The 57,671-nt window shown below is 71.4% G+C and carries 47 protein-coding genes and 1 tRNA gene (1 of these 48 only partly in view); 31 read left to right on the top strand and 17 right to left on the bottom strand.

What is annotated here, in order from left to right; genetic code table 11:
* Positions 1 to 66: 66 nt before the first annotated feature.
* From HNR14_RS00510 to dhaK, 5 genes are all read left to right on the top strand, one after another.
* Positions 67 to 1,893, top strand: a complete 1,827-nt coding sequence (locus HNR14_RS00510; RefSeq protein ID WP_179699347.1) for a hybrid sensor histidine kinase/response regulator transcription factor — start codon at positions 67 to 69, stop codon at positions 1,891 to 1,893.
* 113 nt (positions 1,894 to 2,006) lie between these two features.
* Positions 2,007 to 2,867 (top strand): class II fructose-bisphosphate aldolase, encoded by an 861-nt coding sequence (locus HNR14_RS00505; protein WP_179699346.1) that lies wholly within the window; start codon positions 2,007 to 2,009, stop codon positions 2,865 to 2,867.
* Positions 2,868 to 2,871: 4 nt separating this feature from the next.
* Positions 2,872 to 3,648: an HAD-IA family hydrolase gene (locus tag HNR14_RS00500; RefSeq protein WP_179699345.1), complete on the top strand. Its 777-nt coding sequence runs from the start codon at positions 2,872 to 2,874 to the stop codon at positions 3,646 to 3,648.
* A 39-nt stretch (positions 3,649 to 3,687) separates the two neighbouring features.
* Positions 3,688 to 4,335 carry a dihydroxyacetone kinase subunit DhaL gene (dhaL, locus tag HNR14_RS00495; protein ID WP_179699344.1) on the top strand — a complete coding sequence of 216 codons (648 nt, stop codon included), beginning with the start codon at positions 3,688 to 3,690 and terminating at the stop codon, positions 4,333 to 4,335.
* 37 nt (positions 4,336 to 4,372) lie between these two features.
* Positions 4,373 to 5,368 carry a dihydroxyacetone kinase subunit DhaK gene (gene dhaK / locus HNR14_RS00490; RefSeq protein WP_021764066.1) on the top strand — a complete coding sequence of 332 codons (996 nt, stop codon included), beginning with the start codon at positions 4,373 to 4,375 and terminating at the stop codon, positions 5,366 to 5,368.
* Positions 5,369 to 5,416: 48 nt separating this feature from the next.
* Here the strand turns inward: dhaK and HNR14_RS00485 are convergent, their stop codons facing one another.
* On the bottom strand, positions 5,417 to 6,931 hold the full coding sequence (locus HNR14_RS00485; RefSeq protein WP_246311494.1) for an aminopeptidase P family protein: 1,515 nt from the start codon (positions 6,929 to 6,931) through the stop codon (positions 5,417 to 5,419).
* A gap of 33 nt (positions 6,932 to 6,964) precedes the next feature.
* Between HNR14_RS00485 and HNR14_RS00480 the strand changes: the two genes are divergently transcribed.
* The 3 genes from HNR14_RS00480 (at position 6,965) to HNR14_RS00470 (ending at position 10,260) form a co-directional block, all read left to right on the top strand.
* Positions 6,965 to 7,837 carry a PHP domain-containing protein gene (locus HNR14_RS00480; RefSeq protein WP_179699342.1) on the top strand — a complete coding sequence of 291 codons (873 nt, stop codon included), beginning with the start codon at positions 6,965 to 6,967 and terminating at the stop codon, positions 7,835 to 7,837.
* 59 nt (positions 7,838 to 7,896) lie between these two features.
* Positions 7,897 to 9,018, top strand: coding sequence for an aggregation-promoting factor C-terminal-like domain-containing protein (locus HNR14_RS00475; protein WP_218874943.1), 1,122 nt, complete (start codon positions 7,897 to 7,899; stop codon positions 9,016 to 9,018).
* A 78-nt stretch (positions 9,019 to 9,096) separates the two neighbouring features.
* Entirely contained in the window at positions 9,097 to 10,260 is a 1,164-nt protein-coding gene (locus HNR14_RS00470; protein ID WP_179699340.1) for an aggregation-promoting factor C-terminal-like domain-containing protein, read from the top strand.
* Between the two features lie 69 nt (positions 10,261 to 10,329).
* Here HNR14_RS00470 and HNR14_RS00465 read toward each other — a convergent pair whose 3' ends face one another.
* Positions 10,330 to 11,850 carry a DEAD/DEAH box helicase gene (locus tag HNR14_RS00465; protein ID WP_179699339.1) on the bottom strand — a complete coding sequence of 507 codons (1,521 nt, stop codon included), beginning with the start codon at positions 11,848 to 11,850 and terminating at the stop codon, positions 10,330 to 10,332.
* A 123-nt stretch (positions 11,851 to 11,973) separates the two neighbouring features.
* Here HNR14_RS00465 and HNR14_RS00460 point away from each other — a divergent pair, with 123 nt between their 5' ends.
* Positions 11,974 to 12,690, top strand: coding sequence for a ferritin-like fold-containing protein (locus HNR14_RS00460; protein ID WP_179699338.1), 717 nt, complete (start codon positions 11,974 to 11,976; stop codon positions 12,688 to 12,690).
* Between the two features lie 35 nt (positions 12,691 to 12,725).
* Here HNR14_RS00460 and HNR14_RS00455 read toward each other — a convergent pair whose 3' ends face one another.
* Positions 12,726 to 13,028: a hypothetical protein gene (locus tag HNR14_RS00455; RefSeq protein ID WP_021764264.1), complete on the bottom strand. Its 303-nt coding sequence runs from the start codon at positions 13,026 to 13,028 to the stop codon at positions 12,726 to 12,728.
* A gap of 9 nt (positions 13,029 to 13,037) precedes the next feature.
* Positions 13,038 to 13,262, bottom strand: coding sequence for a DUF3107 family protein (locus HNR14_RS00450; protein ID WP_179699337.1), 225 nt, complete (start codon positions 13,260 to 13,262; stop codon positions 13,038 to 13,040).
* Between the two features lie 126 nt (positions 13,263 to 13,388).
* Between HNR14_RS00450 and HNR14_RS00445 the strand changes: the two genes are divergently transcribed.
* Together HNR14_RS00445 and HNR14_RS00440 are read left to right on the top strand one after the other, a co-directional pair.
* Positions 13,389 to 16,544: an ATP-dependent helicase gene (locus tag HNR14_RS00445; RefSeq protein WP_179699336.1), complete on the top strand. Its 3,156-nt coding sequence runs from the start codon at positions 13,389 to 13,391 to the stop codon at positions 16,542 to 16,544.
* Positions 16,545 to 16,572: 28 nt separating this feature from the next.
* Positions 16,573 to 19,926 (top strand): ATP-dependent helicase, encoded by a 3,354-nt coding sequence (locus HNR14_RS00440; protein ID WP_343064375.1) that lies wholly within the window; start codon positions 16,573 to 16,575, stop codon positions 19,924 to 19,926.
* Here the strand turns inward: HNR14_RS00440 and HNR14_RS00435 are convergent.
* Positions 19,857 to 20,930, bottom strand: a complete 1,074-nt coding sequence (locus HNR14_RS00435) for a phosphotransferase (RefSeq protein ID WP_021758231.1) — start codon at positions 20,928 to 20,930, stop codon at positions 19,857 to 19,859. The genes HNR14_RS00440 and HNR14_RS00435 overlap by 70 nt on opposite strands.
* A gap of 63 nt (positions 20,931 to 20,993) precedes the next feature.
* Between HNR14_RS00435 and nudC the strand changes: the two genes are divergently transcribed.
* Together nudC and HNR14_RS00425 are read left to right on the top strand one after the other, a co-directional pair.
* A complete protein-coding gene (nudC, locus tag HNR14_RS00430; protein ID WP_179699335.1) occupies positions 20,994 to 22,013 on the top strand; it encodes an NAD(+) diphosphatase in 1,020 nt (339 codons plus the stop codon).
* Positions 22,010 to 23,782, top strand: a complete 1,773-nt coding sequence (locus HNR14_RS00425) for a UvrD-helicase domain-containing protein (protein WP_179699334.1) — start codon at positions 22,010 to 22,012, stop codon at positions 23,780 to 23,782. Before nudC ends, HNR14_RS00425 begins: the two co-directional genes overlap by 4 nt.
* 897 nt (positions 23,783 to 24,679) lie before the next feature.
* Here the strand turns inward: HNR14_RS00425 and HNR14_RS00420 are convergent.
* On the bottom strand, positions 24,680 to 26,023 hold the full coding sequence (locus tag HNR14_RS00420; RefSeq protein WP_179699333.1) for a zinc-dependent metalloprotease: 1,344 nt from the start codon (positions 26,021 to 26,023) through the stop codon (positions 24,680 to 24,682).
* Between the two features lie 159 nt (positions 26,024 to 26,182).
* Here HNR14_RS00420 and HNR14_RS00415 point away from each other — a divergent pair, with 159 nt between their 5' ends.
* The 3 genes from HNR14_RS00415 (at position 26,183) to HNR14_RS00405 (ending at position 31,769) form a co-directional block, all read left to right on the top strand.
* On the top strand, positions 26,183 to 27,319 hold the full coding sequence (locus tag HNR14_RS00415; RefSeq protein WP_179699332.1) for a PDZ domain-containing protein: 1,137 nt from the start codon (positions 26,183 to 26,185) through the stop codon (positions 27,317 to 27,319).
* Between the two features lie 115 nt (positions 27,320 to 27,434).
* A complete protein-coding gene (locus HNR14_RS00410) occupies positions 27,435 to 30,362 on the top strand; it encodes a UPF0182 family membrane protein (protein WP_343064374.1) in 2,928 nt (975 codons plus the stop codon).
* A 210-nt stretch (positions 30,363 to 30,572) separates the two neighbouring features.
* On the top strand, positions 30,573 to 31,769 hold the full coding sequence (locus tag HNR14_RS00405) for an ROK family transcriptional regulator (RefSeq protein ID WP_425485012.1): 1,197 nt from the start codon (positions 30,573 to 30,575) through the stop codon (positions 31,767 to 31,769).
* A gap of 12 nt (positions 31,770 to 31,781) precedes the next feature.
* On the opposite strand, the gene HNR14_RS00400 is transcribed toward HNR14_RS00405, so the two are convergent.
* Positions 31,782 to 32,921 (bottom strand): ROK family protein, encoded by a 1,140-nt coding sequence (locus tag HNR14_RS00400; RefSeq protein ID WP_179699330.1) that lies wholly within the window; start codon positions 32,919 to 32,921, stop codon positions 31,782 to 31,784.
* An 81-nt stretch (positions 32,922 to 33,002) separates the two neighbouring features.
* Here HNR14_RS00400 and HNR14_RS00395 point away from each other — a divergent pair, with 81 nt between their 5' ends.
* Positions 33,003 to 33,521, top strand: coding sequence for an isochorismatase family protein (locus HNR14_RS00395; RefSeq protein WP_179699329.1), 519 nt, complete (start codon positions 33,003 to 33,005; stop codon positions 33,519 to 33,521).
* A 27-nt stretch (positions 33,522 to 33,548) separates the two neighbouring features.
* Here HNR14_RS00395 and HNR14_RS00390 read toward each other — a convergent pair whose 3' ends face one another.
* The 4 genes from HNR14_RS00390 to HNR14_RS00375 all read right to left on the bottom strand — a co-directional run bounded on the left by HNR14_RS00390 (position 33,549) and on the right by HNR14_RS00375 (position 39,370).
* On the bottom strand, positions 33,549 to 36,977 hold the full coding sequence (locus HNR14_RS00390; RefSeq protein WP_179699328.1) for an SbcC/MukB-like Walker B domain-containing protein: 3,429 nt from the start codon (positions 36,975 to 36,977) through the stop codon (positions 33,549 to 33,551).
* On the bottom strand, positions 36,974 to 37,678 hold the full coding sequence (locus HNR14_RS00385) for a DUF4194 domain-containing protein (protein ID WP_179699327.1): 705 nt from the start codon (positions 37,676 to 37,678) through the stop codon (positions 36,974 to 36,976). Before HNR14_RS00385 ends, HNR14_RS00390 begins: the two co-directional genes overlap by 4 nt.
* Positions 37,675 to 39,222: a DUF3375 family protein gene (locus HNR14_RS00380; protein WP_179699326.1), complete on the bottom strand. Its 1,548-nt coding sequence runs from the start codon at positions 39,220 to 39,222 to the stop codon at positions 37,675 to 37,677. The genes HNR14_RS00385 and HNR14_RS00380 overlap by 4 nt, the downstream gene beginning before the upstream one ends.
* A 74-nt stretch (positions 39,223 to 39,296) precedes the next feature.
* Positions 39,297 to 39,370 (bottom strand) — tRNA-Met (locus HNR14_RS00375).
* 135 nt (positions 39,371 to 39,505) lie between these two features.
* On the opposite strand from HNR14_RS00375, the gene HNR14_RS00370 reads away from it, so the two are divergent.
* The 7 genes from HNR14_RS00370 to HNR14_RS00340 are packed head-to-tail and all read left to right on the top strand — an operon-like array spanning position 39,506 to position 45,487.
* Positions 39,506 to 40,570 carry a response regulator gene (locus tag HNR14_RS00370; RefSeq protein WP_179699325.1) on the top strand — a complete coding sequence of 355 codons (1,065 nt, stop codon included), beginning with the start codon at positions 39,506 to 39,508 and terminating at the stop codon, positions 40,568 to 40,570.
* Positions 40,567 to 41,565, top strand: a complete 999-nt coding sequence (locus HNR14_RS00365; RefSeq protein WP_179699324.1) for an ATP-grasp domain-containing protein — start codon at positions 40,567 to 40,569, stop codon at positions 41,563 to 41,565. Before HNR14_RS00370 ends, HNR14_RS00365 begins: the two co-directional genes overlap by 4 nt.
* Positions 41,562 to 42,338 carry a PHP domain-containing protein gene (locus HNR14_RS00360; protein WP_343064373.1) on the top strand — a complete coding sequence of 259 codons (777 nt, stop codon included), beginning with the start codon at positions 41,562 to 41,564 and terminating at the stop codon, positions 42,336 to 42,338. Before HNR14_RS00365 ends, HNR14_RS00360 begins: the two co-directional genes overlap by 4 nt.
* A complete protein-coding gene (locus HNR14_RS00355) occupies positions 42,335 to 42,490 on the top strand; it encodes a hypothetical protein (protein ID WP_021762689.1) in 156 nt (51 codons plus the stop codon). The genes HNR14_RS00360 and HNR14_RS00355 overlap by 4 nt, the downstream gene beginning before the upstream one ends.
* A complete protein-coding gene (locus HNR14_RS00350; RefSeq protein WP_179699323.1) occupies positions 42,487 to 42,873 on the top strand; it encodes a response regulator in 387 nt (128 codons plus the stop codon). The genes HNR14_RS00355 and HNR14_RS00350 overlap by 4 nt, the downstream gene beginning before the upstream one ends.
* Positions 42,870 to 44,678: an ATP-binding protein gene (locus HNR14_RS00345; protein ID WP_179699322.1), complete on the top strand. Its 1,809-nt coding sequence runs from the start codon at positions 42,870 to 42,872 to the stop codon at positions 44,676 to 44,678. Before HNR14_RS00350 ends, HNR14_RS00345 begins: the two co-directional genes overlap by 4 nt.
* Complete coding sequence (locus tag HNR14_RS00340; RefSeq protein WP_179699321.1) at positions 44,675 to 45,487, top strand: nitrilase-related carbon-nitrogen hydrolase; 813 nt, start codon at positions 44,675 to 44,677, stop codon at positions 45,485 to 45,487. The genes HNR14_RS00345 and HNR14_RS00340 overlap by 4 nt, the downstream gene beginning before the upstream one ends.
* Before the next feature lie 9 nt (positions 45,488 to 45,496).
* Here HNR14_RS00340 and HNR14_RS00335 read toward each other — a convergent pair whose 3' ends face one another.
* Entirely contained in the window at positions 45,497 to 46,693 is a 1,197-nt protein-coding gene (locus HNR14_RS00335; protein WP_179699320.1) for a pyridoxal phosphate-dependent aminotransferase, read from the bottom strand.
* A gap of 166 nt (positions 46,694 to 46,859) precedes the next feature.
* Between HNR14_RS00335 and HNR14_RS00330 the strand changes: the two genes are divergently transcribed.
* The 4 genes from HNR14_RS00330 (at position 46,860) to HNR14_RS00315 (ending at position 51,535) form a co-directional block, all read left to right on the top strand.
* Positions 46,860 to 48,674: a S1C family serine protease gene (locus HNR14_RS00330; RefSeq protein WP_179699319.1), complete on the top strand. Its 1,815-nt coding sequence runs from the start codon at positions 46,860 to 46,862 to the stop codon at positions 48,672 to 48,674.
* 119 nt (positions 48,675 to 48,793) lie between these two features.
* A complete protein-coding gene (locus HNR14_RS00325) occupies positions 48,794 to 49,837 on the top strand; it encodes a glycosyltransferase family 2 protein (protein ID WP_179699318.1) in 1,044 nt (347 codons plus the stop codon).
* A gap of 2 nt (positions 49,838 to 49,839) precedes the next feature.
* Positions 49,840 to 50,658 (top strand): CDP-alcohol phosphatidyltransferase family protein, encoded by an 819-nt coding sequence (locus tag HNR14_RS00320; RefSeq protein ID WP_179699317.1) that lies wholly within the window; start codon positions 49,840 to 49,842, stop codon positions 50,656 to 50,658.
* Positions 50,651 to 51,535, top strand: a complete 885-nt coding sequence (locus tag HNR14_RS00315; protein ID WP_179699316.1) for a glycosyltransferase — start codon at positions 50,651 to 50,653, stop codon at positions 51,533 to 51,535. Before HNR14_RS00320 ends, HNR14_RS00315 begins: the two co-directional genes overlap by 8 nt.
* 7 nt (positions 51,536 to 51,542) lie before the next feature.
* Here the strand turns inward: HNR14_RS00315 and HNR14_RS00310 are convergent, their stop codons facing one another.
* On the bottom strand, positions 51,543 to 52,466 hold the full coding sequence (locus HNR14_RS00310) for a hypothetical protein (RefSeq protein WP_246311493.1): 924 nt from the start codon (positions 52,464 to 52,466) through the stop codon (positions 51,543 to 51,545).
* A 142-nt stretch (positions 52,467 to 52,608) separates the two neighbouring features.
* On the opposite strand from HNR14_RS00310, the gene HNR14_RS00305 reads away from it, so the two are divergent.
* A complete protein-coding gene (locus HNR14_RS00305) occupies positions 52,609 to 52,911 on the top strand; it encodes a helix-turn-helix domain-containing protein (protein ID WP_039922362.1) in 303 nt (100 codons plus the stop codon).
* Positions 52,912 to 52,974: 63 nt separating this feature from the next.
* On the opposite strand, the gene HNR14_RS20620 is transcribed toward HNR14_RS00305, so the two are convergent.
* The 4 genes from HNR14_RS20620 to HNR14_RS00285 form a co-directional block, all read right to left on the bottom strand.
* Complete coding sequence (locus HNR14_RS20620) at positions 52,975 to 53,292, bottom strand: hypothetical protein (protein ID WP_218876059.1); 318 nt, start codon at positions 53,290 to 53,292, stop codon at positions 52,975 to 52,977.
* A gap of 139 nt (positions 53,293 to 53,431) precedes the next feature.
* Positions 53,432 to 54,166 carry an ABC transporter ATP-binding protein gene (locus HNR14_RS00295; RefSeq protein ID WP_021763207.1) on the bottom strand — a complete coding sequence of 245 codons (735 nt, stop codon included), beginning with the start codon at positions 54,164 to 54,166 and terminating at the stop codon, positions 53,432 to 53,434.
* Complete coding sequence (locus HNR14_RS00290) at positions 54,167 to 55,033, bottom strand: ABC transporter permease (protein ID WP_039922359.1); 867 nt, start codon at positions 55,031 to 55,033, stop codon at positions 54,167 to 54,169.
* A gap of 72 nt (positions 55,034 to 55,105) precedes the next feature.
* A complete protein-coding gene (locus HNR14_RS00285; RefSeq protein ID WP_039922356.1) occupies positions 55,106 to 55,798 on the bottom strand; it encodes a phosphocholine cytidylyltransferase family protein in 693 nt (230 codons plus the stop codon).
* Positions 55,799 to 56,169: 371 nt separating this feature from the next.
* Between HNR14_RS00285 and HNR14_RS00280 the strand changes: the two genes are divergently transcribed.
* Together HNR14_RS00280 and HNR14_RS00275 are read left to right on the top strand one after the other, a co-directional pair.
* Positions 56,170 to 57,114, top strand: coding sequence for an ABC transporter ATP-binding protein (locus HNR14_RS00280; protein ID WP_246311608.1), 945 nt, complete (start codon positions 56,170 to 56,172; stop codon positions 57,112 to 57,114).
* A gap of 11 nt (positions 57,115 to 57,125) precedes the next feature.
* Positions 57,126 to 57,671, top strand: partial view of a hypothetical protein gene (locus HNR14_RS00275; protein ID WP_179699315.1) — the start only. It continues 996 nt past the right edge of the window; 546 of the gene's 1,542 nt are visible here — the first part of the coding sequence; the start codon lies at positions 57,126 to 57,128; its stop codon lies beyond the right edge, outside the window.

Below are 57,671 nucleotides of genomic sequence, written 5' to 3'. Positions count from 1 at the left end.
TGGCGGCGCGCCCTCGCACGGGCGCATGATGGAGACGGCATCGCCGTCGACGTCGATGAGGACCGCATGGAAGCCGCAGACCCGGACCCGAACACCCGCACGACCCGCGACTCCGTCGCGCCCGCCCCGCGGCTGAGCGCGCCGTTCGACACGCTCGCCGCCCTGGCGGAGGACCTGGCAGGGCACTTCGCGCTCGAGCCGCTTCTGGAGCGCATCCTCCGCCACACCCTCGAGCTGCTCGGCTGCGACAGCGGGTCGATCTGCACCGTGGACGAGGCATCCGGCACCTACCGGAAGGATGCAGACCTCGGCGTCGGCTGCCGCTCGGGCGCGACGTTCCCGCTGGACGAGGGCGTGACCGGGGAAGTCGTCCGGGCGCGCGGGACCGTCGTGTTCGACGAGTACGCCCAGGTGCGCGGCGGGCACATCGACGGTGCCGACCGCGACCTGCTGCACGCCACGATCGGGGTGCCGATCCGCTGGAACGGCGCGATCATCGGCGCCCTGGTGGTCTTCAGCCGCGATCCGGGCCGCCGGTTCAGCGGTCCAGAGGCCCAGCTGATCGAGAGCTTCGCCGCCCACGCGGGCATCGCCATCACGAACGCCCGCCTGCACGCGGTCGCGGCGGAGCGGGCGCAGGAGGCCGCCGTCGCCACCGAGCGCGAGCGTGTCGTCCGCGACGTCCACGACACGGTCGGGCGCGGGCTCGCCGACATCCTGCTGCGATTGGACGAGGCCGAGCGGCGGACGGCCGCCGGCGAGGATCCGCGCGCCGCGCTGACCCAGGCCCGGCGCGCCGCGCGGTCGGCGTTGAGCGAGACGCAGCGGACGGTGCTCGGGCTCGGTCCCGAGCAGCTGGACGGCCGGTCGCTGGGCGAGGCGATCGGGCTCGAGCTGGCCTGGGCGGAGTCCGCGGCCGGGCTGACCACGCGCCTGGTCGTGGTCGGAGAGCCGGGGCCGCTCGCGCCGGAGACCGTGCGCCAGCTCTTCCGGATCGTGCAGGAGTCCCTGACGAACGTGGTCGAGCACGCTTCGGCGCGCCAGGTGCGCGTCGGGATCGTCTACGGCGAACGCGAGGTGACCGCACTCATCGAGGACGACGGGCGCGGCTTCGACGTCGGCGGCCTCGCGAAGGCGCCGAGCCGACCGCTCCGCGGGCTCGGCCTCCAGGGGCTCGCGGCACGGGCCGAGCACCTCGGCGGCAGCATCCACATCGAGTCGACGCCGCAGTGGGGCACGCGTGTGCGGGCGGAACTGCCGGTCGCCGCGGCCGCCCGCGGGCACGAGCACGCGCGCTGGCGGGTGCTCGTCGCCCACGCGAGCCCGCTCATCCGCTCCGGCCTGGTGCGGTCGCTCGCGCTCGCGGAACCGGACATCCAGGTCGTCGCCGAGGTCGCCGATGCGCAGGCGGCGGTGGAGGCGTACGACCTCCTACGCCCGAACGTGGTGCTCGCCGATCTCGACCTCCCGCACGTGGACGGGGTGCAGCTGACCTCCTACCTGCGCGCGGCCGACGACGAGGCCCGGGTGGTGCTCCTGATCGGCTCGGTGACCGACGACCGGCTGCTCGGCGGCACCCGGGTCGGCGCGGCCGGGTTCGTGGAGTCGACCGCCGACCCCGCCGCCATCGCGCGCACGGTCGTGGCGGCGGCGCGAGGCGACCTCCTCCTCAGCCCCGAGTTCCTCAGCCGGTTCGCCGTCTCGCTGACCGGGGGCGACGAACCGCTGACGGCGCGCGAGCGGGAGGTGCGGGCGCTCGTCGAGCAGGGAATGCCGGACAAGCAGATCGCGGCCACCCTGCACATCTCGGTCAAGACCGTCGAGAAGCACGTCGGCGCGCTGCTGCGCAAGACCGGCGCGGCGAACCGCACGGTCCTCGCCGCCCGCCGCTGACCGACGCTGACCGGCGCCCTCTGCGGGTAATCCCTACCGCAGGGATGGGGGAACTCCCCGTGTCGCCCGTCCGCGCCCGCTGCCTACGCTGAGCGTGGAACGAGGAGGATCCCATGCCTGTCGTGTCGCTGAAGGAGATCGTCGACCGGGCGTTCGCGGAGCGCTACGGCGTCCCCGCCATCAACATCGTCAACGATCTGACGCTGGAGGCGGTCCTGGCGGGAGCGGTGGAGGCGCGCTCGCCGGTGATCGTGCAGACCTCGGTCAAGACCGTCAAGTCGATCGGCTCCGACGTGCTCTTCGCGATGTGGGAGGCGATGACCGCCGGCATCGAGGTGCCGGTCACGCTCCACCTCGACCACTGCCCGGAGCGCGCCGTCATCACCGAGTGCCTCGACCGCGGCTGGAACTCGGTGCTCTTCGACGCCTCCACGCTGACCGTCGAGGAGAACCAGCGGCAGACCGTCGAGGTGGTCGCCGAGGCCCGTCGGCACGGCGCCCACGTCGAGGGGGAGATCGAGGCGATCAAGGGGGTCGAGGACGGCATCGGCGCCGACACCGAGCCGCAGCGGCAGACCCTGGAGACGGCGGTCGCCTTCATCGAGGAGACCGGGGTCGACGTGTTCGCGCCGTCGATCGGCAACGCGCACGGCGTCTACTCCGCGACCCCCGCGCTCGACTTCCAGCGCGTGACCGACCTGGTGGAGCGGACGGGGGTGCCGATCGCCCTGCACGGCGGCAGCGGGATGACCGACGAGCAGTTCCGCGATCTCATCGCGCGCGGCTGCGCCAAGGTCAACATCTCGACGGCGCTCAAGATCGAGTTCATGCGGTCGAGCCTCGCCTTCCTCAAGGGGGCGGAGGAGGCCGACAAATGGGATCCGCCGTCGCTCTTCCGCGACGTGCGCGGGCATATCGTCGACCTGACCACCGGGCTCGCGGCCACCTTCGGCAGCGCGGGACGGGCGTGGTGACGACGTGCCGGCGCTGATCTTCGACTGCGACGGCGTGCTCGCCGACACCGAGCGCAACGGGCACCTGCCGGCGTTCAACCGCACGTTCGCCGAGTTCGGCGTGCCGGTGCGGTGGAGCGACGACGACTACCGCGAGAAGGTGCTGATCGGCGGCGGCAAGGAGCGGATGGCGAGCATCCTGACCCCGGAGTTCGTCGCCGCGAACGGTCTGCCGTCCGATGCGGACGGCCAGCGCGACCTTTTGGCTCAGTGGCACAAGCGGAAGACGGCCATCTACACGGAACTGGTCGCGTCGGGCGCGCTGCCCGGCCGCCCGGGCATCCGCCGGATCGTCGAGGCGGCGCGAGGGGCCGGCTGGACGCTCGCCGTCGCCTCCACCTCGGCGGAGCCCTCGGTCCGCGCCGTGCTCGAGCACGCGGTCGGTGACGAGCTGGCGAGCGGCTTCGCCGTCTTCGCGGGCGACATCGTCCCGCACAAGAAGCCGGCGCCCGACATCTACCTGCTCGCGCTCGACCGCCTCGGGCTCGCCGCGGACGAGGCGGTGGTGATCGAGGACAGCGGCAACGGCGTGCGCGCGGCGGTCGACGCGGGACTGCGGGTCGTCGTCACCGTCAGCGCCTACACGGTCGACGAGGACTTCTCCGGCGCGTCGCTCGTGGTGAGCTCGCTCGGCGATCCGGAAGAGCCGGCCGAGGTGATCGCCGCGCCGGCCGGCGTCGTCCCGCAGCAGCTGGTGACCCTCGACGACCTCGCCGCCGTGCTCGCGCGGCCGCGCCCCTGACCGGCATACCCGAACCCGACATATCCCGAAGGAGCAGCCATGACCCAGAGCTTCGACGACACGGAGTTCGTCGTCCGCACGATCGCGCAGACGGCGGTCGACAACGAGCGGGAGTTCGGTGACCTCGACTCGGTCGTGGGCGACGGCGACTTCGGCTTCTCGCTCGCGCGCGGTTTCGAGATCGTGCTCGCCGACTGGGACTCCTACGACCGCGCCGACATCGGCACCTTCCTGCAGAAGATCGCGGTCGCCATCACGAGCCGCATCGGCGGGACGTCGGGGCCGATCTGGGGGACCGCGTTCCTCCGGGCCGCAACGATCGCCAAGGGCAAGGACACGCTGACCGGCGACGACGTGGTCGCGATGCTCCACGCGGCGATCGACGGGATCAAGGCCCGCGGGAACGCCGACGTGGGCGACAAGACCCTGCTCGACGCACTCGTCCCGATGACCGATGCGATCGAGGCCAGGCTCGCCGCGGGCGGGAGCAGCGACGAGATCGTCGCCGTCGCCGCCGAGTCGGCCCGCACCGCCGCCGACGCCACCGTCACCATGCAGGCCAAGCGCGGCCGGGCCGCGTACACGGGCGAGCGCAGCATCGGCTCGCCCGACCCCGGCGCCGTCGCGGTCGCCGTCATCCTCGAGCGGCTCGCCCCGGCCTGGTCGGACCGGCCCCGCGAATCCTGAACCCATCCGAACCCGAACACCCGAACTGGAGAGCGCCATGAAGAAGTTCGTCAACGACCCGCAGAAGTACGTCCCCGACATGCTCAAGGGCATCGCCCTCGCCAACCCCGACACGCTCCGCTACGTGCCGGAGTACAACCTGATCATGCGCGCCGACGCCCCGAACGACGGCAAGGTCTCGATCATCCAGGGCTCCGGCTCCGGGCACGAGCCCGCCCACGTGCTGACCGTCGGCCGCGGGATGCTCGACGGCGCCTGCCCCGGGGACGTGTTCGCCGCTCCGCCGATGGACTACGTCTACGAGACGACCAAGCTGCTGGCGTCGCCGAAGGGCGTGCTGCTGCTGGTCAACAACTACACCGGCGACCGGATGGCGTTCGACATGGCCCAGGAGATGAGCCTCGCCGACGGCGTGACGGTCAGGACGCTGTTCATCGACGACGACGTCTCCGTCCAGGACTCCACCTACACGGTCGGCCGGCGCGGTGTCGCGGGCAACTTCTTCGTCATGAAGGCGGTCGGCGCGGCGAGCGAGGCGGGGGCCGACCTCGACGAGGTCGTCCGGATCGGCGAGAAGGTCAATTCCGTGACGCGCACGATGGGTCTCGCGCTCACCGCGTGCACCCCGCCGGCCAAGGGCTCGCCGCTGTTCGAGCTGGGCGACGACGAGATCGAGATCGGCGTGGGCATCCACGGCGAGCCGGGACGCCGCCGCGCGAAGATCGAACCGTCGGACGCCCTCGTGGACGAACTGCTCGAGCCCGTCGTGGCCGATCTGCCCTTCGAGCGCGGCGACCGCGTCGCCCTCATGGTGAACGGCCTCGGCGGCACACCGATCAGCGAGCTCTACATCGCCTACGGCCACGCCCACGAGTCGCTCGCGGCCAAGGGCATCACGGTCGGCCGCAGCTATGTCGGCGAGTACTGCACGTCGCTCGACATGGCCGGCGCCTCGATCACCCTGGTCCGGCTCGACGACGAGATCGAGTCGCTGCTCGCTGCCCCAGCGGAGATCGGCCTGCGGATCTTCTGACGCCCGGGCGCCCGAGTCCCGGGCGTCAGAACGAGCGGAGCGGCCGGCTCAGCGTGCGCCGAGCCGGCCCATCCACTCCTCGACGTCGTCCGCGGTGCGCGGGATGGCGAGCGACAGGTTCTCGGCGCCGTCGGCGGTGACGAGGATGTTGTCCTCGATCCGCACGCCGATCCCGCGGAACCGCTCGGGAACGGTCAGGTCGTCGGGCTGGAAGTACAGCCCGGGCTCGATCGTGAAGGTCATGCCCGGTTCCAGAACGCCGTCCATGTACAGCTCGCGCCGCGCCTGCGCGCAGTCGTGCACGTCGAGTCCCAGGTGGTGGCTCGTGCCGTGCACCATGTAGCGGCGGTGCTGCTGGTTCTCGGGCTCCAGGGCCTCGTCCGCGCTGACGGGGAGGAGCCCCCACTCCGCGGTGCGGCGGGCGATGACGCCCATCGCGGTCGCGTGGATCTCGCGGAAGCGGATCCCGGGGCGGACGATGGCGAACGCGGCGTCCGCGGCCTCCCGCACCGTCTCGTAGACCAGGCGCTGGGTCTCGGTGAACGTGCCGCCGACCGGCAGCGTCCGCGTGATGTCCGCCGTGTAGTAGCTGTCCAGCTCCACGCCCGCGTCGAGCAGGATGAGGTCGCCGGGGACCACCGGACCGTCGTTGCGCGTCCAGTGCAGGATGCAGGCGTGCGGCCCGCTCGCCGCGATCGTGTCGTACCCGACCGCGTTGCCGTCCGCCCGCGCGCGCCCGTTGAAGACGCCCTCGACGAGGCGCTCGCCGCGCGGGTGCGCGACGATGCGGGGGAGGTCGGCGATCACGTCGTCGAAGCCGCGCGCGGTGGCGGCGACGGCGGCGCGCAGCTCACCGATCTCGTAGTCGTCCTTGACGAGCCGCAGCTCGGAGAGCTCGCGGGCCAGCCGGTCGTCTTCGGTGTGGTCCTCCGGGTCGGCGTCCTCCGCGAGCACGAGGCGCGCGGTGTCGACACGGTCGGTGAGGTCGGGGTCGGCCTCACGCAGGACCACCGTCCGGTCGTCGACGGCGTCGAGCACGGCGGCGACGTCGGCGATCCCGCGCGTCGGGAGGTCGAGGTCGCTCGCGACCTGCCCGAGCGAGGGGCGCGGGCCGATCCAGAACTCCCCGATCTCGGGGTTCGCGTAGAACTCGTCGGAGTCGCGTCCGGCGCGCTCCCGGAAGTACAGGGTGGCCTCGTGGCCGGATGCGGTGGGCTCCAGCACCAGCACGCTGCCGGGCTCCGAGTCGGAGCCCCACCCGGTGAGGTGGGTGAACGCGGAGTGGGCGCGGAAGGCGTAGTCGGTGTCGTTGGAGCGCTGCTTGAGGCGGCCGGCCGGGATGATGACGCGCTGACCGCGGAAGAGCTCCGACACGCGCTCGCGGCGGCGGGCAGCGAAGGCGGCCTGCTCGCGAGCGCCGGGGAGCACCTCCGGCCGTTCCGCCCAGCCGCTGCCGATGAAATCCTTAAAGGCGGCGGAGCCCGGGGTGGTCGAGCGGTTCGCGGTGGCGCGCGGGGCCTCTTCGGTCTCGGCGGGGGACGGAGTGGACTGCTGGGACGACATGGCGACCATTCTCCCACTCCTAGGATGGAGTGCATGGCTGATGAGCGACGGTTCCGCGGTCCCGTCGACCTCCACACGCACTCGAGCGTGTCGGACGGGACGGAGACCCCTGCGGAGCTCGTGCACGCCGCGGCCCGCGCCGGTCTCGGCACGGTCGCCCTCACCGACCACGACTCCACCGCGGGCTGGGCGGAGGCGGCCGTCGCGGGCGCCGAGGCCGGGATCACCGTCATCCCGGGCATGGAGCTGAGCACACGGATCGAGTTCGCCAGCGTCCACATGCTCGGCTACCTCTTCGACCCGACGAACCCTGCCCTCGTCGCCGAGACGCAGCGCATCCGCGACGGCCGGATGCGGCGCGCGGAGGACATGGTGCGCCGCATCGGCGAGGACTACGACATCACCTGGGCCGACGTGATGGCCCAGGCCACCGAGGGCGCCACGGTCGGCCGTCCCCATATCGCCGATGCCCTCGTCGCCCGCGGACTCGCCGTCGACCGCAGCGCGGCCTTCGCGGGCATCCTGCACTGGCGCAGCGGGTACTTCCAGCCGCACTACGCGCCCGAACCGCTGACGGGCGTGCGGTTGATCCGGGAGGCCGGGGGCATCCCGGTGCTCGCGCATCCCGCGACGGGAGGCCGCGGCCGGGTGATCCCGGAGGACCGCCTCCGCCGGCTCGTCGACGCCGGGCTGTTCGGCTTCGAGGTCGATCATCGCGAGAACACCGAGGACGGCAAGGCGCGCCTGCGCGAGCTGGCCGCCCGCTACGGCCTCGCCCTCACCGGCTCCAGCGACTACCACGGGGCGGGCAAACCGAACCGGCTGGGGGAGAACACCACCGATCCTGCGGTCCTCGACCGGATGATCGAAGAAGCGACAGGCGCGGCGCCCTTCTACGCTCCGTGACCAGGTGCGCTTAGCCTGGACCGCGGGGGACGGAAAGGCGAGGTGCTCGGGTGAGACGGATGTGGACGGCTTCTGCTGCGGCGACGGCGCTGATCGGCGCGCTCGTGCTGGCGGGAGGAGCGGCACCGGCCGCCGCCGACACGTCCTACCCCTCGTGGGACGACGTGCAGGCCGCGAAGGCCAACGCCACGGCCGCCCAGGCCGAGGTGGACCGCATCAACGCGCTGCTCGCCGGGCTGCAGACCGCGGCCAACGCGGCCGGCGACCTGGCCATCAAGCGGGCCGGGGAGTACGGCGCGGCCGAGACGGCGCTGCAAGCGGCCACGCAGAAGGCGGACGACCTGTCGGCGCAGGCGACGGCCGCGACGGCCCAGGCCGACACCCTGCGCAAGCAGAGCGGCACCCTCGCCTCGCAGCTGGTGCGCGCCGGCGGTTCCAACGTCACCCTCCGCCTCTTCCTCGGCAGCAGCACCACTCACCAGAAGTCGCTGCTCTACGAACTCGGCGCGGTGTCCAAGCTCACCCAGCGCTCCACGGCGCTCCTCGCCGCGGCCGACCAGCAGAAGAACGTCGCCGCCGCGCTCAGCACCCAGGCCGCGGCGGCGGAGACCGTGCGCACGAAGCTCGATGCCGACGCCAAGAAGGCGTACCAGACCGCCAAGGATGCCGAGGCGGCGGCCGAGGCCGAGCTCGCCGACCAGAAGTCGCACGCGAACACCCTCTACTCCCAGCTCGCGACGCTGAAGAACACCGAGGCCTCGGTCGAGCAGAGCTATGCGGCGGGGGAGGCGGCGAAGGCTGCCGCGGAGGCCGCCGCGAATCCCGGGGGCGGCTCCGACGGCTTCGCGCCGCCGCCGGGAATGGTCGTCGACCCGGCCGCCGCGCAGGCGTATGCGTCGAGCCGCCTGGCCGCCTACGGCTGGGGCCAGGATCAGATGGGGTGCCTGATCAAGCTGTGGAACCATGAGTCGGGCTGGCGCGCGGACGCGTACAACTCGTCGAGCGGTGCCTACGGCATCCCGCAGTCGTGGCCGGGCAGCAAGATGGCGTCGGCCGGGGCCGACTGGATGACGAATCAGAACACCCAGGTGAACTGGGGGCTGGATTACATCAACCGGGCCTACGGATCGCCCTGCGCCGCCTGGAACTTCGAGATGAGCCACGACCCCAACTGGTACTGAGCCGCAGCGGCCCGGGTCGACGCTGGGCCGGCGGGTCGCATAGCCTGGAGGCACAGGGGCGAGCCGGGAGGGTGTGCGGTGAGACGGGTGTTGACGCGGTCGGCGGCGGTCGCCGTGCTGGTCGCGGGTCTCGTGACCGCCGAGGTGGCGGGTCCCGCAGCGGCCGAGACGGCCTATCCGAGCTGGGACGAGGTCGCCGCGGCCAAGGCGAACGCCTCGTCCGCGCAGGCGCAGGTCGACCGCATCAACGGCCTGCTCGCCGGGCTGCAGAGCAGTGCGAACACGGCGGCCGACGCCGCCATCCAGCGGGCCGCCGAGCTCGGGGCCGCCCAAGCCGCCCTACAGGCGGCAGCTCAGAAGGCGACGGACCTCGCCTCCCAGGCCGCGACCGCGACGTCGGCGGCCGACACGCTGCGCAGGCAGAGCGGCACTCTCGCGGCCCAGCTCAGCCGGGGCGGTGGCTCGGACGTCTCCGTTCGGCTGTTCCTCAGTGACAGCACCGCGACGGCCGACTCCCTGCTCTACCAGCTCGGCGCTGTGTCCAAGCTCGCCGAACGATCCAATGCGCTCCTCCAGCAGGCCACGTCGCAGAAGAACCTGGCGTCCTCGCTCAGCGCGCAGGCCGCAGCGGCGCAGACCGTCCGGCAGCAGCGCGATGCCGATGCGAAGAAGGCGTACGACACCGCCGCCTCCGCGAAAGCCGCGGCCGACGCCGCTGTTGCCGATCAGCAGACTCGCGCGGACACGCTGTACGCGCAGCTCGCCTCGCTCAAGAACACCCAGGCCTCGGTCGAGCGGCAGTACGCGGAGGGCGAGGCCGCCCGCAAAGCTGCCGAACAGTCGGCCAGCTCCGGCGGCGGCGGCGGTGGTGGAAGCAGCGGCGGCGGTTCGGGCGGCGGGGCCGACAGCTCGGCACCGCCTCCCGGCGTGGTCGTGGACCCCGCCGCGGCCCAGGCCTACGCGGCCAGCAGGCTGCCCGCCTACGGCTGGGGAGGCGAGCAGATGAGCTGCTTGATCAAGCTCTGGACCAAGGAGTCGAGCTGGCGCGCCGACGCCTACAACCGGTCGAGCGGCGCCTACGGCATCCCGCAAGCACTCCCCGGGAGCAAGATGGCGAGCGCGGGCGGCGACTGGATGACCAACGCCGACACGCAGATCAACTGGGGTCTCAGCTACATCTCGGGCCGCTACGGCAGCCCGTGCGCCGCCTGGTCGTTCCACCTCGGGCACAACTGGTACTGACGCGGAACAGGTACTGACGCAGAAGGCGGCGACCCCGTCGGGGCCGCCGCCTTCACTGCGAGTCGGAGCTCAGTTCGCGGGGGGAGTGCTGGGAGCGCTCGACGCTCCGCCCCGCGAACGGCGGCGACGGCGACGCGGTGCGCTGTTGCCGTCGCGGTGCTGCGAGCCGCCCCCGTCGTGGGTGCCGGTCGCGACGTTCTGGTCGCCGCCCTCGGCGGTGGCCGTCGCGGTGCTCGCCGTGGCGCCGGCGTCGGCGGTGGTCGCCTCGGCCGAGCCCTCGCCGCCGCGGGTGCGGCGGCGGCTGCGGTTGCCCCCGGTACGCTCACCGTCGCGGGCGGCTCCGCCGGAACGGGAGCCCTCGGAGCGGGAACCGCCGGAGCGCGAGCCCTCGGTCTTGACGACCGGCGTGGCCTTCAGGCGGCCCTTGGAGCCGGCGGGGATGTTGAGGTCCTCGTAGAGGTGCGGGCTCGACGAGTAGGTCTCGACCGGCTCCGGCTGGCCCATCTCGAGCGCGCGGTTGATGAGCGCCCACTTGTGCAGGTCGTCCCAGTCGACGAAGGTGACCGCGATGCCGGTCTTGCCCGCGCGGCCGGTGCGGCCGGCGCGGTGCAGGTAGGTGTCGTGGTCGTCCGGGACCGTGTGGTTGATCACGTGGGTGACGTCGTTGACGTCGATGCCGCGGGCGGCCACGTCGGTGGCGATCAGGATGTCCTTCTTGCCGGCCTTGAACGCGGCCATCGCGCGCTCGCGCTGCTCCTGGTTCAGGTCGCCGTGCACGGCGGCGGCGTTGAAGCCGCGGTCGTTCAGCTCTTCGACCAGCTTCGCCGCGGCGCGCTTGGTGCGGGTGAAGACGACGGTCTTGCCGCGGCCCTCGGACTGCAGGATGCGGCCGATGACCTCGTCCTTGTCGAGCGAGTGCGCGCGGTAGACCACGTGCTTGATGTTGGCCTGGGTCAGACCCTCGTCCGGGTCCGTCGCGCGGATGTGCACCGGACGCGTCATGAAGCGGCGCGCGAGGGCGACGATCGGGCCCGGCATCGTCGCCGAGAAGAGCATCGTGTGGCGCGTCGCGGGGACCTGCTGGAAGATCTTCTCGATGTCGGCGAGGAAGCCGAGGTCGAGCATCTTGTCGGCCTCGTCGAGCACGACCTCCTGCACCTGCTTGAGGTCGAGGAGGCGCTGACCGGCGAGGTCGAGCAGACGGCCGGGGGTGCCGACGACGATCTGGGCGCCGGCCTTGAGCTGCTCGACCTGACCTTCGTAGGCCTTACCGCCGTAGATGCTGACGACCGAGGTGGAGCGGTTGGAGGTGGCGAGCTCGAGGTCCTCGGCGACCTGCACGCACAGCTCGCGGGTGGGGACGACGACCAGCACCTTCACGCCGGGGGCGGGGTCGATGCCGATGCGCTGGATGATCGGGAGGCCGAAGCCGAAGGTCTTGCCGGTGCCCGTCTTGGCCTGGCCGATGATGTCCTGGCCGCTGAGCGCGAGGGGGATGGTCTGCGCCTGGATGGGGAACGGTTCGACGATGCCCTTCGCGGCGAGGGCGTCCACCATGTCCTGGTCGATGTTGAGTTCGGAGAAAGTCAAAAGGTATGCCTGTCGTTCGTTGCGTAAGGTCTACGCCCTGTTCGTGTCGCAGGCGTAGGAGCCGTCGATCCAACGCCGACGGACACGACAAGCCTACTGGACGACCCCGTTACACTGCTGTACGTGTCAACCTGGTTCACGCGCCGACGCTCTACGGTCGAGCTGCCCCGTCTCGCCCCTCGCGCCGATCGCGCGCCGGCCGTGCGGGTCGACCTCCACGAGGTCATGCCCGATCTGCTGCCGTATCTCGGCCAGGCGGCGTACCTGCAGCTGGAGCAGTTCCAGACCCTGTCGCGCGTCGCGGCCGAATGCGGTTCGCTGCGCGGGAAGGAACTGGTGGCGGCCGCGGCCGGGAACGCCCTGTCGAAGCACCAGGGGATCGTGGCGGAGATCCGCCGCCGCGGCGACGACCCCGGCGAGGTCATGAAGCCGTTCGCCGATGAGATCGAGGGCTTCAGCGCGCTCATCGTGGGCTCGGACTGGCGCGAGACGCTGCTCTCCGCCCTCGTGACGGGCGGACTGCTCGACGACTTCTTCATCCGGCTGGCGGCCGGGCTCCCGGGCGACATCGGTCCGCGCGTCGCGCAGCTCCTGGGCTCGGATTCGGGTCAGGAGGGTGTGCTGGAGGTGCTGCGCGCCGAGATCGAGGCCGACCCGCAGCTGCCCTCGCGACTGGCCATGTGGGGGCGGCGCCTGGTCGGCGACACCCTCCTCGTGGCACGGTCGGCCCTGCACCTCTCGGGCAATCGTGCGACCGACGACGAGCGGATCGAGCCGATCTTCACCGAGCTGATCGCCGCGCACACGCGCCGCATGGACGCGCTGGGCCTCACCGCCTGAGCCTCACCGCCCGTGCGGTGCGCCGCCGGAGCGGGTCAGCGCGCGACGGCGCCCTTCGCCAGCGTGTGCAGCAGCTTCTCGTCGTGATCGGCGCGCACACGGCCGATCACGAGGTCGACCACGGCGACGATCGCGGCCGTGCCGAGCAGCGTGATCCACCAGATCCAGCCGCCGTTCCACTTCAGCCCGGCCCAGGTGAGCGCGACCCAGAGGGCGCTCGCGGCGATCACGCCGAGGGCGGGGATGAGGACGGCGCCGTGCGTGTGACGGCCGGGGAGCAGGTAGCGGGCGCCGAGTCCGAGCACGGCTCCGCCGAGAGCGACGAAGAGGAGTTCCACGACGGGAATCTAGCCGACGAAGCCGATGCGGCGCGACTCCTCGGCGCCGATCTCCACGTAGGCGATGCCCGCGGTCGGCACCACGTAGATGCGGCCCTTGTCGTCGGTGATGCGCAGGACGCCGGTGCCGTCGTTGACGGCGGTCTCCACCTGCTGGGCGATCTCGTCGGGCGACTGCGCCGACTCGAATCCCAGCTCGCGGGGGGCGTTGACGATTCCGATGCGGATCTCCACGACGTGCCTTTCCGGTGTGTCCGGGCCGTCTCGAAACCGACCGCCCGATGTGAGTTCAGACTACGGCACACGGCTCGCGGCGCCGGGTCACGTTCTCTGTCGGCGGACGCCGATACCGTGAAGGACATGACGACCCGAGGTTTCCGCCCGCGCGCCGACCGGCGCAGGGCGAGCGGCGACCCCGTCCTCGACGAGACACAGTCCGCCGTGCTGCGCCTGGCGGACGGCGCGTCCGCGGCCGTTCTCGGGGCTCCGGGCACCGGCAAGACGACGACGCTGGTCGAGGCGCTCGCCGATCGTGTGCTCGGCCGCGGCTACGGGACCGACGAGGTCCTCGCGCTCAGCGCCTCCCGTTCGTCCGCCACGGCGCTCCGCGACCGGATCGCGCTGCGGCTCGGCGTGCCGACGAACGGTCCGCTCGCGCGCACCGCAACCTCCCTCGCCTTCCAGCTCGTCGGAGCGCGGTCCCGTCGCCTGGGGGAGGAGCCCCCGCGGCTCCTGACCGGTGGCGAGCAGGACCAGATCATCGCGGAGCTGCTCGCAGGCCACGTCGAGGACGGCACCGGACCCGTGTGGCCGGAGCCGCTGGTCGAGGAGGTCCGGTCGCTCCGCGGATTCCGCACCGAGCTGCGCGAGCTCATGGCGCGATGCGCGGAGCACGGAGTGTCGACGTCGCGGCTCTCGGAGCTCGGGGCGATCACCGGGCACGACGAGTGGAGGGCCGCCGCCCGGTTCCTCGCGGAGTACCAGGCCGTCGTCGACAGCTACCGCGGCGGCTTCGTGGACTCGGCCGAGCTCATCGCGTCCGCGGTCGCCGTGGTCCGCGAGGGCAGCGCGCTCGACCGGCTGCGCGCGGTGTTCGTTGACGACCTGCAGGAGGCGACGGTCGCCACCGTCGCCCTCCTGCGGGCGCTCGCCGAGCGCGGCGTCGCCGTCATCGCCTTCGGCGACCCGGACGTCGCCTCCACCACCTTCCGTGGCGCGGAGACGGGTGCCATCGGGCAGCTCGGGTCGCGCCTCGGCGTTCCGGTCGAACGGTTCGTGCTCGGTGCGGCTCATCGGCAGACCCCGGCGCTGCGCGAGCTCACCGTGCGTGTGACGGAGCGCATCGGCACGGCGGCCGCCGGTGTCCAGCGTCTGGCCGCGTCCGCGCGTCCGGCTCCCGTCGATTCCGGCGCGAAGGACCGGACGCAGCCCGACGACGACGCACCCCCGGAGGTGCTGCGCATCCTGGCCGCGTCGGCGCCGGCCGAAGCGGCGCGCCTCGCCCGCCGGTTGCGCGAGCGCCACCTGCTCGACGGGGTCTCGTGGGACGAGATGGCGGTCGTCGTGCGCTCCGGGGCGCACGTGCCCGGCCTGGCGCGTGCGCTGGCGGTCGCGGAGGTTCCGACCAAGACGAGCATCGCGGGGCGCGCCCTCCGCGACGACTACGCCGCCCGCCAGCTCATCACCGTCGCCGGCGTCGAGGTGGGAGCTGTCGATCCGACCCCCGCGGTCGTCACCGAACTGCTCCTCGGCCCCTTCGGCGGGCTCGACGCCGTCAGCCTGCGACGGTTGCGCCTCGCCCTCCGTCAGGAGGAGCTCGCCGGCGACGGCAACCGGTCCGGTGACGACCTCCTGGTGGAGGCGCTCGCCGACCCGGCGCACCTCGCCACCATCGACGCGTCGCCGGCCCGCCGCGCCGGCCGGCTTGCCGAGACGCTGCGCGCGGGCCGCGAGAAGGCCGCCTCCGGCGCGACGATCGAGGAGCTCCTCTGGCACACCTGGGAGCGCAGCGGCCTCGCCGGGCGCTGGCTCGAGCAGTCTGAGCGGAGCGGGATCGTGGCCGACGAGGCCAACCGGCACCTGGACGGCGTCGTCGCCCTGTTCACGGCCGCCCGGCGGTTCGTCGAGCGGTACCCCGAGCGTCCGGCCGCCGACTTCGTCGTCGAGCTGCTGGGCGCCGAGGTCCCGGAGGACACCCTCGCCGCCCAGACCGCCGGTCCGGCCGTGCTGGTCTGCACCCCGAGCGCGACGGTGGGTCGCGAGTTCGAGGTCGTGGCCGTCTCCGGTCTGCAGGAGAGCGTCTGGCCGAACCTCCGGTTGCGCGGCTCCCTGCTGCGCCCCCAGGAACTCGCCGACGCCCTCGACGGGCGCGAGACCGCCACGGAGGACCAGCGCGCCCAAGTCCTCGGCGACGAGTTGCGTATGTTCGCCCTGGCGGTCTCCCGTGCCCGCGGCCAGGTCATCCTCACCGCCACCGCCAACGACGACGAGCAGCCGTCCCCGTTCCTCCGCCTGCCTGGCGAGCTGGCGGTCGACGACCGCGACGAGGGCATCCACCCGCTGTCGCTGCGCGGAATGGTCGGCCGGCTGCGCCGCCGGCTCGCGACCACCGGCTCGGCCGACGCCGCCGAGGCGCTCGCGCGACTGGCGGATGCCGACGTCGAAGGAGCCGACCCCGCCGATTGGTACGGCCTCATCGAGCCGTCGACGACCGATCCGCTCGTCGACCTCGGCGACGAGGAGGCCGTCGTGCGGGTGTCGCCGTCGCGACTCGAGACGTTCGAGAAGTCGCCGCTGGCCTGGTTCGTCGACGCGATGGCCTCGTCGCCGAGCGGCCTCGCAGCCGGCATCGGCACGGTGGTGCACGCCGTCATGGAGGAGGCGAGCACGAGTGAGGACCGCGACCTGAGCGTCGAGCGGTTGTGGGGCGGAATCGAGCGGCGCTGGAGCGAGCTCAGCTTCGAGTCCCCGTGGCTGGAGGAGAAGGAGCGGCGGCGCACCCGCACGCTCGCCAACGGCGTCTCCGAGTACCTGCGGGACTTCGAGCGCGCCGGCGGCGCGCTCCTCGGCTCGGAGGGCGAATTCGAGTTGCGGATCGGCCGGGCGCTGGTGCGCGGCACGATCGACCGCGTGGAGCGCACGGCCGACGGCACCGTCGTGATCGTCGACCTCAAGACAGGCAACCGCACGCCGACCGCGGCGGAGGCCGCCGAGCACGCGCAGCTCGGGGCCTACCAGCTCGCTCTGGAGCACGGCGCCATCGAGGTCGCGGACGGGCTGCCGTCGGGCGGGGCGAAACTGCTGTTCGTCGCCAAGGGCGTGCGCGGCAAGGGGTACCGGGAGGTCGCGCAGGACCGGGTCGATCCCGAGGGTCTGGAGCGTCTCAAGCAGCGGGTCGCCGACGCGGCGACAGGCATGGCGGCGGCGACGTTCGCCGGGGTCGTCGACCTCGGCGACCGCGACCCGCACGCGAAGTACGAGTACCGCATCCACCTGGTGCCGGCGGTGAGCGCATGACCGGCGGCGCGACGACGGAGGGACGGGCGTGAACGACGAGAACGTGCTGGAGTGGGCCGCCGCGGAGGCCGACCTCGACCTGGTCGAGCAGGCCCTGACCCTCGACGAGCCGGCGGCCGGGGCCGAGCGCGAGCAGCGTGCGGTGCGCCCGATAAGCGCCGTGGAGATCGCCCGCGCGCTCGGCCTGCCGGAGCCGACCCTCCAGCAGCAGGCCGTGATCGAGGCGCCCGTGCGTCCCGCCATCGTGGTCGCCGGGGCGGGCAGCGGCAAGACCGAGACGATGGCGAACCGCGTGGTCTGGCTGCTCGCCAACGGCCACGCCCGCGTCCCCGAGATCCTCGGCCTCACCTTCACCCGCAAAGCGGCGGGCGAGCTCGCCGCGCGTATCCGCACCCGGATCGAGCAGCTCGTCGCCTCGGGCCTGACCGACATCGCGTTCGACCCGTTCGAGGCGCCCGAGGTGGCGACCTACAACGCGTTCGCGAACGCGATCTTCCGGGAGAACGCGCTGCTGATCGGGCGAGAGCCCGAGTCCGCCGTGCTGAGCGAGGCGTCGGCCTGGCAGCTCGCCCGCCGACTCGTGGTCGGTAGCACCGACGAGCGTCTCGTCGACCTGGAGCGCGGTGTGGACGCCGTCACCAGTGCGGTCCTGTCGCTCAGCCGGGCGCTCAGCGAGAACGTCGCGGACGCCGCCGAGGTCGAGCGGATGGTGGAGGGGTTCTCGCGCATCGTCGAGCTGCCGACGGGCAACGGGCGGGTGAAGGACGTGTATGCCTCCGTCCGTTCCGCGGTCGCCGCCGTCGGCTCCCTGCCGCCCCTGCTCACGCTCGCCGAAGCGTTCGCCGACGAGAAGCGGCGCCGCGGATTCGTGGAGTACTCCGACCAGGTGGCGCTCGCCCTGACGATCGCGGAGCGGCTCCCCGCCGTGGTCGACGACTACCGCCGCCGCTTCCGGGTCGTCCTCCTCGACGAGTACCAGGACACCTCCGTCGTCCAGACACGGCTGCTCTCGACCCTGTTCGCCGGGCAGGCCGTCATGGCCGTCGGCGATCCGCACCAGTCCATCTACGGCTGGCGCGGTGCGAGCGCGGCGAACCTCGGCCGGTTCTCGGCCGACTTCACCGGGCAGCGGCCGGGCGTCGAGCACGGCGGCGCCGACGAATACGCGTTGAGCACGAGCTGGCGCAACCCCACCCGCGTCCTCGACGCGGCCAACACCCTGGTCGCCCCGCTCTCGGCGGCGGCCCCGGTGCACGTCGAGCTGCTGCAGCCTCGGCCCGGTGCGGTGGCCGGCGAGCTGACGGCGGAGTTCGGGCAGACCGTGGCGGACGAGGCAGAGTCGGTCGCGGCCTGGCTGGGCGAGCGGATCGCGGACCGCGACGCCGATGGGGTGCCGCCGAGCGCCGCGATGCTGTGCCGCTCGCTCAAGAAGATCGACGTCTTCACCGCGGCGCTCGCGCGCCGCGGCATCCCGTACCACGTGCTCGGCCTCGGCGGCCTGCTGGAGCAGCCGGCGATCGCCGACCTCGTGAGCGCCCTCCGCGTGATGCACGACCCGACGGCCGGGTCCGAGCTCATCCGGCTCCTCACCGGTGCTCGCTGGCGGGTCGGCCCGAAGGACATCGCCGGGCTCCGCCGGGTCGCGTCCTGGCTCTCGACGCGCGACCACCGGTTCCAGGAGCTCGACCCCGAGGTGCGGGACCGGCTGCGGCGATCCGTCGCAGGGGAGGAGTCGGCGTCGCTCGTCGACGCCCTCGACTTCGTGGTGGAGGCGCCGGAGGGCCATACGAAGCTCGAGGACATCAGCGCGGTCGGGCTGGAGCGGATGCGCGACGCCGGCCGCCTGCTCGACCGGCTGCGATCGCGTGTCGGCCTGGACCTCCTCGATCTGGTCACCCTCGTGCAGCAGGAGCTCCTGCTCGACGTCGAGGTCGCCGCGAACGAGTCGGCGCAGCTGGGCCAGGCGAGCCTCGACGCCTTCGCCGAGCAGGTCGCCTCGTACCTCGCCGCGGACGATCGGGCGACGCTCGGCTCGTTCCTGGCCTGGCTCGCCGAGGCCGAGCAGCGCGACAACCTGGCACCGCGCAGCGAGGACCCGGAGCCCGGCACCGTCCAGATCCTGACCATCCACGGCGCCAAGGGACTCGAGTGGGACGTCGTCGCCGTCCCGCGCCTGGTGGACGGCGAGCTGCCCGGGCCGCCGCAGAGCCGCAAAGGCTGGCTCGCGTTCGGTCAACTGCCGAACGAGTTCCGCGGCGATTCCGCGGAGCTGCCCGTGCTCGCCTGGCGGAACGCCGAGGACCAGAAGCAGATCGACGAGTCCATCGACGCGTTCGAGGCGGAGAACCTGCGTCGTCACCTGGAGGAGCAGCGGAGGCTCATCTACGTCGCCGTCACCCGGGCGCGCAAGCGTCTCCTCCTCACCGGCTCGTACTGGTCGACCCAGACCCGGCCGCGGGGCCCCGGCACCTACCTGCTCGAACTCCAGGCCGCCGGCCTCCTGCCCGAGGACTCCTTCCCGGACTGCGACGAGCCCGACGAGAACCCGCTCTCCCTGACCGCGCAGACCCTCACCTGGCCGCTCGACCCGCTCGGGACGCGCCGCGACCGGGTGCAGGCCGCGGCGGAGGCGGTGCGCGAGCGCCGCGAACGCGGTGCATCGGCGGGCGGCGTCTACGCGCGGGACCTCGACCTGCTGCTCGCCGAACGCGCCCGGCGCGCACAGGACGCCGGTCTCGTCGAGCTGCCCGCCCGCATCCCGGCCTCGCGCTTCAAGGACTACATCTCCGACCCCGAGACCGTGGCGGCGACGCTGCGTCGGCCGATGCCCGAGCGGCCGTACCGGCAGACGCGCCTCGGCACGCTCTTCCACCGGTGGGTGGAGGAGCGGTTCGGCGCACCCGCGGGCGGGGCGGACGAACTCGACGCCGCCGCGACCGAGCTCGACGATCCGGCGGGCGAGCTGCTGGAGGCCGACCGGCTCGCCGAGCTCCAGGCGACGTTCGCCGCGAGCACGTGGGCGGGGAGGCGCCCCGAGGAGGTCGAACTCGAGATCCACGTGACCCTCGCCGGGCAGGTGGTGGTGTGCAAGCTGGACGCCGTCTACCGCAGCGATGACGGGATGCACGAGTACCAGATCGTCGACTGGAAGACCGGAAAGGCGCCACGGGACGCCGAGGACCTCGAGCGCAAGCAGCTGCAGCTGGCGCTCTACCGGCTCGCGTTCGCCCGGTACTCGGGCGTCGATCCGGCGCTCATCGACGCCGTCTTCTACTTCGTCGCGGACGACCAGGTGGTCCGGCCGGAACGGCTCTACGAGGAGGAGGAGCTGCGTTCGCTCTGGTCCTCTGCCACCGGCTTCATCCCGCCCGAACGGCCGTAGCCCTCCGCTCGGTCGCCGGGGGTGCGGTCGAGCATCGCCTCGACGTCGCCGATCGCCATGATCGGGCCGGTCGCGTTCGAGAGCGGGTTGACCGCGTTGCTGTGCACCCGATCCACCAGCCCGTCGAGCATGGTCACCGCGTCGTCGACGATGTCCTGGTCGCGCACCTCGCGGCCGTGCAGCAGCCAGCGTGCGACCTCGAGCTCGGCGTACAGCATGGCGCGCTGCGTGAACTGCCGATCCGTCGCGACCTGACGGGCGGAGGCGTAGGCCGTGAGCGCGCCGTCGGTCGCCTCGGGGTTCATGGCGAGCAGCCAGTGCAGGTCGCGTGCCGGGTCGCCGACGCGGAGCGCCGACCAGCCCAGGACCGCGGTCACCGAGTCGCCGTCCACGAGGAACGAGTCGGCGGTGAGGGCGCCGTTGATCACGGTCGGCTGGAACTGCCAGAGCGAGTGGTCCGCCGTGGCGTCGCGCCAGCGGTCACGGAGCGCGGTCGGCAGCAGGCCGGTGGCGGCGGAGGCCTCGATGAGGGAGGTGGCTGAGCCGAGCGAGTCGGCGGCCGAGAGCACGGGGAGTCCCGCTTCGCCGACGAAGCTGGTCGGGAGGGTGTGGATGGCGGCGATGGCGTGACCGATCGAGCCGGCGAGGCCGTCTCCCGGCGGCACCTCCTCGACCGTGACGTGCTCGCCGGGGAGGAAGTCGTAGACCAGGGCGCGGGTGCCGCCCACGGGTGCCTGCCCGAGGTACTGCGGGACGTCGAAGGGCAGCCGGCTGCGGATTCCCGCGGTCAGCGCGCGCAGGGCCACGAGGTCGGCGCTCTGCTCCGATTCGGCGGACTGGGAGAGCGGGACGCGGACGATGCAGACGCGGCCGTCGCGCTCGTCGAGCAGCGCGGCATCGAACTCGCCTGCGCCGTCCCGGGAGTAGCTGCGGGCGCCGGAGACGACGAGGTCGGGCACGGCCGAAGCGGCCAGCGCGGCTAGAGTGAGGTGGGATCTGGCCATGGTTCCTAGGCTAAATGGACATCCGTGCGTGGGCTCTGATCGCCACGCCTTGAAAGGTTCTCGATGTCGTCCGCACCCCTCTCCGCCTCGCTGCGCGACCTGCCGCTCTCCCGTCACGCCGTCGACCGCGATCACGCCGCCCGGTCGCGTCCTGCGCTGTTCGACGAGCTGTGGGAGGAGCCGGGCACGCGCGTCCTCGCCCTGTGGAAGGGCCGGGCGCTTCTGACGCCCGAGAACATCCCGGCCGCGACGCCGTCCGGGGACGGCTGGAGCGCGCCGGATGCGGGCGCAGCCGCTCTCGACCTCCTTCCGGTCGAGCGCGTCACGTCTGCACTGGTGCGCGTCTACCTGGGCCGGACCCTCGTCGCCACGCCCACCGAGCCGGCGGGCACCGCCGTGGTGCTGGAGGTGCTGACGGACGCGGCCGCTCGGGAGCTGGAGCCCGATGAGGCGCGCTGGGGCAATCTGCGCACGGTGGCCACGGCTCTCAGCGATCGGGACGCCGGACTCTTCACCGAGGCACTCGCCATCGCGAACTGGCACGCCTCCCACACCCACTGCCCGCGCTGCGGGACGCCGACGGTCGTGCAGCAGGCCGGCTGGGTGCGGCACTGCTTCGAGGACGGTTCGGAAGTGTTCCCGCGCACCGATCCCGCGGTCATCGTCACCGTGCTCGACGCCGACGACCGCCTCCTGCTCGGCTCGAACGCCATGTGGGAGAACACCCGGTTCTCGCTCCTGGCGGGCTTCGTCGAGCCGGGGGAGTCCTTCGAGTCCGCCGTCGAGCGCGAGATCTTCGAGGAGGCCGGCATCCGCGTGGTCGACGCGCAGTACAAGGGCTCCCAGCCGTGGCCGTTCCCCGCCTCGGTGATGGTCGGGATGACGGCGCGGCTCGCCGATGATCAGGCAGCGTCCGCGCTCGCCCCGGACGGCGAGGAGATCCTCGACCTGCGCTGGTTCAGCCGCGTCGAGTTGTGGGCGGCCCGCGAACAGGTCATCCTGCCCGGCCGGTCGTCGATCGCCCGTGCCCTCATCGAGGACTGGTACGGAGGGTCCCTCGACGAGCCCCCGGCGGTGCCGTGACCGAGGGACCGGCCACTCCGGCGGCCCTGCTCGCCGGGCTCGACGCCCAGCAGCGGGTGGCGGCGGAGGCCTTGTTCGGCCCCGTGTGCATCCTCGCGGGTGCGGGCACGGGCAAGACCCGCGCGATCACGCACCGGATCGCGTACGGGGTGGCCTCTGGAGCGTTCACGCCCAACCGCGTGATGGCGCTCACGTTCACCAACCGCTCGGCCGCCGAGCTCCGGGGCCGTCTGCGCCAGCTCGGCGCTGGAGGCGTCGCTGCCCGGACGTTCCACGCTGCTGCCCTGGCGCAGCTCAACTACTTCTGGCCTCAGGTCACCGGCGGCCAGCTCCCGAGCGTGCTCGACGGCAAGGGTCGGGTGCTCGGCCACGCGGCGGAGAAGCTCTCCCTGCGCGTCGACACCGCGATGCTCCGCGACATCGCCGCCGAGATCGAGTGGCGCAAGGTCTCCGGCCTCACGCTCGACCAGTACGCGGCCGCGCTCGCGACGCGCCCGCTCCCGGGCACTCTCTCGGCCGAGCAGCTCATCGACCTGCACCGGACCTACGAGGAGCTCAAGGACGAGCGCAAGCAGATCGACTTCGAGGACGTGCTGCTGGTCTGCGCCGGGATGATCGAGATGGAGCCGTCCGTCGCGATGCAGGTGCGCGAGCAGTACCGCTATTTCGTCGTGGACGAGTATCAGGACGTCTCGCCGCTGCAGCATCAGTTGCTGGGGCTCTGGCTCGGCAGCCGGCGCGATCTCTGCGTCGTCGGCGACGCCAGCCAGACCATCTACTCCTTCGCGGGCGCACGCAGCGAGTACCTCCTCGGCTTCGAGCGGGAGCACCCGGGCGCGACGGTGGTGCGCCTGGAGCAGAACTATCGCTCGACGCCCGGCGTGATCGCCACGGCGAACCGGCTCATGCGTGGCCGTTCCGGAGCGCTCACCCTGCACGCCGCGGCGACGCAGCGCTCCGCGGACCCGGCTCGCGACACGGCGGATGTCGCGCAGCCGGCGGCCTTCGCCGACGACCGCGCCGAGGCGCGCGCCGTGGCCGAGCAGATCGCGGCCGAGCTCGCGGCCGGTGCGCGTCCCGAGAGCATCGCCATCCTGTATCGCGTCAATGTGCAGGCCGCCGTTCTCGAGCAGGCGCTCGGAGACCTCGGCATCAGCTACCAGATCCGCGGGTCGAAGCGGTTCTTCGATCTCCCGGAGGTGCGCCAGGCGATCATGACGCTGCGGGCGGCGAGCGTCGCGGCGACCGACGAGCCGCTCTTCAAGTCGGTCAGCGACGTGCTGCGCACCCTGGGGTGGTCGGTCCAGCCTCCCGCCGGCCGCGGTGCGGTGCGGGAGCGCTGGGAATCGCTGAACGCGATCATGGGCCTCGTCGACGAGATGCCGCCCGGCGCCACCTTCCGCCGCTTCACGGACGAGCTGCTGGCGCGTCAGGCCGGTCAGCACGAGCCCACCCTCTCCGCGGTCACGCTCGCCACCCTCCACGCTGCAAAGGGTCTCGAGTGGGAGTCGGTCTACCTCATCGGGCTGAGCGAGGGGCTGGTCCCGATCAGTTACGCGACCGGGTTCGAGCAGATCGACGAGGAGCGCCGTCTGTTGTACGTGGGCATCACGCGCGCGCGTCGGCGCCTGCGGCTCAGCTGGGCGCATCGTGGCTCGAATCCCGGCCGGCCGGTGTCTCGCCAGCCGTCCCGCTTCCTGGCGGAGCTGGCTCCGCCCGCGCGTCCGGCTCGGGTGGCGGCGACGCAGGAGGCGTCTCCCGAGGGGTGACGGGGAGGCCCAGGCAGCCGCATTCCGGATGCGGCAGATGCTCGCGCGGGATCCATCCGCCTGCCGCCGGCTCGAATCGGCTGCCCCCGACAGCGCAGCGCGAGTCGGGCGCGTTCACCGCGGTGACGACCAGCGCGGCCACCAGGGCGGCGACCGCATCCGAGACGAGCTCGGTCTCGCCGGGCCGCGGGCGGCCGTGCAATTGCGCAGCCATCGCGGGCCACGCCGGGTCGGCATCGGCGCGGTGCAGGTCGACGCAGCGCACGCAGGCTCCGCGGCCCGGCAGGACGAGGGGGCCGACGTCGACGCCGCCGTCGCTGAAGACGACCGGGAGATGCTGGATGTCGCGGCGCAACCACGGGCCGTGCCGCGACGGCTCGATCGCGTACGAACCGACGATCACGGCGAGCGTCGCCGACTCGACCAGCGGATCGCTCCACGCGAGGCCGCTGCGCACATCGACGCCCTCCGCGCGCAGATGGCCGACGATCCGCCCGGCCGTCCGTCCCTCGCCGTCCACGATGACGAGCGGAGCGGGCGCCGGGTCGACCGGCGACTGCTCCAGGACGGAGGCCACCTTCGCGAGGAGAGCGTCGACCGAATCGGGTGCCGCGCGGGACCGTCTGGCGATCATGCGCAACCCGGCGACCGAGACGCCGTCGGCGAGAGCCGTGATCATGCGTTCCTCGGCCACGCTCACCGGATGCAGGACCAGCCGCGGCGCATCGACGCCGAACTGGAGGGTGTCGGGCGTGCGCCAGACCCGGGGGATGCGGGGATCGAGTGCGAGGACCATCCCGTCATCCTGCCCGCAGCGAGACCATCTCCGGCCGTTATCCACAGGGGGCGCGGGGCTCCGGCCGTCATCCCCAGACGACGTGCCGGAGGCGCCGTGGATCAGTCCTCGGTGGGGCGCTCCGTGTCATCGCGGAGGAGGTCCTCGATCGCCTGATCGAGCTCGTCCCGCTCCGGCTCGGTGCCGGCGGCGGCCGCGCTGAGCCGCGCGACCAACGCCGACGGGTCGTCGAGATCGGCCGCCTGGGGGAGGAGGTCCGGGTGCGACCAGAGGCCGTCGCGTGCGTCCTGGCCGACCGCGTCCGTCACGGCCTGCCACATGGCCGCCGCCTCGCGCAGTCGTCGCGGGCGCAGCTCGAGGCCGACGAGCGTCGCGAACGCCGACTCGGCCGGACCGCCGGACGCCCGCCGACGGCGCACCGTCTCGGCGATGGCGTCGGCGCGGGGGAGGAGGCGGGTCGCGCTCGCGGTGACGACGTCGACCCAGCCCTCGACGAGGGCGAGCACGGTCTCCAGACGGGCGAGGGCCTCCTGCTGCTCTTCTGTCTTCGGCGGGATGAGCGCGCCGCTCACCATCGCCTCGCGCAGCTCCTCCGGGTTGGCCGGATCGAAGCTCTCGGCGAGCGACTCGAGCCGGTCGGTGTCGATGGTGATGCCCTTCGCGAATGCCGTGATCTGCGTGATCAGCTGGAGCCGCAGCCACTTGGCGTGACGGAACAGGCTCGCGTGGGCGAGCTCCCGCACCGCGAGGTAGAGCTGCACCTGGTCCTCGGGGATGTCCAGTCCTGCACCGAACTCGGCGACGTTCTGGGGGATCAGTGCGGCCGTGCCGTCGGCGAGCAGCGGGATGCCGATGTCGCCGCCCGAGACGACCTCCTTGGCCAGCTGACCGACCACCTGGCCGAGCTGCATGGCGAACAGCGCGCCGCCGATCGAGCGCATGAGCTGCCCGGCGTTCTGGAGCATGCCCTGCATCTCCTCCGGGGCCTGCTCGGCGAGCACGCGGGTCAGCGCGTCCGAGATGCTGAGGGCGACCGGCTCGGCCAGCTGCGTCCACAAGGGCATCGTCTGCCGCGCCCACTCCGCCCGGCCGATCAGCTCGGGCGTGCCGGAGAGACCGGCGACGGACGTCGCCTGGTCGAGCCAGAGACCGGCCACGTTGAAGGCCTGGTCGAGCGTCGCCCGTTCGGCCGGGGTGACCACGTGGGCGCCTTCGCCGGCCAGGGTGCGTGCCTGCTGCTCGGCGATGTCCCAGTTGATGCCGCCGCCGGGGTTCGCCAGGGCGTTCTGCAGCTGTCCGAGCAGCTTCTGGATGCTCGCCGGGTCGTTCGGCAGACCCGCGGCTCCGGCCAGCTGGCTCGGGTCGATCGACGAGTCTCCGGAGAGGAACTCGCGCAACATGTCCCGGAACTCGTCGTCCGGCTCCTTGTTCGGCTCGTCGGCCATCGTGGGCGCCCCTCGTCTCGAAGTTGTGCCGCTGCGGTGTGCGGCTTTCAGGCTCGCCATCTACGCTAGCTCCTGATCTCCAAGAGCCGGGTGGGAATCCGCCCCGGTTGCCCGGCGCGCGGTGCGCCCGTGGCGAACACGACCGAAGGGACCTGCCGCGTGAGCCTGTTCACCGACGACGAGCACGCCGTGGCGGAGCCTCACCAGCCGATCCGGCCGTCCCGGCGGGTCGTCATCGGCTGGGCCTCCGTGCTCGCCGCGTTCGCGCTGACGCTGGTGCTGGCCCTGGCTCCCGCGCCGTTCGTGATCGAGATCCCGGGACCGGTCTTCAACACTCTCGGCACCGATCAGCAGGTCGGCGCCGAGAAGAGCGGCGACGCCAAGGAGCTCATCACGATCCCGGGTCAGAAGACCTACGACACGGCCGGCTCCCTCGATCTGCTGACGGTCTCCGTCGTCGGAAATCCCGACTCGCGGCCCAGCTGGTTCGAGATCGTCTCCTCCTGGTTCCAGCCGAGCCGCGCGGTCCTCCCAATCGACGCGGTCTTCCCTCCCGGAACGACGACCGAGCAGTCGAACGCCGAGAACGCCGCACTGATGGTGGACTCGCAGCAGGATGCCGTGGCGGCCGCGCTCAACGAGCTCGGCTACGACTTCCCCCAGGCCGTGGTCGTGAAGCAGCTGATCACGGACACGCCGGCTTCGAAGACCCTCAAAGAAGGGGACGAGATCACGACCGTCAACGGGGCGAAGGTGAAGAGCGTCCAGGCCCTCCGGGACGCGATCGCGAAGAACGGCACCGACAAGGCCGCCCAGGTCGGCATCCTCCGCGACGGCAGCGCCCAGACCGTCGCCATCACCCCCGTCGATTCGGCGGGGCGGGCCGTGCTCGGCATCGGCGCCGGGATGGACTACACGTTCCCGTTCGAGGTGAAGATCCAGCTCGACGACGTGGGCGGCCCCAGTGCGGGCCAGATGTTCGCACTCGGCATCATCGACAAGCTGACGCCGGGGGAGCTGAACGGCGGGAAGAAGATCGCCGGGACCGGGACGATCGACAACGCGGGCAACATCGGCGCGATCGGCGGCATCCGGCAGAAGATGTACGCCGCGCGCGACGACGGCAAGGCGCAGTACTTCCTCGCCCCGGCCGCGAACTGCGACGAGGTGACCGGCCACATCCCGGCCGGCCTGAAGGTCTTCGCCGTGAAGACCCTCTCCGACTCGCTGGCGGTCCTGAAAGCCGTGAGCTCGGGAGGCAGCACCTCCGGCCTGCCGACCTGCCCCGCCTCCTGACGCGCTCTGACACTCCCGGGCGGGCATGGCCCAGCGCCGGGCACGGCGTTCTCCAAGCGACGCGCGCCTAGGATGGATCCGATCTGCACATCACGCGAGAGCAAGAGGGCCGCACGTGAGTTCTACTACCGCCGCACGACCAGCAGGACGCCGCCGTGCGGCCGTCTGGATCACTCTCGGAGTGATCGTCGCCCTGGTGATCCTGTTCTTCGTCTTCGCCGGACTGTACGCGGACATCCTGTGGTACCAGCAGGTCGGCTTCCTGAATGTGCTGACAACGCAGTGGTTCGGCGCGATCTCGATGTTCTTCGTCGGGTTCCTGGCGATGGCGCTCCCGCTGTGGGCCTGCATCCAGCTCGCCTATCGGCTGCGTCCGGTCTACGCCAAGCTGAACAGCCAGCTCGACCGCTACCAGCAGGTGATCGAGCCGCTGCGCCGCCTGGCGATGTACGGCATCCCGATCGTCTTCGGCATCTTCGCCGGCGTCTCGGCGTCGAGCCGCTGGCAGCTGGCCGCGGCCTGGATCAACGGGACGCCCTTCGGTAAGACCGACCCGCTGTTCAAGATCGACATCGGCTTCTACGTCTTCGCCCTGCCCTTCTACCGCAGCGCGGTCGGCTTCGCCTCGGCGGTCGTGCTGATCGCCCTGATCGCCACGCTGGCGACCTGCTACCTCTACGGCTCCATCCGCGTCTCCGGTCGGGAGGTGCGCATCAGCAAGGCCGCCCGCGTGCAGATCTCGGTCGTCGCAGCGCTCTACCTGCTCCTGCAGGGCGTGAGCATCTGGCTCGACCGCTACGCCACGGTCACGGACTCGAACGTCGGGGACTCGATCAACGGCGCCGCGTACACCGATGTCAACGCGACCATCCCGGGCCGCGCGATCCTGGCAGGCGCGGCCGTCTTCGTCGCGATCCTCTTCATCGTGACGGCGTTCGTCGGCCGGTGGCGGTTCCCGCTCGTCGGCACAGCCCTGCTCATCGTGGCCGCCCTCGTCGTCGGCGCGATCTTCCCGTGGGTGATCCAGCGCTTCCAGGTCGAGCCCAGCCAGAAGACGCTCGAGACGCCATACATCCAGGACTCCATCGACGCCACCAGAGCCGCGTACGGCCTGAGCGACATCGAGACCATCCCGTACGACGCCAAGACCGACGCCGAGGCGGGCGCTCTCCGCCAGGACGCGCAGACCACCGCGCAGATCCGCATCATCGACCCGGCGATCGTCAGCCCGTCGTTCCGCCAGCTGCAGCAGTTCCGCCAGTACTACGCGTTCCCGAACACCCTCAACGTCGACCGTTACACGGTCAACGGCAGCGAGCAGGACGCGGTGGTCTCGGTCCGCGAGCTTCAGCAGTCCGGTCTGACCAGCGCCAGCAACTGGTACAACAACACCCTGGTCTACACGCACGGCTACGGCATGGTCGCCGCCTACGGCAATCAGCGCTCGTCGGACGGCCAGCCGGTCTTCATGGAGTACGGCATCCCGACCCAGGGCACGCTCGGCGAGTACGAGCCGCGCATCTACTTCGGCCAGCAGTCGCCGACCTACTCGATCGTCGGGGCCCCGAAGGGGTCGAAGTCGGTCGAGCTCGACTACCCCGGCGGCGCGGACGGCGCCCAGCAGACGTACACGACCTTCGACGGCAACGGCGGACCCAAGCTCGACAACATCTTCAAGCGCCTGGTCTACGCGCTGAAGTTCCAGGACGAGCAGATCGTCCTGTCCGACGCCGTCAACAACAACTCGCAGATCCTGTACGACCGCGACCCCATCAAGCGCGTGCAGAAGGTCGCTCCGTACCTGACGCTCGACTCGCAGGCCTACCCCGCCGTCGTCGACGGCCGGGTCAAGTGGATCATCGACGGCTACACCACGAGCGACCAGTACCCGTACTCCCACGTCGGCAGCCTGAGCGACGCCACCGCGGACACCGAGACGCCGAAGCCGGCGTACGCCTTCGACGACATCAACTACATCCGCAACTCGGTGAAGGCCACGGTCGACGCCTACGACGGCTCCGTCACGCTCTACGCCTGGGACGCCAAGGACCCGGTGCTCAAGACGTGGGAGAAGGTCTACCCGTCCACGGTCAAGCCGATCGCCGACATGAGCGCGCAGCTGCTGAGCCACGTGCGCTACCCGGCCGACCTGTTCAAGGTGCAGCGGTCGGTGCTGGGGCAGTATCACGTGACCGACGCGGGCTCGTTCTACTCGCGCGAGGACGCCTGGACGACCCCGCCGGACCCGACCTCGTCGTCGTCCGACCCGACGTTGCAGCCGCCGTACTATCTGACGCTGCAGATGCCGGGCCAGACCTCGCCGAGCTTCTCGCTCTACACGACCTTCATACCCCAGGCATCCAGCGAGGCCAGTAGATCGGTGCTGAAGGGCTATCTGGCGGTCGATGCCGACGCCGGCTCCACCAAGGGGAAGGTCGCCGCCGGTTACGGCAAGTTGAGACTCTTGTCCCTGCCCTCCAGCGACACCATACCGGGGCCGGGTCAGGTACAGAACACGTTCAACTCCGACCCCACGGTGTCGCAGGAGCTCAACCTGTTGCGCCAGGGCAAGACGGATGTGATCAACGGCAACCTCCTGACGTTGCCGGTGGGCGGCGGTCTGCTCTACGTGCAGCCGGTCTACGTCAAGTCGACGGGGGAGACCAGCTATCCGCTGCTGCAGAAGGTGCTCGTCGCGTTCGGCGACAAGATCGCCTTCGAGGACACCCTCGATCAAGCGCTCGACTCGCTGTTCGGCGGGGACTCGGGAGCGACGGCCGGCGACAACAACGTGCCGGGCTCCGACGCCGGAGGCGGCACCGGGGGAGGGACCGATACCGGGACGGGGACCGGAACGGGCACCGGCACCGGCACGGGGACGACGACGAACGCGGCCCTGCAAGCGGCTCTCCAGCAGGCCAAGCAGGCGCTCGCCGACCGCGAGACCGCTCTCAAGGCCGGCGACTGGACGGCCTACGGTCAGGCGGACGCCCGCCTGCAGCAGGCCCTGCAGGACGCTCTCGCGGCCGAGGGCGGCAAGTAGCTCCCGCTCCATCCCAGCCATACCGACGGCGGCCCGTGCGAAAACGCACGGGCCGCCGTCGCGATGTCCGGGCACTATGCTCGGACGCCGCTGTAAGTGGTCTCGGGATCGTGCACCGCCGCAGCGGGCACCCATGGATCCGCTGTCAATGCGGAGCGACTCGCAGCATCTCGCTTGCCAGAACTTTGATTGTCCACTTTACTAACAAACATGCTCCTCGATGATGTGCGTCGTCCGCCCGCGTTCGATCCGATCCCGCCGGCGTTCGACGGGCCGATGATCCCGGGGCGGGCACTGCGACCGCGCACCAAGGTGTTGCCCGAGCACGCTCGCAACCACAACCGATCGCTCGTGCTGCAGTCGCTCTATCGCGGCGGTCGTGCCAGCCGCGCCGACCTCGCGCGCGGGACGGGCCTCACCCGGGTGACGATCTCCGACCTCGTCGGAGAACTCATCGCCGAGGGCCTCGTCGTCGAGCTCGGGCAGCGAGACGACGCACGTCCGGGCAAGCCCGCCGTTCTCCTGGACATGGATCGGGGAGCGACCCAGATCATCGGGGTCGACCTGAGCGAGCACGCCGTCTTCCGCGGAGCCGTGCTCGACATCGACGGTCGTGTGCTCCACAGCGCGGAGATCGCGCTGGCCGGCAGCCGCGGCGCCGAGGCGCTCGCCAAAGCGCTAGAGCTCGTGGACCGGCTCGTCGAGCTCGCGACGGTGCCGGTCCTGGGCATCGGCATCGGCTCCCCGGGCGTCGTGGACGCGTCGGGAACGGTCGTCGCGGCTCCGAACCTCGGCTGGGCCGATGTGCCACTCCAGCGCCTGGTCGCCGAGCGGACGGGGAGGACGGTGTTCGTCGCCAACGACGCGAACGCCGCCGTGCTCGCCGAGCACGGCTTCGGCGCCGCCCGTGGGGACATGATGCTCGTGAAGGTCGGCCACGGTGTGGGCTCGGGACTCCTCGTGGCGGGAGCAATGGTCGTGGGGAGCCGTTTCGCAGCGGGTGAGATCGGGCAGGTCATGGTCGGGACGGACGATGGCGCCGAGGCGCCGTACGACCGGGACCGGGTGCTGGAGGCGTGGCTGGCCGTGCCCCGTCTCGAGTCCCGCGTCGCGGCGGCGGCGATCGCCGGTGATCCCATCGAGCCGGTGCTGCGGGAGGCCGGTCAGCGGCTCGGTGTGGCGCTCGCGCCCATCGTCGGTGCGCTCGACCTCGCCGAAGTCGTCCTGAGCGGACCGGAGGAGTTGCTGGAGGGCGCCCTCCTCGGCGCCGTCCGCACCACACTGGACAACCGGACGATGGCGGGCTTCCACTCGGCCACGACGATCCGGATGACGAGCCAGGGCCGCGACATCGTCCTCCGCGGCTGCGTGATCATGGTGATGTCCGCACAGCTCGGGGTCTCCTGACGCGCTGCGTCGTCAGCGTGCCCAGCTGACGCCGAGCGTCGACTGCAGGGCGTGCTGCGCGGCGCCGCGGAACGGCTCATCGAGCGCCGAACGCGCGTAGCGGAAGCTGAGCGGCATCGCCGCGCGCACCGGATGGCGCGCGGCCTCGGCGCGCAGGTGGCCGATGAACTCGGGTCCGAGCTCGGCCGATGCGCCGCCGAGCACGACGTTGGGGACGTCCAGCGCGGCGCTCACGAGCAACAGGGCACGCGCGAGGATGCGTGCCCCCGAGGCGATGCGTGCGCGCGCCTCCGGTGTCGAGGCGAGGGCGGCGATGTCGACCGCTTCGAGGTCGGCGCCGTGGGGGAGTCCGAGCAGGCTGGTGACCGAGACGACTTCTTCGAGGCACCCGCGGTTGCCGCACGCGCACAGGGGGGCGTCGTCGCCGAAGAGCACGGGGACGTGCCCGATCTCCCCGGCCCGATGCGCAGCCCCGGCCACGACGACGCCGTCGACCATGACCGCCGCCCCGACGCCGGTGCTCAGGGAGACGAAGAGGCGATTGGCTCCGAAGCCGTCGTCGGCGGAGCTGTCGGCGATGGCCTCGGCATCCGCGTCGTTGACGAGATGGATCGGCGCGTCCACGACGCCGGCGAGCGCGCCGACCAGGTCCAGGTCGCTCCAACCGAGCTGGACGCTCTCGCGGATTAGGCGTCCGTCGGTGATCCCCGGCACCTGCACGCCGATCGCCGCGACCCGCGCGTCCGTGGAGGCGACGAGCCTCCGGATCACGGTGCGGATGTCATCGACGGAGCCCGTCTCCGATGGCCGATGCGAGAGCCGGTGGAGCTCGTCGCCGAGCATGCTCAGGACGGCTCCACGGATCAGTCCCGGCTGGACGAGCACCGAGAGCAGCACCTGCCGTTCCGTGTCCACGCGGAGGGTGGTCGCGCGCTTGCCTCCGGTGCTCTCCGCGAGCTGCCCTTCGGAGACCAGGCCGTCGGCGATCAGCCCGGCCAGCAGAGACGAGACGGTCGCCGAGGTGAGCCCCGTGCGGCGGGCGATGCTCGCTCGGGTCGCGGTGCCGCCTCCCGAGAGCACGAGCTGGAGAGCGGTCGTCAGGTTCTTCTCGCGCACGGCGGCCTGGGTCGCCTTGCCGTGATCGTCTGCCACTGCTCCTGCCGTCCTCGCCGTGCGCCGATCGCGGCGCGTCCTGCCCTTACGACCCTAGCGAATGGGGCGCAAGATGGGGTCATGGGGTATGGACTGATGCTGGTGGACGTACAGCGCAACATGCTGGAGGGCGAGACCGCGATCGCGCGTGCCGACGAATTCCGGCAGGTCCTTGCCGGGCTGTTGGAGGCGGCGCGCGACGCGGGTGTGCCCATCGTCCACGTCCAGAACGATGGGGCGCCGGGAGACCCCGACGAGCCGGGCACCCGCGGCTGGGAGTCCGTGTTGGCGCCGGCGCCCGGTGAACCCGTGGTGCGCAAGGACGACCCCGACACGTTCCTGTCCAACCCCGCCCTCGCGGACGTGCTGCACGCGATGGGGGTCGACACGCTGGTCGTCGCCGGGCTCCAGAGCGAGGTCTGCGTGCAGGCGACCGCTCTCGGAGCACTGGAGCGGGGATTCGCGGTCGTCGTTCCGTCTGGTGCCCACGCCACCTTCGATGGCGATGTGCCGGCGGACGAGATCGTGGCGCGGGTGACCCTCGAGCTCGACGCGGCTGGAGTGGAGGTCGTCGAGCTCGACGAGGTGACGTTCCGCTGAGCGGCGGGGCTGCCCCGACCGCCCGGATCAGCCGGCGTCGCGCTCCAGCTCCACCGCCTCCCGGATGCTGAGGGCGTAGATCCGCGAGCGGCCGGGCCGCGCCGGGTCCCCAGTGACGTACGCGACGCTCTCCACGTGCTGCTCGAACGCGTTCACCTTGTCGCGCGGGGCGCCGACGATCAGCTGGAAGCCGAGCCCGCGCAGGGCGGACAGCGCCCGGCCGGTGTACTCGTTGTCCGCCTTGACGAAGCCCTCGTCGAGCACGATGGGCGCGTAGACGGGCACCCGGTCGGTGCCGTCGCCGAGCCGGTAACGCAGCGCGGCGCCCAGGACGAACGCGATGAGTTCCTGGCCCTCGCCGCCGGACTTGCCCGCCACCCCCTCGTGCACGATCTGCGCGCCGTCGCGGCGGGTCTCGATCGCACGGAACTGGAAGTGCTCACGCGCGTCGAGCACGCGGCGGCGCCACGCCTCGCCGATGCGCGAGCGCTCCTCGAGCCGGCCGAGATCGGCGCGCAGGGAGAGGAAGTCGCGCTCCACGCGGGCGGGGTCGCGGGTCTCGCCCGGCTCACCGGCGGTGTGCTTGCGGAGCGTGCGCTTGAACTCGGCCAGATCGCTGTTGGTGGTGGGGCGCGGGTCGATGTCGAGGGTGGAGCCCTCGCGGAACTCGATGCCGTGCAGCGCGGCCGAGATGGGCCGGACACCGCGGCGGATGGCGCGGCCGTCCTCCTCGATCTGCGTCAGCAGCGCACGCAGGCTGTCGCCCATGCTGGCGCCGGCCTTGGCGAGCCAGTCGGACTTGGCGCGCGGGAGGTCGTCCTCGACGAGGGAGCGCTGGATGGCGAGGGCGGCGGAGAGGCTGTCGATCGACGCGTCGAGCTCGGCGGACGGGTCCAGCTCCCGGTAGCGCTCGAAAGCGCTGAGGAGCAGGGACTCCGACTGCTCGACGGTGCGGTCGTGCACATCGATCTGGTCGCGGACGAGCCGTTCCGCGTCGGTGTAGCGGCGGCGCACGTCGGCCGCCTCTCGCGGAGCAGCGAAGGGCAGCGACCCGAGGAGGGCGCGCTCGGCGTCGTCGAGCGCCGTCGCGTCGAGGTGGTCGGAGACTTCGTCCTCGATGTCGGCGAGGGCGGCGTGCTCGGCGTCGAGCTGGTCGATCACGCGCTGGATCCCGGCTCCGCGGCGCGCTGCGGCGAGCCGTGCCTCGTCCTCGCGGTCGGCCGTCGCCGTCAGCTCGGCGACCTCGGGCCGCTCCACGGCGACCCGCTCCAGCCGGGCGGCGAGCTCGGCGACCCGGTCGGCCGCCGGTGCGACATCGATCGACGCCCAGTCGAGGTCGGCGACCGCGGCGAGGGCCTCCCGTCGGTGCCGCTCGCCGGCGGATCGTGCCTCGGCCGCGTCGGAGGCGGCGCGGGCCTCGTCGAGCTCGGTCCCGAGCCGCTCGATCTCGTCGGCCAGCTCGACGACGCGAGGCGCGTTGTCGAGGCCGATCCAGGAGTCGACGGCACGGTCGTCCTTGATGACACGGTCGCGGGAGCCGGTGCGGAGGCCGGCGCGGGTCACGGCGCCCTTGACGCCGATCGGGAGGGTCGCATCCAACTCTTCCGCCGATTCGACGCACAGGATGCTGCGGTCGGCGACGATCTCGTCGTGCAGCCAGCCGTGGAACGGGCTCTGCTCGTCGAAGGTCAGCATCGCCGGCACCGTGCCGTCGATCGCGGAGCGCTCGGCCGGCGCACCGACCTCGGCGGGCACCAGCACGACACGACCGCGCATGTCGTTGTCGTTCACGAAGCGGCGCGCGTCGGCGAAGCGGCGCTCGTCCACCACGAGGTTCGTCGCGAGGTCGCCGAGCACGCGCTCGACGGCCCGCGACCAGTCGCGTCGTCCGGGAGCGACCTCGAACAGCTCTCCGGCGTAGGGCAGCGCCTCGGGCGCGACGCCGATGCCCTCGGCGATCCGGCGCCGTCGCGCGTCGGCCTCGGGCGGCACATTGCTGCGGCGGCGTTCGTACGACGTCTTCTGCGCGGTCTTCTCGGCCAGGGTGCGCTTGACCGTCTCCACCCGTGCGGCCAGCTCCCAGCGCTCGGACCGGTCGTCGGCGGCCTCGGTGGACGCGCTCAGCAGGGCGACAGCGCGCTCCTGCGATGCGGCGAGCTCGTCCGCCGTGAGCGGAAGCTCGAGCCCGGCACTGGTCAGGATGCGTGCCGCGCGGTCGCGCTCGCGCTCCAGCTGGGCGAGCATCATGCCCGCCACCTCCTGCTCGCGCCGGATCGCCTCGGACGGGTCGCCGCCGACGGCGGCCAGCTGGTCGAGCGCGTCCTTGTGGGCGCGATGGGCGGCGGTCTCCTCGTCCGCGGCGGCGCGGCGGAGGGCCTCCTGCTCGCGCTTGGCGTCGCGCACGCGGTCGACCTCGCCGCGGACCCAGTCCGCGACCCTCGCCGACAGCCAGACCCAGAGCCGGCTGCTCTCCTCTCCGTCCAGCGGCGCGAGCAGCCGGCGCTTGCCGGTCGCGTCCTCCAGTGCAGCGCGGTACTGCTCGGCGCGCACCGGTACGTCGGAGAGCACGTCGAGCTTGCGCCGCGTGGTCTCGAAGACGTCGTACAGGGCGGACGCCTCGCGGTAGCTGCTCAGCGTCGTCTCCCAGCGGGAGAGGGCGCGGGGTTCCGTGAGCACGAACTGCTTGAACAGCTCGTCGATCGAGAAGACGCCCTTGGACGCCTGAGCGCGGCGCAGCAGGGTGAGCGCCTTCAGCTGGGATTCGTCGCTGCCGCCGATGCCGAGCTCCTCGCACAGGCGCACGCGGAACTCGGGCTGCGATCCGGTGACGAGGTCGCGCACCGGGTCCACGAGCCGGCCGAGCGATCCCCGTGTCAGCGGCGACGAGCTGCCGGGCTCGGGCCGCAGCTCCGCCAGCCGGGTGAGCGGGAACTCCCCGTGCACGAACACGTAGACGGTCGAGGAGGTCACCTCGTCCTGCGTGGCGGTGTCGCGGCCGAGCCACGCGAGCCGGGCAGCGGTGATGGTCTCACCGAGTTCGGTGCGCCAGGTGATCGCGGCGCCCGACGCGAACGCGGTACCGAGGGGGCGGAGGAAGTGCGTGGTCGTGACGTCGGAGCCCGCCTCGCGCACCTCGTCGGTCTTGCCGCGGGCGTAGCTGTACACCGTGCGCTCCGAGCGCTGACGGGTGTCGTCGCGCGCGGCGCGGTTGAACTCCTGCGGGTTGGGCATGATGACCGCGGCCATCGCATCGAGCACGGTCGACTTGCCGCGGCCCGTCGGGCCGAGGATGGCGAGGCCGCCGCGCCCGACCGGCATGGTGTGGAGGTCGTCGTAGCTGCCCCAGTTCAGCAGCTGCACCTGTTCGATGCGGAACTGGCCGCTGTGGATCAGGCCGTCGGCGAGGGGGAGGTCTTCCTCCAGCTCGTCGTGCTCGGCGGTCATCAGGTCGGTCACTCGTCCACCTCCGGGGCGTCGACGTGGGCGTGGGCGGGCTCCGGGGCGGCGTCGTCGCGCAGCTCCGCTCCGCTCGCCTCCTGGAACAGCCGCGTCAGGTGGGCCAGCTCGGTCGTGGTGACCAGCGGCACGACGGCCGGCGAGACCACGTAGAGGTCGGGGTCGTCGGTCTCGGGCACCAGCAGCCCGAGGCGCTCCATGGCGGCGATCGCGGCGCGGATGCGGCGGTCGACGCGCACTTCGTCGTTCGACGCGTCCGTCTGGAAGCGCCCGAGGAACTCGGCGATGTGGTCGCGGCTGACGGTGACGGCATCGTCGGCCGCGTCCGTGTACGCGTGCTCCTGGCGCAGCAGGATGAGCAGCAGGGAGGCGTCGCGGGAGAGCGGCTTCTCGCGGCGGAGGAGCACGGGGGCGCCGTCCTCGGCGCTCTGCCGCTTGAAGGCGACCTCGTGATCGCGGTCGATCGTCAGGGTGAGGAAGAGCTCCTCCAGCCGGCCGCGCACGTCCTCCTCGTAGTCGACGAGCCCGCTCCATGCGTCGGGATGGGTGGCCCGCGTGATGAACCGGCTGGTCAGGAGGGTGACGAGGGCACGGCGGGCGGGCAGGGGGAGCCGCTCGTCGGCGGCGTCGCCGAACGCATCGGCCGTCACGGCCTCCGCCCGGTCATCGAGATCCGTGTCGTCGGCGATCGTGTCGGTCATCGCTCCGTCCTCCCGCCGCGTGTCGCGGCCGTCTCGTCGTCCGCGCCGCCGAAGCGGGTGCGCGGGAAGGTTACTTCGCGCTCGGTCTCGCCGTCCACCGCGATGCGCACGGTGTCGACGCCGTCGAGCACCGAGTCCCGTTCGGCGGCGGCGTCGAGCAGGCTCACCAGGAGGCCCAGTCGCCGGAACTCCGGAGGGGTCGCGGCGTACACCTCCGCGCCAGAGACCTGCGGGCGTTCGGCGAGGAGGCGCTCGATGGTCTCCTGCACCGCGTCCGGACTGGTGCCGACCGCGAGGCGCAGGGCGGCGCGCTCTGAGGCGGGCAGCGCGTCCCGGCTCTCGGTGACGGCCACCGCGATGTCGGGCCGCTCCCCGCCGCGCCAGACCTGCGTCTGGGTGACGTCGGTGAGCGCCCACGGGCCGAGCCCCAGCACGTCCTCCGGCACCGAGACGGGCCCGGGGCGCACCTGGGCCCAGTGGGCGCCGGCCGCGAGGGCCTGGTCGGCCAGGGACAGGAGGCGCTGGTGCTTCTCGGCGCCGGACCGGCTGAGGAACCGGCGCAGCGACGACATCCAGCGCACGTAGGTCTCCTGCACGGTCTGCTCCTCGGCGAGGAGCGAGCCGATCAGGGTCTCCAGCTGCAGACGCTGACGCTCGGTCATCTCGGCGATCGCGAGGGGCTGCGCCAGCACACGCTCCAGGTCGGCGCGCATCCCGTCGAGCCCGTGGGAGGAGAGCATGGATGCGAAACCGCGGTACGCGCGCCCCTCCGGCGTCTGTTCGAGGAGGTCGTTGTCACGCAGGTACTGCTCCACCAGCGCGCCCTTGCCCACCTGGTCCTCGGTCGCGCGGCGGGCGACCTCGCGGTGTCGCTGCTCGACCATCGCGCTGAGCCGGCGGAAGTCCTCCGGGAGCGACGCGGTGAGCCGGAGCACTTCGCGGAGCTGGCGGCGCACGGCCTCGCCGGGGGCCGGCTCGACCCCGCCCGCTGCGATACGCGCGCGGCGCGCCTGCAGCTGGGCGATCTGGTCGTCGATGCGCGCGAGCTGCGCGTCGGGATCGGGGTCGGTCATGTCGGCCAGCTGGTGGACGGCGTGGGCGATGCTGCCGAACCGGGCCTCCGACACCACGGAGTCGGCGTCCACGAGCTCGCGCACGATGCGGAGCGCCTGGAGCGAGTACTGCGACAGCCGGTACTCGGCGCGGCCTTCGCGGTCATGAGGGCGGGAGCGGACGAGCCAGCGGTTGTCCACCCACCCCCGGCAGTAGTCGGCGGGCGCCGAGCGGCGGGGGAGTGCGGGATCCTCGGCGGAGGCCTCGGTGACGTCGGCGGAGGCCGGGGCGGCTTCGCCCTCGGAGACGGCGCCGAGCGCCTCCGCCACCTTCTGATGGAACCAGTCGGCGGAGACGGGGCCGTCGGCGAACTCGAGGTGTCGCGAGAACAGGGGGAGGATCCACCGTCCGTTGTGGCTGCGCAGCAGCGCCCACGTGGGATGTTCCTCCCAGGCGTCCGCGACCGAGTCGGCGGCGAGGGCCTCGTCCATATTCCTCCGCGCTGGGGTTCGGGATCAAAAAAGGCCCGGACCGGGGATTTCTCCTCGAGTCCGGGCCTGTCCGGTTGCGGGGGCAGGATTTGAACCTACGACCTCTGGGTTATGAGCCCAGCGAGCTACCGAGCTGCTCCACCCCGCGGCACAAGAAATGACTCTAGCACGGCTCTGAGGGGGTGGGAAATCGAACCCGTATCCCGGGCGCGTCCGGCGCGCTCCTCCCGGTGGTAGACCGCCCGTCCCACTAAAGTCGGGTGCAAGACGTAGGGGACAGGGCATGGCGAGTAGCACTCAGAAGTACCGGGTGGTCGTGATCGAGGACGACCCGGATGTGGCCTTCTTCATGAAGACCGTGCTCGAGAAGCGGGCGGACGCCGTGGTGACGGCGATCACCGATCCCTCCCGGGCACTCGCCGCCATCGCGGACTTCGAGCCCGATCTCGTCCTGACCGACATCGAGATGCCGGGCATCTCGGGCCTCGATCTGCTCAAGGAGCTGCGCTCGCAGTACCCGGGGATGCCGGTGGTGGTGATGACCGCCCACGTGTCGGTGGACTACGCCGTCGCCGCCCTGCGCAGTCAGGCGGACGAGTTCCTGACGAAGCCGGTGGCGTCCGCAGTCCTCGTGTCGATCGTGACGCGCCTGGCCGAGGAAGGCCGGACCAAGCGGTCCGCCTCGCGGCAGCAGGTGGTCCTCGCCGTCGGCGCCCACCCCGACGATGTCGAGATCGGTGTCGGCGGCATCCTCGCCGCGCATCGCGACGCGGGCAACCAGGTCGTCATCCTGACCCTGTCGCGCGGCGCGCGCGGCGGCGATGCGAACGACCGCCAGCACGAGTCGCTCGCCGCGGCTGAGCTGCTCGGCGCCCGGCTGTTCCTGGAAGACCTCGAGGACACCCACATCTCGGCGGCCGACCCGACGGTGTCGATCATCGAGCGGGTGGTGCGGGAGGTCGAGCCCGACATCGTCTACACGCACTCCGCCCACGACCGGCACCAGGACCACCGGGCGGTGAACGCCGCGGTCAGCGTGGCGACCCGGAACGTGCGGACGGTCTGCTGCTTCCAGAGCCCGAGCGCCACCATCGACTTCCGTCCCACGCGCTTCGTCCCGATCGACGGCTTCACCGACGCCAAGCTCGCCCTGATCGACTGCTTCCGCTCGCAGGACCTGCGCGCCTACCTGGAGCACGACTTCGTGCTCGCGACCGCGCGCTACTGGTCCCGGTTCGGCGGCGGCACGATGTGCGAGCCGCTCGAAGTCATGCGGGACACCGCCGACATCTCCATCCCCGCCTCGACGATCTCGACCGAGGCCCGACTCCGAAGGACCGCCGAATGACCAGAGTTCTCGTGACAGGCGCGGGCGGCCCCGCGGGCGTCGCCGTGATCCGCTCGCTGCTCGCGAGGGACGACGTCGACGTGCTCGCCGCCGACATGGACGGCTGGGCGAGCGGCCTCTACCTCGTGCCCGCTGCGAATCGCCGGATCGTGCCCGCCGGCCGGTCGGAGACGTTCGTCGATGAGCTGATCGCGATGTGCGACGCCGACGAGGTCGACGTGCTGTTCTCGACCGTCGACGTCGAGCTCCCGGGGCTCGCCGCACGCCGGGACGAGCTGCAGGCGGTCGGCACCGCGCTGGCCGCGCCGAGCCACGAGACCCTCGTCACCTGCCTCGACAAGTACCGGCTCGCGGAGCGGGTGGAGGGCTCGGCCCGCATCCCGCGCACGCGGCTGCTGACCGCCGACGGTGTGGCGAAGGACTGGGACTTCCCTGTCATCATCAAGCCCCGCAGCGGTGCGGGCTCGCGCGGCGTCCGGCTCATCCCGGACCGCGCCGCGCTCGAGTCCGTGCCGTTGGACGACAGCATCCTGATCCAGGAGAACCTGCCGGGCGAGGAGTTCTCCGTCGACGTGCTCGCCGGCCTGGACGGCTCCGTCATCGCCGCCGTCCCGCGCTCCCGCGAGCGCGTCGACTCGGGCGTCTCGATCGCCGGTCGCACCGTCAAGCGGGCCGAGCTCTCCGAGACGGCCGCCGCAGTCGCGCAGTCGATCGGTCTCACGGGGGTCGCGAACGTGCAGCTGCGCTACAGCGTGGAGGGCGTCCCCGCCCTGCTCGAGGTGAACCCGCGCTTCCCGGGAGCGATGCCTCTCACGATCGCGGCCGGCGTCGACATGCCGTCGCTCCTGCTGGACCTCGTTCTGGGCCGCCCTGTGCCCGCGACGGTCGACTTCCGCGAGCTCGCGAACGTGCGCTTCCTCGAGGACGTCTTCCTCGACCCGGCCGACGTGCTGGTCTCGGAGAACGCGGCGCACGCCGACGAGCTCGACGAGTGACAGCGGCACCTCCCGTGATCGACGTCTCCCAGCTGCTCCGCGGCGACTTCCACGTGCACTCCACGTTCTCCGACGACGCGGTCAGCACCCTCGCGCAGAACATCGCGGCCGCGGAGGCTGCGGGTCTGGAGCGTCTGCGGCTGAACGATCACGTGCGCGCGTCCACGACCTGGGTGCCGGAGTTCATCGCCGCCGTCGCGGCCGAGCGCATCCCCTCCGGCCTCACGGTGGTCACGGGCGTCGAGACCAAGCTGCTGGACGCGACGGGCGCCGTCGACATCCCCGCCGACCTCGTCGTCGGAGCGGGCGGCGTCGACACGATCGTCATCGGCGACCACCAGTTCCCCGGCACGGACGGCCCGTGGTCGCCGCAGGCCACCCGCGATCGGCTCGCCGCGGGTCTCTCCGCGGACGACGCGCTCGACCTGCTCGTCACGGCCAGCATCCGGGCGATGGAGCGCACCCCGCAGGCGCAGCTCGCGCACTGGTTCTCGATCCTGCCCAAAGTCGGGCTCGACGAGGCGCAGCTCGGCGCGGACCGGCTCGCGGCCTGGGCGCAGGCCGCGGCCGCCACCGGAACCATCGTCGAGGTGAACGAGAAGTGGGCGTGCCCCGGCGTGGAGGCGATCATCGCCCTCCAGCGGGCCGGAGCGCGTATCGTTGCCTCCACCGACAGTCACATCGCGACGGACGTCGGCCGGTACGACCGGGTGACCGCCCTCCTCACGGAGGCGGCCCGCCGTCTCGCGCCCGAAGGTGAGGACGACCGATGAGCCCCATCGAGCTGAACCGCGCGCAGCGCGCCGAGATGCAGCGCGAGATCGACCAGAACCGCCGCTGGGAACGTCGGCTGCCGGTGTACGCCGGGATCGCGCTGCTCGTGCTCGCCGCGATCGTCGTGGTGCGGGTGGTGTTCTTCTCGTGACCGGGCGCGTCCCGCGCGTCGTCATCGCCGATGACGACGACGACATCCGCGGCCTCATGATCATCGCCGCCAAGCGCGCAGGCGTGGAGGTCGTGGCCGCCGTCGACAACGGCCGCTCCGCCCTCGACACGCTCCTTTCCGAGGACGTCGACCTCGCCGTGCTCGACATCTCGATGCCCGGACTCAACGGGGTGGAGGTCGCCGAAGCCGTCCGCGCGCAGCGGCCGGACACCCTCATCCTGATGGTCTCCGCCTCCGTCCAGCTGCTCACCGACCACGGCGTGGTCGCCGAGCGCTCCGACAGCTTCATCATCAAGCCGTTCAGCCCCCGGGTCCTGACGGAGCGCATCCGGGCGATGCTCAGCATCGAGGTGAGCGCGTGACGTTCGATCGGTTGCTGAGCCGCCTGCCCATCGACTCGCCGTCGGTGTTCATGAAGCAGCTGCCGACCCTGGTCGGCTTCCTGCTCGCGGTCGCCGTGGTGCTCATCCCGGACTTCGTGCCGGTGGAGCATCCCGACTACGTGTGGGCCTCCATCGTCGTCATCGCCGTCGCGACGATCCTGGCCGGGGTGCTCCCGTGGCACCGGATCAACGCCGGCTGGATCACCGTCGTGCCGGTGCTGTCGATGCTGGCGATCGGTCTCCTCCGTCTCGGCACCGGTGGCTCGACCTCCCCGATCGCGGTCGTCCTGCTCCTCCCGTTCATCTGGATCGCGACCGAGGAGGGTCGCCGCAACATCCTCATCGCCACGGCCGGGATGTTCGTCGTGCTCCTCGCGCCCCTCTACGCGACCGGCGTGCCCGGCACCGCTGTCGACGTGGTGCGCGCGTTGTTCTCGCCGGTCATCTACTTCATCGTCGCGACCGTCATCAACGAGATCGCGCACCGGCTGCGCGCGCAGCTGGCCGTCACGAAGGCCGCGGCGGAGCAGCGCGCCGAGCTCCTGGCCGATGCGGTCACCGCCCAGGACGAACTGGTGCTCAACGAGGCCCGCCTGAAGACCGCCAACCGGCTGATCCAGAGCATCTGGAACGCGGTGACCGAGCAGTCCGTGATCGGCACCGACCTCGACGGTCTCATCGACGTGTGGAATCCCGGCGCCGAGAAGATGTTCGGTCTCACCGAGAAGCAGGTCGTGGATGGAAAGCGCCACGTCGTCGAGTTCCACCTCGAGTCTGAACTGGAGGACCGGCTCCGCGACATGGACGCCCGGTTCACGACGGTCGCCAGCGCGGACGACTTCTCCGCGCTCGTCGACACGGTGCGGGCCGGCTACGCCGACGTGCGCGACTGGACGTACGTGCGTCCCGACGGCAAGCGCGTCCCCGTCCAGGTGGCGGCGACGCCCCGCATCGACGAGAACGGTCATCGTGTCGGTTTCATCTTCGTGGCCACCGACATGACCCAGGCGCGCGAGTTCGCCCGCCTCAAGGACGAGTTCGTCGGTTTGATCTCGCACGAGCTGCGCACGCCGCTCAGCTCGATCCTCGGCTACCTGGAGCTCATGCGAGACGACGACGAGTCGCCCCTGTCGAACGAGCAGCTGCAGTATCTGGCCGTCGCCGAGCGCAACGCGCACCGGCTGCTGCGGCTGGTCGGCGACCTGCTCTTCACCGCGCAGGTCGAGTCCGGCCGGTTCCCGCTCGACATCAAGGACGTCGAACTCGGCTCGGTGGTCGCCGCGTCGGTCGAGACCGCGCGCCCGATCGCGGCCGCTGCGGGCGTCACCCTGGTGAGCGAGGTGCCGGAGGAGCGTGCGGAGGTCCGCGGCGACGCCGTCCGCCTCGGCCAGGCCGTCGACAACCTCATCTCCAACGCGGTCAAGTTCACCCCCTCGGGCGGAACGGTCACGGTCGCGCTGCAGCCGGGCGCGACGGAGGACGTGATCGCCGTGACCGACACGGGGATCGGGATCCCGGCCGTCGAGCTCAGCCAGCTCTCCCAACGCTTCTTCCGCGCCTCCACCGCCACGCGCAACGCCGTCCCCGGTGTCGGCCTCGGACTCACGATCACCAAGGCGATCGTGACGGCCCACGGCGGGCGGCTCGACATCGCGAGCGAGGAAGGCGTCGGCACCTCCATCAGCATCGTGCTCCCGGTGGAGACGCCGCAGCCCGTGGTGGACTCCCTTCCCGGAGCCGACTCCCTCCCGTCCGCCGGATCTCTGCGCGGGGCGGCGTCGTGACGGCGGCCACCGTCGCCGTCGCCGTCGCACAGTTCACGCCGCGGGACGACAAGGCGCACAACCGGGAGGTCGTCGCCGGGCTGGTCGCCGTCGCCGCCGAGCGCGGTGCCCGGCTGGTCGTGTTCCCCGAGTACTCGTCCTACTTCACGGACCCGCTCGGTCCCTCGTTCGCGCACAACGCGGAGACGCTGGACGGCGAGTTCGTGGACGCCCTCGCGGGCGCCGCCCGCGATCACGGCGTCCACGTGGTCGCCGGCCTGGTCGAGCGAACCGACGAGCGGCACCGCTTCGCCAACACCCTCGTCGCCGTGTCACCGAGCGGGGACCTGGTCGCGGTCTACCGCAAGCAGCACCTCTACGACGCCTTCGGCTCGCGCGAGTCCGACTGGGTGGTGGCCGGCGAGATCGTCGAGCCCCAGCTGTTCGAGGTCGACGGGCTGAGGGTCGGCCTGCAGACCTGCTACGACCTGCGCTTCCCCGAAGTCACCCGGCTGCTCGCCGATGCGGGGGCCGACCTCGTCGCCATCCCGGCCGAGTGGGTGCGCGGGCCGCTCAAGGAGCACCACTGGTCGACGCTCCTGCAGGCGCGCGCGATCGAGAACACCCTCTACGTCGCCGCGGCCGACCACACCCCGCCCATCGGCGTCGGGGCGAGCGCGATCATCGACCCGATGGGCGTCACCATCGCCGGACTCGCCGAGACCACGGGGATCGCGGTCGCCGAGGTCTCGCGGGAGCGGATCGAGCGGGTCAGGGAGGTCAACCCGGCCTTGGCGCTGCGGCGGTACCGGGTCGTTCCCCGCGACTGAGCCCGCGGATCAGGTGCGGAGGGCGGAGAGCCGTCCGGCCGCCTCCTCCAGCACGCCGACCCGCTTGCAGAAGGCGAAGCGCACCAGCGACGCGGTGCGATCCGCGTACTCGTCGCGGCAGAACGCGGCCAGCGGCACCGCGACGACGCCGGCGAGGTCGGGGAGCGCGCGGCAGAACTCGACCGCATCCGGATGGCCGAGAGGGGCCGCGTCCGCGACGACGAAGTACGTGCCGTCGGTGGGGAGCACGCCGAAGCCCGCCGAGCGCAGACCGGCGGACAGGATGTCCCGCTTGTGCGCGAGGTCGGCGGCGATGCCGGTGAAGTACGCGTCGGGCAGCGCGAGGCCGGCCGCGATGGCGGGCTGGAACGGCGCCGCGTTCACGTAGGTCAGGAACTGCTTCACGGCGAGGACGGCCGTCACGAGCTCGGGCGGCGCGGTGAGCCAGCCCACCTTCCATCCGGTCGTGTTGAAGGTCTTGCCTCCGGAGGAGATGCTGACGGTGCGCTCCCGCGCCCCGGGAAGCGTGGAGACGGGGATGTGCGCGGGACCGAACGTGAGGTGCTCGTAGACCTCGTCGGTGACGATGATCGCGTCGTGCCGCTCGGCGAGCTCGACGATCGTCTGCAGCAGCTCGCGGTCGAACACGGTGCCGGTGGGGTTGTGCGGCGTGTTCACGAGGATCACGCGGGTGCGGTCCGTCACGGCCGCACGCAGCCGGTCGGGGTCGGGGAGGAAGGCGGGCGGCTCCAAGGGGACCGTCACGTGGCGGCCGCCGGACAGAGCGATCACCGCGCCGTACTCGTCGTAGAAGGGCTCGAAGGTCACGACCTCGTCGCCCGGCTCCAGCAGGGCGAGCAAGGTCGCTGCGATCGCCTCCGTGGCACCCGCCGTGACGAGCACCTCGCGATCGGGGTCGAGCTCGATCCCGTAGAAGCGCCGCTGGTGCTCCGCGAGGGCGTGACGCAGCTCCGGCGTGCCCGGCCCGGGCGGATACTGGTTCGCCCCGCTCCTGATCGCGTCGACCGCGGCGTCGAGCACCGCAGCGGGACCGTCCTCGTCGGGGAAGCCCTGACCGAGGTTGATCGCGCCGGTACGCGCGGCGAGGGCGCTCATCTCGGCGAAGATGGTCGGGCGGACCGACCCGTCCGCGCCGAGGAGTCCGGCTCCGCCCGCCGCCCGCCGCCATGCTCCCGAGACCGTCATGTCCACCTCTTCCTCGTGTGCGCATCCAACCTACGGCCTCGGCCACGTCGGAGCCGTCGACTACGTTAAGGAGAGTCATCGACAGGCGGAAGGCAGCCCACAGGGGGCGCAAATAGAACACCCAGGTTCGCGTCCCAAGCTGTTCCTGCTTGGAAGGAGCAACACCATGACCGACACCCCGATCACCCCGGAGCCCGCGAAGGCCCAGCACGACGCCGACACCGACGCGGTCGTGGATGCTGGCAGCACCGCCTCCACCGACGCCGCGACCGCGGTCACCGCCTCGACCGAGGCCGCGACCACCGCCCCGACGCCTCCCGCCGCCGAGACCCCGGCCGCTCCGGCCGCCCCCGTGGTCGAGACCCCGGCCCCGCTCGTCGTTGAGCAGCCGGCCGCTCCGGCCGCCGCCGCACCCGCTGCTCCCACCGGATGGACCGCACCCGCCGCCGAGCAGAACGCTCCGGCAGCGCAGCACACCCAGCCGACCCAGCCGCTCGCCCCGCAGCAGCCCTACGGCGCGCAGCAGCCGACCGCGCAGCAGCCGACCGCGCAGCAGCCGACCGCGCAGCAGCCGACCGCGCAGCAGCCCGACTACGGCAACGGCTCGTTCGGCCAGCCGGCCTACGCCGGCGCCGCACCGGCCGGCCCGTACGCGCCGCACCCCCACCAGCACGCCTACGCTGCCGCTCCCGGCACCCCGGTGCCCCCGGCCCCCGGTGCCCCGGGCGCCGCGACCGCCGACCGTCCGGCCAAGAAGAGGAACACCGGACTGATCATCGCCACGCTCGCGATCGGCGCCCTCGTGGGCGGTCTCGCCGGCGCCGGCGCCGGCGTGGGCATCTACTCGGCCACCACGTCCAACAATGCGACGATCAAGACGGTCTCCGGCCCGCAGAACATCACGGTGAACGACGCCAACAACGCGACCACGGTCACCGCGGTCGCCGCCAAGGCCTCCCCGAGCGTCGTCACGATCTCGGTCACCGCCTCCAGCGAGGGAGGCACGGGCTCGGGCATCGTCCTCACCTCGGACGGCTACATCCTGACGAACACTCACGTGGTCACGCTGGACGGGGCGTCGTCCGACGTCTCCATCAGCGTCACGGACAACGACGGCAAGATCTACTCGGCGAAGATCGTGGGCACCGACCCGACGACCGACCTCGCGGTGATCAAGCTCGACGGAGCGTCCGGCATGACGCCGATGACGTTCGCAGACTCCAGTAAGCTCAACGTCGGTGACACCGCCGTTGCGATCGGCGCCCCGCTGGGTCTCTCAGGCACCGTCACCGACGGCATCGTCAGCGCCCTCAACCGCAGCATCAGCATCGCCTCCTCGGCGGCGCCGAAGTCGAGCGACGGCTCCTCCGAGGGCGACGGCAGCTCGCAGAACCCGTTCAACTTCGACTTCCCCGGCCAGGGTGGCAGCAGCGGCTCGCAGCAGCAGACCACCACGCAGGGCACGATCTCGCTGCCGGTCATCCAGACCGACGCGTCGATCAACCCCGGCAACTCCGGTGGTGCGCTGCTCAACAGCAAGGGCGAGCTGATCGGCGTCAACGTCGCGATCGCCAGTGCAAGCGGCAGCAGCAGCGACTCGAGCGGCCAGTCCGGCAGCATCGGCGTCGGCTTCGCCATCCCGGCCAACCTGGCCAAGCGCGTCTCGGACGAGCTCATCAAGAACGGCTCCGCCACGCACGGTCTGCTCGGCGCCTCCGTCGCCGATGCCAGCTCGGACACCAAGGCGACCACGGTCGGCGCCCTGATCAAGGACGTGACCTCGGGCGGCGCGGCCGCCAACGCGGGCCTCAAGGCCGGCGACGTGGTCGTGAACTTCAACGGCGTGCCGATCACCGACGCGACCGACCTCACCGCTCAGGTGCGGGCCCTCGCGGCCGGCGCGTCCGCCGAGGTCACCTACACCCGCGACGGTCAGACCAAGACCGCAACGGTCACGCTCGGCTCGCTCGCGACCGACTGATCCGCCCCGCGACCGGAAGGCCGTCCCGTGCTCGGCACGGGGCGGCCTTCCGTCGCGTGCCGGGGGCGCCCAGCAAGCGGCTGGTAGGCTCGGGCGGACCCGAAACACGAATGGAACACATGCCGGACGACACCCCGAACACCCTTCCCGGTGTCTCGTACGTGATGCCCGTGCTGAACGAGGCGACGCACGTCCGCGCGGCGGTCGATAGCCTGCTCGACCAGGACTACGCCGGCCCGATCGAGGTCACCGTCGCCCTCGGCCCGAGTATCGACGGCACGACGGAGCTCGTCGCCGAGCTGGCCGCCGTCGACGGGCGCATCCGGATCGTCGACAACGTCGTGGGGTCAACGCCAGCCGGGCTGAACCTCGCCATCCGTGAGTCCCAATATCCGATCGTCGTCCGGGTCGACGCCCACAGCGTGCTGCCGGCGGACTACACCCGCATCGCGGTCGAGACGATCCTCGAGACCGGCGCGGACAACGTGGGTGGCCTGATGGACGCCCAGGGCACCACCGACTTCGAGCGCGCGGTCGCCCGCGCCTACGGGAGCAGGGTCGGCCTCGGCGGCACCAAGCTCCACGTCGGCGGGGACGCCGGGCCGGCCGAGACCGTCTACCTCGGCGTGTTCCGCCGCGACCGCCTCCTGGAGGTCGGTCTGTTCGACGAGGAGATCAAGCGCGGCCAGGACTGGGAGCTCAACCGCCGCATCCGCGCCGCCGGAGGCACCGTCTGGTTCACGCCGCGGCTCACGGTCACCTACCGTCCGCGCCCCAACCTGTACCGCCTCGGTCGCCAGTTCTTCTCGACCGGGATCTGGCGCGGCGAGCTGGCGCGTCGCTACCCGGCCTCGAACGGTCTGCGCTACTTCGCGCCCCCGATCATGGTGCTCGGTGTCGCGCTCGGAACCCTCCTCGGCATCGCCGGAATCGTCCAGGCCGTGCTGGGGGCGGCACCTTGGCTGCTCTGGGGATTCGCCGCACCGGCGTTCTACGTGCTGATCGACGTCGTGTCGGCGCTGCTCTGGGGGAGACGGGACGGTTTTCGCCCGTTCCTCTGGTTTCTCGTAGTCTTGCCGTGCATCCATTTCTGCTGGGGGATCGGGTTCGTCCTCGGATACCTCTCCCTCACGCGCAACATCACGGCCCACACGGGAAGGTAGGCATGTCAGCACAGGGAAGCGGGCCGCGGACCACGCGACCGGCCTCGATCGCCGAGCTGAGGGCCGTCGCACAGCCGCCGGAGGTCCGCGGACGACGCAACGCCGAGCATTGGGCGGCGTCGCTGTACCTGCGCAACCTGTCCCCATATCTCACGTGGATCCTCCTCAAGACGTCGATCTCCGCAAACGGGGTCACGGGGCTGATGATCCTGACGGGCTGGGCGACGGCGGCGAGCCTGTTGATCCCCGGGATCGGCGGAGCGGCCCTCGCACTCGTCCTCGGCCAGCTGCAGATGCTGGTGGACTGCTGCGACGGCGAGGTCGCCCGCTGGCGCCAGACCTCCTCACCGGCCGGGATCTTCCTCGACAACGTCGGCCATTACACGACTGAGACGCTGATCGCCATCGTGCTCGGCATCCGCGCCGCGGGCTTCCCGTTCGAGGCTCCGCAGGACTTCCTCTGGACCAACCTCGGCACCCTGCTCGCCCTGCTCATCGTGCTGAACAAGGCCCTCAACGACATGGTGAGGGTCGCGCGCGCCAACGCCGGCCTCCCGAAGCTCGCGGACACCCAGGCCGCCTACGCGCCGACCAACGGTCTGATCGCCCGGCTCCGCCGCGCTGCGCGGTTCCTGCCGTTCCACCGCCTGTACCACTCGGTCGAGCTGACCATCATGATCTTCGTCTTCGCGATCGTCGGACTGTTCATCGGCCCGGTGCTCGCCGATCGCATCCTGCTCTCCGTGCTCGTGCCGCTCGCGCTCCTGGCGGTCATCGGGCACTTCGTGGCGATCATGGCCTCTCGGCGCGTCCGTGGCTGAGCTGCCCTCGGTCGGCGTGGTGGTGCTCACCCAGGGCACGCGGCCCGTCGAGCTCCGGCACGGTCTCGACTCCGTCGCGGCGCAGCAGGGGGTCAGAACCGACATCGTGGTCGTCGGCAACGGGTGGGACCCCGCCACGGCGGATCCGCCGCTCCCCGTGGGAGTCGCGACGCTGGCGCTGCCCGAGAACATCGGCATCCCGGCCGGTCGCAACAGGGGCGTGCCGCTGGTGGAGGGGGAGTGGTTGTTCTTCCTCGACGATGACGCCAGCATCCCGTCGCCGCGGTTCCTCGCCGACGCGATCCGTGCGCTCACCGACGACCCGTCGATCGGGATGCTGCAGCCGCGCCTCGCCGACCCGGACGGTGGAGACTCACCGCGTCGCTGGATCCCTCGGATCCGCAAGGGCGAACCCACCACGTCGAGCAATGTGTTCTCGGTGCTCGAAGCGGCGATCGTCCTGCCGCGCGCGGTGTTCGAGCGCGCGGGAGGGTGGGCCGACCCGTTCTTCTACGCCCACGAGGGGATCGACCTCGCCTGGAAGGTGTGGGATCAGGGCCGCCGGGTCTGGTACGCCGGCGACCTGCTGGCCGAGCACCCGTCCGTGTCGCCCACGCGCCACGCCTACTACTACCGGCTCAACGCCCGCAACCGGGTCTGGCTGGCGCGGAGGAATCTCCCCGCCGTGCTCGTGCCGCTCTATGTCGGATCGTGGACGGGCATCCAGCTGCTCCGCTGGTTCCGCAAGCCCGCCGTTCTCCGCGCGTGGTTCGCGGGCTGGTGGGAGGGGTGGCGGACCGATCCGGGTGAGCGGCGTCCGATCCGCTGGCGCACCGTCTGGCGTATGACGCGCGCCGGGCGACCGCCGATCGTCTGAGTGCGACTCAGGGAGCGACCGGTCGCTCGGGTCCCTCGGTCTCGTCGACTCCCGCCCCGGTCTCCAGCTCGGGCAGAGGCTTCTGATCGTCCTTGGCGCGGCGGCGGGGAAGTGCGCCTCGCACGACCGTCCCGACGCGCAGGACGCGGGCGCTGGTCGCCCGGCCCAGCCTCAGCGTGACGCCGGGGCCGTCCACCGGCCGAAGCGCCTCGGGGATGTCCAGCGGTGCAGCGCCGAAGGCGAGGCGCGAGTTCTGCACGACCCGCCGTCCGAGGATGTTGTTGCCGGCACCGCCGATGACCGCCCCGACACCGAAGGGGATGGCGCGCGCCAGCATCCCGGCGCCGCCGCGCACGGCGAACTGGCGCACGAAGACGCTCTTGAGTCGATCGACGAGCGGTCCGACGACCATCGACGGCAGCGTGGAGGTGACGAGCTCGCCCCAGTACGCCGTGCGCGTCACGCTCGCGCCACCGACCTGCCCGGCGAGTTGGCGGACCAGGTCGGACCCCTCCCGGCCGAGCATCATGGTGAGCACGAGCGCCCGGGCGCGCTGAGGATCGTCGACCGCGATCCCGTGGAGTTCGCTCAGCGACTGCGCGTAGAGCGCGGTGGCCTCCAGGAACCCCGCCGTCTCGAGACCGGAGAGCGCGAGCGTGATCCCTGTCCCGATCGCGGGGATCACCGCTGTCGCGCCCACGGCCGCACCTCCGGTCGTCACGGCGGCCAGGTAGCGGCGCTCGAGGATCGCCGCGAGCTCCGGTCCGGTCGCGTCGGGATGCCGTCGGCGCAGAGTGCGCAGGTGCGCCACGACCGCAGGGCGCTGGATGCCCAGGAACCGGTCGAGCGTCGCATCGACGAACCGCGGTGTGTCTCCACCCTGCGGTGCGCCGCCGGTCACGGACACATACGGTTGCTGCTTCTTGGCCATCGGTACCGAGTGTAGGCGCTGGACCTGAAGCGTCCGCACCCCTTGTCAATACTTGTGTTTCATGCACTTACATCCTGAGGCCGGAGGGTGGGAGGCCCTCGCGCTCTGGCCTCACGAGGGCTTCGTGATGAGTAATAGGTGGATGATCGAACCACTCTCGCCGGCCGCGCGCATCTTCGGAGAACGGATCCGCAGCGTCCGCCTGGAGCTCGGCCTCAGCCAGGAGGCCGTCGCCGAGCTCGCCCAGATGCATGTCACCAATTTCGGCAAGATCGAGCGTGGTACGGCCAATCCCAGTTTCCTCACCGTGCTCCGGATCGCGAGTGTGCTCGGTCAGGATCTGGCGGCGCTCACGGATGGCATCACCGCGGAGCATCTGCCAGACGACCTGGGTGTGCTCACGGCGGCCGATTTCCTCCGGGCCCGGGAGCGCGCAGCGGGCTGAGTCGCCGCCCGTCCGTGCGGCGCGGGAGACGGCCGGGGCCGCTCCTTGCGCCGCACGGGCCGGTCAGAAGGCGATCTGCCAGAGGTACTCCCGGCCGTCCGGCGGAAACCAGCGGACGACGAGCAGGGTGTCGCGCGCCGGGTCGCCGCCCGACAGGCTCGCCCGGACGGACTCTCCGGGACGGACGGAGGCAGGCCCGCTGACCTGCAGACGAGAGCTGCCGGCGATGCTGACGCTGACGCCGCGGAGCACCTCACGGCTGGTGTTGACGAGTCGGTAGTGCGGCGCCGTGCTGCGGTCGACGCTCCACGGAACCCGGTAGGCGAGCCGCCGGAGTCGGGGTGCGGGACGAGGGCTGTGAAGGGTGCGAAGGTTTCTCATGCCGCCGACGATAGCCACCCCGTCCGACGCTCCCGGCCCCTCATCGGGCAGATAAGCCACATCGGTGGACAACTCGACGGAATTCTTTCTGTGGAGGAATTCATGCCTCCGAGGAAAGGTACCCTGATCGGGGAATTCGTCAGCTTCCGTAATCCTGGTTGTACAGGTCGAGGACGTCCGAGATCGGTCCATCCAACACCAGCCGGCCCTTGTCCAGGTAGAGTCCGCGGGCGCAGAACCGGCGCAGGTCCTTCTCGTTGTGCGAGACGAAGAACAGCGTCCGGCCTCCGGCGAGGAGCTCGTCGATGCGCCGATAGCACTTCTCGCGGAACCCGCGATCGCCGACCGCGAGCACCTCGTCCACCAGGAGCACGGGCTCCTCCAGCTGCGAGATCACGGAGAAGGCGATGCGCACCTTCATGCCGCTGGAGAGATGCTTGTACGGGGTGTCGACGAAGTCGCCGATCTCGGCGAAGTCGATGATCTCGCCGAATCGCGCGTCGATCTGTGCCCGCGTCATACCGTGGAGACCTGCCGTGAGGTACACGTTGTCGCGCACGGTCAGGTCGTCCACGAACCCGCCCGTGATCTCGATGAGCGGAGCCACCCCCTCGTGCACGCGCACGGTGCCCTCGTCGGGAAGCAGGACGCCGGCGACCAGCTTGAGCAGCGTCGACTTGCCCTGCCCGTTGCGGCCGACGACCCCGATGGCCTCGCCCGCGTCGACGCGGAAGGACACGTCGCGGAGCGGCCAGAAGTCGTCAGGTCGGGTGCGGCGCTCGCGCGAGGCGAACAGATCCTTGAATGACCGGCGCGCACCGCGGTTGCGGCGGAAACGTACGCCCAGCCCGCTGACATCGATGACGGCGGCCACTCAGATCTCCTTCAGCACATCGCGCTCGAAGCGCTTGAACACGAGCCAGCCGATGAGCAGGATCAGCAGCGACATCCCGGCGCTCACGGCGACGAGGAACCAGTCGAGCTCCTGGGCGAAGAACGTGGCCCGGTACAGGCTGAAAATGCCCGTCAGCGGGTTGAACGCCGACCAGAAGTGCAAGGAGAACAGGGTGTCGGCCTGCGCGCCGGGATTCGCGGCGACGTAGGCGGCGCAGTGCTTGGCCGCCACCGTCGCGCCGCCGCAGCCGCCGGGGAGGTCACGGGCGCTGTAAATGATGGGCGACGCGTAGAACAGGAACCGCAGAGCGAGCTTCACCACACGTTCGAGGTCGCGGAACAGCACCACGAGGGGCGCGATCAGCAAACCGATGCCCACGGTGAGGACGGTCTGGATGATCACCGCCAGGGGGAACAGCAGGATGTCGATGTTCACCTTCGCGCCGGTGGCGATCGCGAACACCGCGAGCACCGGCAGGGACAGGAGGAACTCGATGCCCTTGGAGGCGACGATCCGGTTGACCCAGATCGTCCGGGGGATCATCGTCGAGCGGATGAGCTTGGCCTCGCGCAGGAACGCACGCGTGCTGTCCGAGACCGCGCCGTTGAACCACATCCACGGCAGCAGCGCCGCGAGGAGGAACACGATGTACGGATCCTCGCCGACGCCGCGATGGAAGATCACCGTGAAGACGAACCAGTAGATGCCGCTCATCACGAGCGGATCGAGGATCGACCACAGGTAGCCGAGGGCGCTGGTCGAGTAGCGGACGCGGAGGTCGCGCTTCGTCAGCAGCCAGAGAGAGTGCCGGTAGCGCGTGAAACGCGTCCGCTGCGCAGGGCGCACCTCAAGCGAAGAACTGGTCACGATCACCCATCGTATTGATCGAAGCTGCGTGAGGCGTTCACGCAGCGACGACTACACGAAAAGATTCGCGCGCTCCAGGTCCTCCTGGAAGTCGACCTCGACGGCGTACAGGTCGGAGATGTCGACGGGCTCGACCAGGAGACGGTCCTGCTCGATGGCGAGCTCGATGCCCCGCTCGAAGTAGTCCTGGTCTGCGACGCGCTGCAGCTGACGCAGGAGCGCGGCCTTGTCGGTGCTCGAGATGTAGTTGATGCCGACGGCCTCGCCCAGCCCGCCCTTGACGGTCTTGGAGAGCTCGTTGATGTAGCCCTCGGGGCCGGTCGTGTACTTGACCTCCTCGTCGGCGACCGACGAGGTGTTGACGGTCACGAAGGTCTGGTCGCGGTTCACCATCGCGGCGCCGCGGACGAGGACGGCCGGGTCGAACACGACGTCGCCGTTCATCCAGAGCACGCCGCCGGGTGCGGAGGCCTGCAGGGCGCGCATGAGGCTCTTGGAGGTGTTCGTCTGGTCGTACTGCTCGTTGTAGACGAACTCGGCGTCGGGGAACGCCTCGATGATGTGCTCGAGCTTGTAGCCGACGACGATCGTGACCTTGGCGTCCTTGCCGAAGGCGGCGTGGATGTTGTCGAACTGCTGCTGCATGATCGTGCGGCCGTCGTTCAGCTCGGTCAGCGGCTTCGGAAGGCTGCGGCCGAGGCGGCTGCCCATCCCGGCCGCGAGGATCACTACCTGGGTCGTCACAATCATCTCCTTGGTATCCGCACGGGCGGGCGATGCAGCTTCATAGCTGTCCGCCGGGACTGGGATGGTTCACCCAGGGTTCATCCGCGCTTACGCGTATCGACACCCCTTCATGCCTCGACCAGAATAGCGAGGGCCCCTGTCCGGGGGCAGGGGTTGACGGATGTCGTTGTGGGGTCGTTATGTACCTCACAGGTGTTTCAGAGGTCCCGCATCGCGCCGGAATCGCCCAGAGGGCTCCCCAAGGCCGAGCGTCTTGGTACGTTAGCGGGGTGAGTTTCGAGCGTGCGCAGCAGGACGACGCCGAGCCCGTCGAGGGCACGGTCGTCCCCGTCGAGCGCATGATCGTCCAGGGGGACACGGGGGAGAGTATGACGGACAGCAGCACGGACGGGGCGGACGCTCCGGCGAAGCCGCGGTCGGCGCCCCGGCGCACGCCTGCGAAGACCGCTGCGGCCGCGGCGGGCACGAGCACGCGTGCGCCGCGCAAGCGGAGCACGACCGCCAAGACGCGCGCCACGAGCGCTGCGAAGAGCGAGCCGGTGCCGGACCCGCGTCCGACCGTGCTGGCGGTCGCCGGCCTCCGCAAGCGCTTCGGCGACACCGTCGCCGTCGACGACGTCAGCCTCGATGTCCGCGAGGGGTCCTTCTACGGCATCGTCGGTCCCAATGGCGCGGGCAAGACCACGACCCTCTCCATGATCACGGGCCTCCTGCGCCCCGACGCCGGCTCCGTCGTCGTACACGGCGTGGACGCGTGGGCCGAGCCGGTGCGCGCCAAGCACGTGATCGGCGTCCTGCCCGACCGGCTGCGCCTGTTCGACCGCCTCACGGGGGCCCAGTTCCTGCAGTACGCGGGCACGCTGCGCGGTCTCAGCGCGAAGACGGTGCGCGCGCGCTCGGGTGATCTGGCCGCCGCCTTCGGCATCGAGGACGCCCTCGACCGGCTCGTGACGGATTACTCGGCCGGCATGACCAAGAAGATCGCCCTGGCGGCCGCGATGATCCACTCGCCACGCCTCCTGGTGCTCGATGAGCCCTTCGAGTCCGTCGACCCGGTCTCCGCGGCCAACGTGGTCGACATCCTCCAGCGCTACACGGCGGCCGGCGGCACGGTCGTCCTGTCCAGTCACGGCATGGACATGATCCAGCGCGTCTGCGACAGCGTCGCCATCATCGTCCGCGGGCAGGTCCTCGCATCCGGAACGATCGACGAGGTGCGCGGCGAGCAGACGCTCGAAGAGCGGTTCGTCGACCTCGCCGGGGGGCGCAAGGCAGCGGAGGGCATGGAGTGGTTGCACAGTTTCTCGGACTGAAAGTCCGGCTGATGGCCAACGCCTTCCGGCGCAGCCCCTGGCAGGTGTTCGGACTGGTGCTCGGCGTCGTGTACGGCGGCTTCATCACGGTACTCGCAGTCGCGGCTCTGATCGCTGCGCGGCTGGTGCCCGACGTCGGGGCGGTACGCGACGTGCTCGTCGTGCTCGGTGCGATCGTGGTGGTGGGCTTCCTGCTGCTCCCGCTGATGTTCGGCGTCGACGACTCGCTCGACCCGCGCAAGTTCGCACTGTTCGGCATCCCGAACCGCGTGTTGTCGACGGGGCTCCTCCTCGCGGGGCTGATCGGCATCCCCTCGTTCGTGCTCATCATCTGCAGCGCGGCGACCGTGGTCACCTGGTCCAGGGATCCGGGCACGACGCTGGTCGCCGTGGTCTGCGCCGTCCTCGTCGTGCTCACCTGCGTCCTGGCGTCGCGCGTGTCGACGGCGCTGGCATCGTTCCTGCTCGCGACGCGCCGCTCGCGCGAGGCAGGCGGCGTGGTCGCCGCCCTGCTGCTGGTCCTGCTCGCGCCCGCCATCCTGCTGCTCGTGACGGTC

It is taken from the genome of Leifsonia naganoensis (assembly GCF_013410615.1).
Lineage (GTDB): Bacteria > Actinomycetota > Actinomycetes > Actinomycetales > Microbacteriaceae > Leifsonia > Leifsonia aquatica.
This window is presented reverse-complemented; position numbering and strand designations above follow the sequence as displayed.

What these genes read in the sequence shown, in the direction of transcription:
- HNR14_RS00510 (WP_179699347.1), top strand. Translation starts at nt 67, where the DNA reads ATGGAAGCCGCAGACCCGGACCCGAACACCCGCACGACCCGCGACTCC.
- HNR14_RS00505 (WP_179699346.1), top strand. Translation starts at nt 2,007, where the DNA reads ATGCCTGTCGTGTCGCTGAAGGAGATCGTCGACCGGGCGTTCGCGGAG.
- dhaL (WP_179699344.1), top strand. Translation starts at nt 3,688, where the DNA reads ATGACCCAGAGCTTCGACGACACGGAGTTCGTCGTCCGCACGATCGCG.
- dhaK (WP_021764066.1), top strand. Translation starts at nt 4,373, where the DNA reads ATGAAGAAGTTCGTCAACGACCCGCAGAAGTACGTCCCCGACATGCTC.
- HNR14_RS00485 (WP_246311494.1), bottom strand. Translation starts at nt 6,931, where the DNA reads ATGTCGTCCCAGCAGTCCACTCCGTCCCCCGCCGAGACCGAAGAGGCC.
- HNR14_RS00480 (WP_179699342.1), top strand. Translation starts at nt 6,965, where the DNA reads ATGGCTGATGAGCGACGGTTCCGCGGTCCCGTCGACCTCCACACGCAC.
- HNR14_RS00475 (WP_218874943.1), top strand. Translation starts at nt 7,897, where the DNA reads ATGTGGACGGCTTCTGCTGCGGCGACGGCGCTGATCGGCGCGCTCGTG.
- HNR14_RS00445 (WP_179699336.1), top strand. Translation starts at nt 13,389, where the DNA reads ATGACGACCCGAGGTTTCCGCCCGCGCGCCGACCGGCGCAGGGCGAGC.
- HNR14_RS00435 (WP_021758231.1), bottom strand. Translation starts at nt 20,930, where the DNA reads ATGGCCAGATCCCACCTCACTCTAGCCGCGCTGGCCGCTTCGGCCGTG.
- nudC (WP_179699335.1), top strand. Translation starts at nt 20,994, where the DNA reads ATGTCGTCCGCACCCCTCTCCGCCTCGCTGCGCGACCTGCCGCTCTCC.
- HNR14_RS00420 (WP_179699333.1), bottom strand. Translation starts at nt 26,023, where the DNA reads ATGGCCGACGAGCCGAACAAGGAGCCGGACGACGAGTTCCGGGACATG.
- HNR14_RS00405 (WP_425485012.1), top strand. Translation starts at nt 30,573, where the DNA reads ATGCTCCTCGATGATGTGCGTCGTCCGCCCGCGTTCGATCCGATCCCG.
- HNR14_RS00395 (WP_179699329.1), top strand. Translation starts at nt 33,003, where the DNA reads ATGGGGTATGGACTGATGCTGGTGGACGTACAGCGCAACATGCTGGAG.
- HNR14_RS00385 (WP_179699327.1), bottom strand. Translation starts at nt 37,678, where the DNA reads ATGACCGACACGATCGCCGACGACACGGATCTCGATGACCGGGCGGAG.
- HNR14_RS00380 (WP_179699326.1), bottom strand. Translation starts at nt 39,222, where the DNA reads ATGGACGAGGCCCTCGCCGCCGACTCGGTCGCGGACGCCTGGGAGGAA.
- HNR14_RS00370 (WP_179699325.1), top strand. Translation starts at nt 39,506, where the DNA reads ATGGCGAGTAGCACTCAGAAGTACCGGGTGGTCGTGATCGAGGACGAC.
- HNR14_RS00365 (WP_179699324.1), top strand. Translation starts at nt 40,567, where the DNA reads ATGACCAGAGTTCTCGTGACAGGCGCGGGCGGCCCCGCGGGCGTCGCC.
- HNR14_RS00355 (WP_021762689.1), top strand. Translation starts at nt 42,335, where the DNA reads ATGAGCCCCATCGAGCTGAACCGCGCGCAGCGCGCCGAGATGCAGCGC.
- HNR14_RS00335 (WP_179699320.1), bottom strand. Translation starts at nt 46,693, where the DNA reads ATGACGGTCTCGGGAGCATGGCGGCGGGCGGCGGGCGGAGCCGGACTC.
- HNR14_RS00330 (WP_179699319.1), top strand. Translation starts at nt 46,860, where the DNA reads ATGACCGACACCCCGATCACCCCGGAGCCCGCGAAGGCCCAGCACGAC.
- HNR14_RS00325 (WP_179699318.1), top strand. Translation starts at nt 48,794, where the DNA reads ATGCCGGACGACACCCCGAACACCCTTCCCGGTGTCTCGTACGTGATG.
- HNR14_RS00320 (WP_179699317.1), top strand. Translation starts at nt 49,840, where the DNA reads ATGTCAGCACAGGGAAGCGGGCCGCGGACCACGCGACCGGCCTCGATC.
- HNR14_RS00310 (WP_246311493.1), bottom strand. Translation starts at nt 52,466, where the DNA reads ATGGCCAAGAAGCAGCAACCGTATGTGTCCGTGACCGGCGGCGCACCG.
- HNR14_RS00305 (WP_039922362.1), top strand. Translation starts at nt 52,609, where the DNA reads ATGATCGAACCACTCTCGCCGGCCGCGCGCATCTTCGGAGAACGGATC.
- HNR14_RS20620 (WP_218876059.1), bottom strand. Translation starts at nt 53,292, where the DNA reads ATGAGAAACCTTCGCACCCTTCACAGCCCTCGTCCCGCACCCCGACTC.
- HNR14_RS00280 (WP_246311608.1), top strand. Translation starts at nt 56,170, where the DNA reads ATGACGGACAGCAGCACGGACGGGGCGGACGCTCCGGCGAAGCCGCGG.